60 protein-coding genes are annotated in these 51,222 nt (G+C 37.6%); 14 read left to right on the top strand and 46 right to left on the bottom strand.

Annotated features, from left to right (window positions below):
- Positions 1–325 precede the first annotated feature (325 nt).
- From IV84_RS01870 to IV84_RS01880, 3 genes are all read right to left on the bottom strand, one after another.
- Positions 326–1,480, bottom strand: a complete 1,155-nt coding sequence (locus IV84_RS01870; protein ID WP_056986031.1) for a glycosyltransferase family protein — start codon at positions 1,478–1,480, stop codon at positions 326–328.
- A 28-nt stretch (positions 1,481–1,508) separates the two neighbouring features.
- Positions 1,509–2,870 carry a sugar porter family MFS transporter gene (locus IV84_RS01875; RefSeq protein ID WP_056986032.1) on the bottom strand — a complete coding sequence of 454 codons (1,362 nt, stop codon included), beginning with the start codon at positions 2,868–2,870 and terminating at the stop codon, positions 1,509–1,511.
- A gap of 644 nt (positions 2,871–3,514) precedes the next feature.
- Positions 3,515–4,066: a GNAT family N-acetyltransferase gene (locus IV84_RS01880; protein WP_046872320.1), complete on the bottom strand. Its 552-nt coding sequence runs from the start codon at positions 4,064–4,066 to the stop codon at positions 3,515–3,517.
- Positions 4,067–4,249: 183 nt separating this feature from the next.
- On the opposite strand from IV84_RS01880, the gene IV84_RS01885 reads away from it, so the two are divergent.
- Positions 4,250–4,966, top strand: coding sequence for a CPBP family intramembrane glutamic endopeptidase (locus IV84_RS01885; RefSeq protein ID WP_046872319.1), 717 nt, complete (start codon positions 4,250–4,252; stop codon positions 4,964–4,966).
- Between the two features lie 61 nt (positions 4,967–5,027).
- Positions 5,028–5,657 carry a helix-turn-helix domain-containing protein gene (locus tag IV84_RS01890; RefSeq protein ID WP_056986033.1) on the top strand — a complete coding sequence of 210 codons (630 nt, stop codon included), beginning with the start codon at positions 5,028–5,030 and terminating at the stop codon, positions 5,655–5,657.
- Between the two features lie 223 nt (positions 5,658–5,880).
- On the opposite strand, the gene IV84_RS01895 is transcribed toward IV84_RS01890, so the two are convergent.
- The 3 genes from IV84_RS01895 to IV84_RS01905 form a co-directional block, all read right to left on the bottom strand.
- Complete coding sequence (locus IV84_RS01895; RefSeq protein ID WP_046871366.1) at positions 5,881–6,165, bottom strand: hypothetical protein; 285 nt, start codon at positions 6,163–6,165, stop codon at positions 5,881–5,883.
- A 168-nt stretch (positions 6,166–6,333) separates the two neighbouring features.
- Positions 6,334–6,648, bottom strand: a complete 315-nt coding sequence (locus tag IV84_RS01900) for a hypothetical protein (RefSeq protein WP_046871365.1) — start codon at positions 6,646–6,648, stop codon at positions 6,334–6,336.
- A 46-nt stretch (positions 6,649–6,694) separates the two neighbouring features.
- On the bottom strand, positions 6,695–7,015 hold the full coding sequence (locus IV84_RS01905) for a hypothetical protein (RefSeq protein ID WP_046871364.1): 321 nt from the start codon (positions 7,013–7,015) through the stop codon (positions 6,695–6,697).
- A gap of 310 nt (positions 7,016–7,325) precedes the next feature.
- Here IV84_RS01905 and IV84_RS01910 point away from each other — a divergent pair, with 310 nt between their 5' ends.
- Positions 7,326–7,970 (top strand): helix-turn-helix domain-containing protein, encoded by a 645-nt coding sequence (locus IV84_RS01910; RefSeq protein ID WP_052694492.1) that lies wholly within the window; start codon positions 7,326–7,328, stop codon positions 7,968–7,970.
- Between the two features lie 19 nt (positions 7,971–7,989).
- Here the strand turns inward: IV84_RS01910 and IV84_RS01915 are convergent, their stop codons facing one another.
- From IV84_RS01915 to IV84_RS01945, 7 genes are all read right to left on the bottom strand, one after another.
- A complete protein-coding gene (locus IV84_RS01915) occupies positions 7,990–8,214 on the bottom strand; it encodes a hypothetical protein (RefSeq protein WP_046871368.1) in 225 nt (74 codons plus the stop codon).
- 230 nt (positions 8,215–8,444) lie between these two features.
- Positions 8,445–8,648, bottom strand: coding sequence for a hypothetical protein (locus IV84_RS01920; RefSeq protein WP_046871363.1), 204 nt, complete (start codon positions 8,646–8,648; stop codon positions 8,445–8,447).
- 60 nt (positions 8,649–8,708) lie between these two features.
- The gene (locus IV84_RS01925) at positions 8,709–9,272 is read right to left on the bottom strand and encodes a hypothetical protein (protein WP_046871362.1); all 564 of its coding nucleotides are present in this window, start codon (positions 9,270–9,272) and stop codon (positions 8,709–8,711) included.
- A 39-nt stretch (positions 9,273–9,311) separates the two neighbouring features.
- Positions 9,312–9,863 (bottom strand): hypothetical protein, encoded by a 552-nt coding sequence (locus IV84_RS01930; RefSeq protein WP_144010446.1) that lies wholly within the window; start codon positions 9,861–9,863, stop codon positions 9,312–9,314.
- A 71-nt stretch (positions 9,864–9,934) separates the two neighbouring features.
- Complete coding sequence (locus IV84_RS01935; protein ID WP_046871360.1) at positions 9,935–10,246, bottom strand: hypothetical protein; 312 nt, start codon at positions 10,244–10,246, stop codon at positions 9,935–9,937.
- A gap of 75 nt (positions 10,247–10,321) precedes the next feature.
- Positions 10,322–10,585, bottom strand: coding sequence for a bacteriocin immunity family protein (locus IV84_RS01940; protein WP_046871359.1), 264 nt, complete (start codon positions 10,583–10,585; stop codon positions 10,322–10,324).
- A 35-nt stretch (positions 10,586–10,620) separates the two neighbouring features.
- The gene (locus tag IV84_RS01945) at positions 10,621–11,451 is read right to left on the bottom strand and encodes a DUF2812 domain-containing protein (RefSeq protein ID WP_046871358.1); all 831 of its coding nucleotides are present in this window, start codon (positions 11,449–11,451) and stop codon (positions 10,621–10,623) included.
- A gap of 324 nt (positions 11,452–11,775) precedes the next feature.
- Between IV84_RS01945 and IV84_RS01950 the strand changes: the two genes are divergently transcribed.
- Positions 11,776–12,225: a DUF2188 domain-containing protein gene (locus tag IV84_RS01950; RefSeq protein ID WP_046871357.1), complete on the top strand. Its 450-nt coding sequence runs from the start codon at positions 11,776–11,778 to the stop codon at positions 12,223–12,225.
- A 79-nt stretch (positions 12,226–12,304) separates the two neighbouring features.
- Here the strand turns inward: IV84_RS01950 and IV84_RS01955 are convergent, their stop codons facing one another.
- The 13 genes from IV84_RS01955 to IV84_RS02015 form a co-directional block, all read right to left on the bottom strand.
- Entirely contained in the window at positions 12,305–13,477 is a 1,173-nt protein-coding gene (locus IV84_RS01955; RefSeq protein WP_056986034.1) for a MalY/PatB family protein, read from the bottom strand.
- Entirely contained in the window at positions 13,477–14,343 is an 867-nt protein-coding gene (locus IV84_RS01960) for a DUF3737 family protein (protein WP_046871355.1), read from the bottom strand. The genes IV84_RS01955 and IV84_RS01960 overlap by 1 nt, the downstream gene beginning before the upstream one ends.
- Before the next feature lie 62 nt (positions 14,344–14,405).
- Entirely contained in the window at positions 14,406–14,729 is a 324-nt protein-coding gene (locus tag IV84_RS01965; RefSeq protein ID WP_046871354.1) for a carboxymuconolactone decarboxylase family protein, read from the bottom strand.
- A 3-nt stretch (positions 14,730–14,732) separates the two neighbouring features.
- Positions 14,733–15,146, bottom strand: coding sequence for a cupin domain-containing protein (locus IV84_RS01970; protein ID WP_046871353.1), 414 nt, complete (start codon positions 15,144–15,146; stop codon positions 14,733–14,735).
- Between the two features lie 593 nt (positions 15,147–15,739).
- A complete protein-coding gene (locus IV84_RS01975) occupies positions 15,740–16,483 on the bottom strand; it encodes an SDR family oxidoreductase (RefSeq protein ID WP_046871352.1) in 744 nt (247 codons plus the stop codon).
- Positions 16,467–17,012: a flavodoxin gene (locus IV84_RS01980; protein WP_081036065.1), complete on the bottom strand. Its 546-nt coding sequence runs from the start codon at positions 17,010–17,012 to the stop codon at positions 16,467–16,469. The genes IV84_RS01975 and IV84_RS01980 overlap by 17 nt, the downstream gene beginning before the upstream one ends.
- Positions 17,013–17,159: 147 nt before the next feature.
- Entirely contained in the window at positions 17,160–17,747 is a 588-nt protein-coding gene (locus IV84_RS01985) for a pentapeptide repeat-containing protein (protein ID WP_046872392.1), read from the bottom strand.
- Complete coding sequence (locus IV84_RS01990; protein ID WP_046872391.1) at positions 17,748–18,635, bottom strand: LysR family transcriptional regulator; 888 nt, start codon at positions 18,633–18,635, stop codon at positions 17,748–17,750.
- A gap of 130 nt (positions 18,636–18,765) precedes the next feature.
- Positions 18,766–20,346: an MFS transporter gene (locus tag IV84_RS01995; protein ID WP_056986036.1), complete on the bottom strand. Its 1,581-nt coding sequence runs from the start codon at positions 20,344–20,346 to the stop codon at positions 18,766–18,768.
- Positions 20,347–20,351: 5 nt separating this feature from the next.
- Positions 20,352–20,900: a PadR family transcriptional regulator gene (locus tag IV84_RS02000; protein WP_100212786.1), complete on the bottom strand. Its 549-nt coding sequence runs from the start codon at positions 20,898–20,900 to the stop codon at positions 20,352–20,354.
- A 402-nt stretch (positions 20,901–21,302) separates the two neighbouring features.
- Positions 21,303–21,887 (bottom strand): uracil-DNA glycosylase family protein, encoded by a 585-nt coding sequence (locus IV84_RS02005; RefSeq protein ID WP_046872389.1) that lies wholly within the window; start codon positions 21,885–21,887, stop codon positions 21,303–21,305.
- A gap of 17 nt (positions 21,888–21,904) precedes the next feature.
- Positions 21,905–23,662 (bottom strand): GmrSD restriction endonuclease domain-containing protein, encoded by a 1,758-nt coding sequence (locus tag IV84_RS02010; protein ID WP_046872388.1) that lies wholly within the window; start codon positions 23,660–23,662, stop codon positions 21,905–21,907.
- A gap of 51 nt (positions 23,663–23,713) precedes the next feature.
- On the bottom strand, positions 23,714–24,493 hold the full coding sequence (locus IV84_RS02015) for a Cof-type HAD-IIB family hydrolase (RefSeq protein ID WP_046872387.1): 780 nt from the start codon (positions 24,491–24,493) through the stop codon (positions 23,714–23,716).
- A gap of 204 nt (positions 24,494–24,697) precedes the next feature.
- On the opposite strand from IV84_RS02015, the gene IV84_RS02020 reads away from it, so the two are divergent.
- From IV84_RS02020 to IV84_RS02030, 3 genes are all read left to right on the top strand, one after another.
- Positions 24,698–25,135 (top strand): MarR family winged helix-turn-helix transcriptional regulator, encoded by a 438-nt coding sequence (locus tag IV84_RS02020; protein WP_052694564.1) that lies wholly within the window; start codon positions 24,698–24,700, stop codon positions 25,133–25,135.
- Positions 25,136–25,147: 12 nt separating this feature from the next.
- Complete coding sequence (locus tag IV84_RS02025) at positions 25,148–25,468, top strand: DMT family transporter (RefSeq protein WP_046872386.1); 321 nt, start codon at positions 25,148–25,150, stop codon at positions 25,466–25,468.
- A 76-nt stretch (positions 25,469–25,544) separates the two neighbouring features.
- The gene (locus IV84_RS02030; RefSeq protein ID WP_056986037.1) at positions 25,545–26,294 is read left to right on the top strand and encodes a sulfite exporter TauE/SafE family protein; all 750 of its coding nucleotides are present in this window, start codon (positions 25,545–25,547) and stop codon (positions 26,292–26,294) included.
- Between the two features lie 95 nt (positions 26,295–26,389).
- On the opposite strand, the gene IV84_RS02035 is transcribed toward IV84_RS02030, so the two are convergent.
- The 6 genes from IV84_RS02035 to IV84_RS02060 form a co-directional block, all read right to left on the bottom strand.
- On the bottom strand, positions 26,390–26,605 hold the full coding sequence (locus tag IV84_RS02035) for a DUF3923 family protein (protein WP_046871406.1): 216 nt from the start codon (positions 26,603–26,605) through the stop codon (positions 26,390–26,392).
- A 26-nt stretch (positions 26,606–26,631) separates the two neighbouring features.
- A complete protein-coding gene (locus IV84_RS02040) occupies positions 26,632–27,171 on the bottom strand; it encodes a helix-turn-helix domain-containing protein (protein ID WP_052694497.1) in 540 nt (179 codons plus the stop codon).
- Positions 27,172–27,260: 89 nt separating this feature from the next.
- Positions 27,261–27,695: a GNAT family N-acetyltransferase gene (locus IV84_RS02045; RefSeq protein WP_052694498.1), complete on the bottom strand. Its 435-nt coding sequence runs from the start codon at positions 27,693–27,695 to the stop codon at positions 27,261–27,263.
- 14 nt (positions 27,696–27,709) lie between these two features.
- Positions 27,710–28,036, bottom strand: coding sequence for a bacteriocin immunity family protein (locus IV84_RS02050; RefSeq protein WP_046871407.1), 327 nt, complete (start codon positions 28,034–28,036; stop codon positions 27,710–27,712).
- A 94-nt stretch (positions 28,037–28,130) separates the two neighbouring features.
- Positions 28,131–28,826, bottom strand: a complete 696-nt coding sequence (locus tag IV84_RS02055; protein WP_056986038.1) for a GTP pyrophosphokinase — start codon at positions 28,824–28,826, stop codon at positions 28,131–28,133.
- A 98-nt stretch (positions 28,827–28,924) separates the two neighbouring features.
- Positions 28,925–29,887, bottom strand: a complete 963-nt coding sequence (locus IV84_RS02060) for a 2-hydroxyacid dehydrogenase family protein (protein ID WP_046871409.1) — start codon at positions 29,885–29,887, stop codon at positions 28,925–28,927.
- 111 nt (positions 29,888–29,998) lie between these two features.
- Here IV84_RS02060 and IV84_RS02065 point away from each other — a divergent pair, with 111 nt between their 5' ends.
- The 3 genes from IV84_RS02065 to IV84_RS10865 all read left to right on the top strand — a co-directional run bounded on the left by IV84_RS02065 (position 29,999) and on the right by IV84_RS10865 (position 31,325).
- A complete protein-coding gene (locus IV84_RS02065) occupies positions 29,999–30,400 on the top strand; it encodes a winged helix-turn-helix transcriptional regulator (protein WP_046871410.1) in 402 nt (133 codons plus the stop codon).
- A 129-nt stretch (positions 30,401–30,529) separates the two neighbouring features.
- Positions 30,530–31,111 (top strand): hypothetical protein, encoded by a 582-nt coding sequence (locus IV84_RS02070; protein ID WP_046871411.1) that lies wholly within the window; start codon positions 30,530–30,532, stop codon positions 31,109–31,111.
- Positions 31,112–31,163: 52 nt separating this feature from the next.
- Positions 31,164–31,325, top strand: a complete 162-nt coding sequence (locus IV84_RS10865) for a hypothetical protein (protein ID WP_155386973.1) — start codon at positions 31,164–31,166, stop codon at positions 31,323–31,325.
- Positions 31,326–31,384: 59 nt separating this feature from the next.
- On the opposite strand, the gene IV84_RS02075 is transcribed toward IV84_RS10865, so the two are convergent.
- From IV84_RS02075 to IV84_RS02090, 4 genes are read right to left on the bottom strand one after another with little or no spacing between them, the layout of a single operon-like run.
- Positions 31,385–32,116, bottom strand: coding sequence for a sulfite exporter TauE/SafE family protein (locus tag IV84_RS02075; protein ID WP_056986039.1), 732 nt, complete (start codon positions 32,114–32,116; stop codon positions 31,385–31,387).
- Positions 32,117–32,162: 46 nt separating this feature from the next.
- Positions 32,163–32,882 (bottom strand): alpha/beta hydrolase, encoded by a 720-nt coding sequence (locus IV84_RS02080; RefSeq protein ID WP_046871412.1) that lies wholly within the window; start codon positions 32,880–32,882, stop codon positions 32,163–32,165.
- 41 nt (positions 32,883–32,923) lie between these two features.
- The gene (locus IV84_RS02085; protein ID WP_046871413.1) at positions 32,924–34,279 is read right to left on the bottom strand and encodes a 5-methylcytosine restriction system specificity protein McrC; all 1,356 of its coding nucleotides are present in this window, start codon (positions 34,277–34,279) and stop codon (positions 32,924–32,926) included.
- Positions 34,280–34,296: 17 nt separating this feature from the next.
- The gene (locus tag IV84_RS02090; RefSeq protein ID WP_046871414.1) at positions 34,297–35,784 is read right to left on the bottom strand and encodes an McrB family protein; all 1,488 of its coding nucleotides are present in this window, start codon (positions 35,782–35,784) and stop codon (positions 34,297–34,299) included.
- Positions 35,785–35,951: 167 nt separating this feature from the next.
- On the opposite strand from IV84_RS02090, the gene IV84_RS02095 reads away from it, so the two are divergent.
- Positions 35,952–36,485 (top strand): TetR/AcrR family transcriptional regulator, encoded by a 534-nt coding sequence (locus IV84_RS02095; protein WP_052694499.1) that lies wholly within the window; start codon positions 35,952–35,954, stop codon positions 36,483–36,485.
- 88 nt (positions 36,486–36,573) lie between these two features.
- Complete coding sequence (locus IV84_RS02100; RefSeq protein WP_046871415.1) at positions 36,574–37,602, top strand: amidohydrolase family protein; 1,029 nt, start codon at positions 36,574–36,576, stop codon at positions 37,600–37,602.
- Between the two features lie 89 nt (positions 37,603–37,691).
- Here the strand turns inward: IV84_RS02100 and IV84_RS02105 are convergent, their stop codons facing one another.
- The 7 genes from IV84_RS02105 to IV84_RS02135 all read right to left on the bottom strand — a co-directional run bounded on the left by IV84_RS02105 (position 37,692) and on the right by IV84_RS02135 (position 44,691).
- Positions 37,692–38,423 carry a class I SAM-dependent methyltransferase gene (locus IV84_RS02105; protein WP_046871416.1) on the bottom strand — a complete coding sequence of 244 codons (732 nt, stop codon included), beginning with the start codon at positions 38,421–38,423 and terminating at the stop codon, positions 37,692–37,694.
- 15 nt (positions 38,424–38,438) lie between these two features.
- Positions 38,439–39,317 carry a proline iminopeptidase gene (gene pepI / locus IV84_RS02110; protein WP_046871417.1) on the bottom strand — a complete coding sequence of 293 codons (879 nt, stop codon included), beginning with the start codon at positions 39,315–39,317 and terminating at the stop codon, positions 38,439–38,441.
- A 173-nt stretch (positions 39,318–39,490) separates the two neighbouring features.
- The gene (locus IV84_RS02115; protein ID WP_046871418.1) at positions 39,491–39,823 is read right to left on the bottom strand and encodes a helix-turn-helix transcriptional regulator; all 333 of its coding nucleotides are present in this window, start codon (positions 39,821–39,823) and stop codon (positions 39,491–39,493) included.
- Between the two features lie 14 nt (positions 39,824–39,837).
- Positions 39,838–40,056, bottom strand: a complete 219-nt coding sequence (locus IV84_RS02120; protein WP_226996048.1) for a type II toxin-antitoxin system RelE/ParE family toxin — start codon at positions 40,054–40,056, stop codon at positions 39,838–39,840.
- A gap of 298 nt (positions 40,057–40,354) precedes the next feature.
- On the bottom strand, positions 40,355–40,810 hold the full coding sequence (locus IV84_RS02125) for a P-loop NTPase family protein (RefSeq protein ID WP_046871420.1): 456 nt from the start codon (positions 40,808–40,810) through the stop codon (positions 40,355–40,357).
- A gap of 186 nt (positions 40,811–40,996) precedes the next feature.
- Positions 40,997–42,562 (bottom strand): hypothetical protein, encoded by a 1,566-nt coding sequence (locus tag IV84_RS02130; protein ID WP_056986040.1) that lies wholly within the window; start codon positions 42,560–42,562, stop codon positions 40,997–40,999.
- Positions 42,563–42,717: 155 nt separating this feature from the next.
- The gene (locus IV84_RS02135; protein ID WP_046871422.1) at positions 42,718–44,691 is read right to left on the bottom strand and encodes an elongation factor G; all 1,974 of its coding nucleotides are present in this window, start codon (positions 44,689–44,691) and stop codon (positions 42,718–42,720) included.
- A gap of 1,218 nt (positions 44,692–45,909) precedes the next feature.
- Here IV84_RS02135 and IV84_RS02140 point away from each other — a divergent pair.
- A complete protein-coding gene (locus tag IV84_RS02140; RefSeq protein ID WP_046871423.1) occupies positions 45,910–47,553 on the top strand; it encodes a peptide ABC transporter substrate-binding protein in 1,644 nt (547 codons plus the stop codon).
- A 206-nt stretch (positions 47,554–47,759) separates the two neighbouring features.
- Here the strand turns inward: IV84_RS02140 and IV84_RS02145 are convergent, their stop codons facing one another.
- Complete coding sequence (locus IV84_RS02145) at positions 47,760–48,209, bottom strand: MerR family transcriptional regulator (protein ID WP_046871424.1); 450 nt, start codon at positions 48,207–48,209, stop codon at positions 47,760–47,762.
- 123 nt (positions 48,210–48,332) lie between these two features.
- Here IV84_RS02145 and IV84_RS02150 point away from each other — a divergent pair, with 123 nt between their 5' ends.
- Positions 48,333–49,772, top strand: coding sequence for an MDR family MFS transporter (locus tag IV84_RS02150; protein ID WP_100212790.1), 1,440 nt, complete (start codon positions 48,333–48,335; stop codon positions 49,770–49,772).
- A 239-nt stretch (positions 49,773–50,011) separates the two neighbouring features.
- On the opposite strand, the gene IV84_RS02155 is transcribed toward IV84_RS02150, so the two are convergent.
- Together IV84_RS02155 and IV84_RS02160 are read right to left on the bottom strand one after the other, a co-directional pair.
- Positions 50,012–50,866, bottom strand: a complete 855-nt coding sequence (locus tag IV84_RS02155; protein WP_046871425.1) for an alpha/beta hydrolase — start codon at positions 50,864–50,866, stop codon at positions 50,012–50,014.
- Between the two features lie 26 nt (positions 50,867–50,892).
- Positions 50,893–51,183 (bottom strand): hypothetical protein, encoded by a 291-nt coding sequence (locus IV84_RS02160; RefSeq protein WP_046871426.1) that lies wholly within the window; start codon positions 51,181–51,183, stop codon positions 50,893–50,895.
- Positions 51,184–51,222: the final 39 nt, after the last annotated feature.

The following is a 51,222-nucleotide window of genomic DNA, read 5'->3' on the forward strand; positions in this document are numbered from 1 at the left end:
TTATCGTTTAGATAAAGGCCGAGCTTAGAGAAGTGAATTTCAGCTCTAAGTCGTGCCCACTATTACGCATTAAGGGTTTTCGTACCGAAAGCCCTTAATGCTCCATACGCTGTCGATTCTTGTGGCAAGGATAGCCGCAAGAAGTCGCACTACGTTCCGGCCCAGATTCGCCGGAAGACGGTATTTTAATCTAATTTTGTTACCATGAATGTTTTTGTACCAAGTAATTGGATGTGATTTTGTACTTTCAACCTTTAGATAAATAAGTAAAAAGATTGGCATCGTGATCCAAGTGATCATGACGCCAATCTTTTTTGTTACTTATCTATGCTACAGCCGCCGAAATCTTTTCAATAATGGCTTCGAAGTCAGTGAGTGTTTGCTTCCAAGTGATGGACTGCAAATGATCCACGCCTTTTTGCACCATATGTTCCAATTCCAAAGGATTTTGTTTTGCCTGTAAGAAGGTTTTGGCTAGATCTTTTTCATTAAATCCAGTCTTCAAATATGCGCCCTCTGGTAGGAAATAGCTTCCAGTGCCTTCCTTGAAATCGATCAAAGGAAGACCGCAACTCATCATTTCAAATGGCACTAACGAAAAGTTGGCCATTGATGGAGCAATTCCAAAATCACAACGATTATACAAACTAATCATCTCTGGTTTAGTTAACTTACCTAAATTCTCACCATTAATGAACTGTGCTTTCTTGTCCGTTCCAAAGTAATGAAGATTTAACTTCAATCCTTGCTTTGCCAAAATATTTTGACAATTATTTAATGTCATTTGAATATTGATCGGTGCTCGTCTTGGACTGCTCCATTTCGTATACACCGCAACATCAATTACTTTTTTATCTGGATACTTACTGAGGTCATGAGCCTGATAAGGATACTGTTCCAAATTAACAGGAAAATTAATTTCATCAATCGGACTATTAACTTTACAATTTTCCTTAATCATTTTCGCACACCAAGGGCCCAAAGAAACCATGTGAAGACCAAGCTCGTATGTTTTCTTGGCTAATTGATAACGATCACCAAAAGGATAAAAATAAGGTTCATAATCTTGAACAAAATACATCTTATATCCCGGCTTATTTTTAATAACATACGCCGATTCCCATAATGTAGCCAACCAAATATCTGAATTATGTTTATCAAGTTGCGACATGTCTACACATGTTCCTTCATAACCTTCATAATTAAATTCAGCGTTTTGTTCCATCTCATCAACCGTTTGAGGGACATAACTCAAATAGTAAACATGGTAACCTTGTTTACTTAGCAAGGTTCCTAAATGAAGCATGGTGGTCTGGCCCCCATCATAAGCAATAATTCCGGTCGTCACAAACGTAATCGAATGATAATGATCCTTTTTTGATTGTTTAACTGGTTCATCATTAAAATATTTTAAAATTGAATCGTAATCATGAATATCACCCTGGGGAACATCCACGGTCGCCGTTTTTACTGGTTTCATCGCATTCACCTCCGAATTATTTCAGCACTTAAGCACTTTTTACAGCTTGATGGCCCTGCTGAGTGGAGGTCAACAAATTATTTTTCGTTTCTGGAACAAATAGATAGACAAATAGAATACATAATACACCGCATCCGGCAAAGATCCTGAATACCGATGATAATCCTAATGCACTCATCAAGCTGGGATAAACTAAGCTAACTGCAAAATCAGCCATCCATACAAAGAAGGTTGAAATGCTCATCCCAACATCGCGAATGTCAACTGGAAATAGCTCTGATAAAATTAACCAAGTTAGTGGGCTAATCAAACCTTGTTGACAGATAAGGAATAAGGTAATAAAGCTCAGCACCGCCACGGTCAAACGCGGACCGCTGAGTAAATGAGTTACAATACTCAAACAAGTTAAAATGGTTGTACTGCCTAACAAACCAATCAGTAAAAGCTTTTTCCGTAAAAAACGCCCAACGATTCGAACACTGACACTAACACTTATTACTGAGACTAGCCCAATAATAATGTTCCCATATAATGAGGAGCTCCGCGTTAATCCAGTTCTCTCTAACATTAACGTCCCATAATACATAATCGCGTTAATTCCAGTGATTTGTTGAACAATGGCAAGCCCAACGCCAACCAAGACAAGTTTTATATTGCTGGAAAAAACTACGGATTGAAAACTTTGCGCTTCCACTTCCGGATCAGCTTGAAGTTCATGAGCTTCTTCTTTGGCCTCACTTGGCCGCAAGTAACGTGACATCACGGCCTTAGCTTTTTTCAAATACCCATTCTTCCATAACCAGATCGGGCTTTCTGGAATAGATCGATTTTCCAAAAGTAAAATTAGAGCTGGTAAACTTGCCATCACTAGCATCACTCGCCAAATCCACATCACATTTGGAAACAATCCACCAATAATCGCGTTCACAACGTAGGCGAAAAATTGTCCCAACACAATCTTAAAATCATTGCGTGTTACAACCATCCCGCGAGCATTAATTGGCGAGATTTCCGATAAATATACCGGAATTACTTCGGATGCAGCACCAACCGCAATTCCTAAAATAAATCGGAACACAATAAAAATATACTTATTAGGAGACAAGGAATATAGGACATTAGCTGCAATAAATAAACTTGCAATCCATTGCACTACGCGATGTCTACCATAAATTCCGGAAACCTTACCGGTAAACATTGACCCTAAAGCGGCCCCTAATATTAAAACACTTGAGACTAGCCCTTGATTTGCCGCATTCAAATTCAATTGAGATGCGCTGGACATAAATGGGAGAGCCCCATTTATAACTCCTGTATCATAACCAAAAAGCAGTCCACCAATCGTAATGACACTTGTTGTATGTCGCAAATTTCGCGTTCTCTGATGCAAAAAAATCACTCCTTAGAAAACAAAAAAAGACCTATAGTAATTTAGTCGGGTTAGCAATATAGAATCTCCCTAACACTAAATTAAAATATCATCCAAATAAACCGTAACACCGAATTTTTATAGCAGCAAGAAAAGGCCCCTGTAAAGCGTTTTCATGAGAAATGGATATTTTTGCATAATAAAATAACCTAATGCGTTAGCTCCCATTAGGTTACTGGTATCAACATATTTGTGAATCCGTACCTGAACTACAATTATTTTTCTTTGTCTCTTTAGCACAACCTTATGTATGAAAATTGTTTCAAGAAAATAAACTGACAAAGCTATTATTAGCTTTGCATATTTAACTTCATTTCATTGAGTAGGTAGCAACTTAGGCTTTACATGATGTTATTTACTGGTTTACAGGGGGCAACGTCTGGTTTACATATCACCTATAAATCCCAATTTATCAGCATCTAAAACAGTTTACATCAAGTTGCGCATTGTCTTTAAAGTTTTTTTTAAATCATCTTTTTAAAAAGTTGTTTTTCTGAACTTCAGTTTTAGCAAAAAAATCAATTTCAAAAAAGAAACTAGTGATGTTTTTCCGAGCTTAATTTAAGTTCATGATTTGCTACAGTTCAAACAATTGAAGTTCAGAACTACTTGTCTTGCCACTCTTTTCGCAATAAAGAATACAAATTATGGTCATGATACCGGCCATCTAAAAGTAGTATGTCTTCACGCAAAGTTCCTTCTAGTTTAAAGCCTGCTTTTTGCGCAACATGGTTACTTTCATGATTGCCAACAGCCGCTTCAATTTCAAGACGATTTAACCCATAATCCTCAAACCCGATTTTGACCATTGCTAGAACAGCTTGATGCATTATTCCTTGTCCGCGAGCACTTTCAGCTAGCCAATAGCCAATGTCGGTGCTCATGTTATTTCTTTTAATGTGATTAAAACTGATCATCCCAACTGGCTGTTGCTTTTGATAAATTGCCACATTTAACGACTCACCGGTTCCAAAATTAACATTAACATGCTTTAAAAACTTTATTTCATCATCAACTGTTTTCAAGTTTGCCACCCAAGGTAACCAAACCTGCATTGATTTCCGACTGTTGTCGACCAGTTCAAATAATTGTTTTGCATCTCGTTCTGGATTTGGTAATACAAGTTTTAAATCTTTATTTATCGTGTATGCAAACATGCTTCACACCCTCCTTTATCTGATTAATTATATTATAAGTGCTTAATTTGATTTCACCTAGACAATTTTTTTGTTTATTTTTTAAGTTAGAAATCGTCGTGCAGATTTATGGACGCCAACTGTTCATATAAATCAGTGGTAAACTTGATTTATTGATTAATTTTTTGGGGGGGGAAGAATATTATGTTCAATTCATGGAAGTCACAAAAACAGTTATTTGTAGGGCTATTATTATTTCCTGCACTCGATTTATTTATTAATGACGGCATCGGTCTGATGATGCCCCAAACTTCACCAGCTAACAAAACAATAGCCTTATTATTGACCCTTTTTTCAATTTTAAGATTTTGGATTGAAATCGCCGTGTTTATATTTTTTATCAGAAACTATTTAAAAACTTGTTTTATAAATCTTAAAAGTATTAAAAATTGGTTGGCAACTTTGCTATGCATCGTTTCAGCTATTTTATATAACATCGTCATCTCGGTATTACATATTTCTGTTCCCGCCGCTCAACATTCAACCGAAAATAGTGTTTCAGCTGCTGCTTCACATATCTCGTTACTAGTTTTATTGGCCGTTACAATTATCCTGATTTCACCAATTTTAGAGGAAATAATATTTCAGTACTTCTTTCAAAAAATCTTCTTTCCAATTATTTTTAATAAGTTAAACATAAAACGTGGCAACTTATATGCACTTTTGGCATCAACTCTATTATTCATTGGTTCTCACATTATTAACGGTAATATCACTATAAAAACAATAATAACAGGAATGATCGTATATGCGCCCCTGCTATTACTGGGTATTCTGTATGAAAAAACTGACAAAAACATTATTTACCCAATCGTTGCACACATCATAATTAACTTTATTGGAATGATCTCCATTACTTAATAAATCAAATTCCGTTCGACTAATTAGAAAATCAAATAGAAAGAAAATTTAAAATTTAAAAATGAAAATATCCGAAAAGCTAAAAAACTGTCGTATGAACGAATCCTTAACACAGTCTCAAGTTGCTGAAATTCTGCATGTATCTAGAAAGACAATTTCTGGCTGGGAAAATGGGCGTAGCTATCCCGATGTAAACAGCTTTGTGCAGCTGAGTGATCTATACAAAGTTTCATTGGATTCACTGCTGCGTGATAATAAAGTATTAAATTATTACAAACAACAAAACAGAAAAAATATTAAAATTCGTAAAATTGCTAAATATTCCTACATCTTTAATATTGTTTTACTAGGCGCTAGCTATATAGAACTTTTTAGAATTGCTGGCATTCATTCTTTGCTTATACCTTTGCTGCTTCTAATTAATATAATCACTTTTTCTTCTCATTATGAAAACTGGCACAGGTTAAAAGAAAAAAAACGTTTTATTAGAGCTACTATTATCTTTATACTCTTTTTTGAAATAAACGTTTTATTAAGTTTTATTAATCAAGATTTTATTTATCAAATACGCAATAATGACATTAATTTTATAACTGGAATGATGCTTGGCCGATTCATTCTAATTTTTATTATAAGTTTTAGCTTAGTCATCACTATTTTCTGTACCGATATTTTAAAAAGCCAAGATTAAATTAATCCACACATGGTTACCAAAACCATCAATATTTCAGGATCAATATAATTTTTTACCAAAAATAAGAGCCATCAAATTTTTTTAATTTGATAGACTCTTAATTTCTTTTAGCTTTATTAAAAACAGAAATAGCCGTTGAATAACTTAGTACCTGCAAACTAAACACTTCTTTCCATAGACTGAACTTAGCAGTTAATTTAAACGAGTTTGCATTAAAGAACTACAATCTAGCCCCCCAAAGATTATTTCCTAAGTTATTGAAAGAAAATACATTTCTCCATAATTTTTCTTCTGATTCATTAAATTCAACAGATTCAGATAGTTTGACAACAGGGGCACGATTAAAAAAGACTTGCAAAGTACCAGTAAAGGCCACACCTTCATTCTTTTGTAATTCTGCCAAAGTTTCCCTAACATATTTGGCGGTCTCAGATCCATAATGATATTTATTTAATTCCACACTTAGATCTTTCATTGCAAAAATAGCTTCATTCCTAAATTCCATATGAACTTCACCATCCCACTCTAGTAATTTTATAAACTATAATAATCGCGGTTTTTGCTTAAAATAACTTTTTATTTTTTGAAAAATCTCTACGTTCTTAAACCGAGATTTGACATGGTGTAGTTGTGTTAACACATTGTAACCTGATTGCTCTCTATCTTTAACTCATCACCATGGCATAAATATAGTATTCACTTCGTTCTGGGATGCTGGAATTAAATCACGAATTTCTTCAAACAAAGCAATAGATTGGGTATCTAACTTAATTTTATGCGTGGTAAATCCTCTTAAAACAGTAATTTCTTTAATAAATGTCCTGCCTTTAGCACTGAGGACAAAATCACTTACCTCGTGTTTAGAAATTGCTTCGAGAAAATCGCTAGTGATTTCTAACGCTCTTTGCTTTTCATAGGTATTTTCTAACATTCCTAATCTGGTCCGAAATATATTTAAATCACCCTGTACTTTTTGTTGCCTATCCATATTAATCTCCCCAAAATGGCTTTCCGTTATTACATCAAAAAAGCCATTACTTCTTTTTATGAAATCCACAAAATAAAGCGTACAAGAATAAAAGAACCAAAGAATAAAGCTTATCCGCCACCATACTCATACTTTGTGGTTCATATAAAATCCCAAATGTCTGCGTAATCGCATATACCAACGCTGGATAAAGTGAATATTTGTAAACTCGATTAGATTCCTTCAATACCAGTATGACACTAGCTACAAGCGCCAATATATACATAGCAATTGACGGCATCGGATTCGCTATATCTGTAAAAGTTCCAAGTATGACTACAGCGTATATAAAAATGGCAAAAGTAATTTTTAACTTCAATTTTTTCATAAACTCCCCCAAGAATTTAGTGACGAGCATTATTCATGCGCCATCACAATAATTTTTTAATCCGAAATTACTTTAAAAAGCTTCTCCCCCACTACTAGCCTTTCACGCAAAACTCATCTTCACTTCTTAGAAACACTTCAAATTCTTTGGAACAACTCTAACTTTAATCAAAAAAAGCAATCTTTCAAGCTGAGTAATGAAGACATAGAGGGCTTATAAATTAAGACACCGCTTGTGCTGTACACTTTACCAATTTAGAGCATGAAAAATTACCATTATGTAGTAAACTAGTTTTAGGGGAGATTTTAATATGGAAATATCAGAAAAGCTCAAACAGTGTCGAATGAATAAATCTTTAACACAAGCCCAAGTGGCGGAAACTTTACATGTTTCGCGTAAAACAATCTCGGGCTGGGAAAATGGTCGCAGTTATCCTGATGTAAATAGTTTCGTGAAGTTAAGTGATTTATACGGTGTTTCGCTAGATCTTCTACTACGGGATAATCGGGTATTAAGTTATTACAAGGAACAAAACGAAAAAAGCCTTCAAATTCATAAAGTTGCGAAACGAGCTTACATTCTGAACTTCATTTTGTGGTTATTAAGCTACGTTGAATTCTTTAGAATTGCTGGTATTCACTTTTTATTAATTCCCGCGCTTCTTGCCATAAATATCACAATTTTTATGTCTTACTATGATAACTGGAAAAAAATGCGAAAACACCAATATTCTATTAAAGTTATTTTGAGCTTTATCCTTATTTTTTTCGTTCATGTTATCTTAAATTTTTTTAATGATAGCTATATATATAGCCTAGCAAATAACGATATTAGCTCTGTAGGTGATTTTATGATGGGTAGATTTACGCTCATTTTATTAATGGACCTTAGTCTATTAATTGTCATTTTTGGTCGTGATGCTTTAAAGAAATCAGAATCTCTTGGGTACTATTAAGCCATTTAAAACAGTTAACTCACATACCACTAAGAAATTCAGCTAATCTATTAAAAATCAGAGAAATTCCCATACCTAAAAATATAAGTGCATAAACTAACCCACTCCAAAATGCATAAGGTGCAAAACCACTAGTTCCTTTAATTGCGTGCTTACGATATGCGTTAAAAGTTTTAAAAAATGCAACGAATTGCCACATTCCTAGCAGAACAAAACCAAGCCCTAGTAAATTTCCTGAATCCATTTTTATTATCTCCATGTAAATTGCATTCCAATACTGTTTCTTATACTTCTTAGGAGTTATAAGGTCTATATTAGTCATGGCATAACCAAAACACCCGTAAAAAATGACCAAGAATCAAATTCAGATTCTCAGTTATTTTTCTAAATCTAGATTCAAAATACCCAACTATTCGAAGTCATTGTAATTGAATTCGCGAAAACCACAACTGTGTTAATTGATTTTCTTGTTTTTTACAAGCCACCCAATACCAAGGCAATTCCAAATCCAAGAAATATTACTGCAAAGATCAATCCGTACCAAGTTCCAGCTATTGAAAAGGCAGTTGTCCCTTTGTTCGATTTAGTACGTAAGGTTTTAAACCCTTTAACAAACGCATAAAACTGCCAAATGGCCAATAGCAAGAAAACAACCCCTACTAATTTTTCAAAATTCATTATGTTCATCCTCCTAAATATCACATTAATTTTTTGATCTGCTTGTATCTTCCTAGTTCTTTATTTATGAAACGGTGTATCCTTATCTAAAAATTCAAATTCTGTTTCCTTAACCAATGACTTATACCCTAATTTGCTCACCTGTTTCATTAATTCATTGTCATCATTACCTTGGAATTGTTTGATATTCATTGGATCTTCGATATGCACACCGGCTACAACATTCGGATGGTCAACTAAATATTTTCCGGCGTGAACACCAAAGACTCTCCAATAATAATTATCAGCCTTTGTTTGTATATTGATAACTGTTCTGTACCTGGGGCCGTTCGTTGGTAATTGATTCTGGGCATAACTTTTATCCAGGAAAATAACCAGCCTTTTCAAATCTTTACTCTTCAAATCAATTTTCAAGTTACCATCCTGCTTAAGTTGAATCCCATTGGCTTCTATTGAAACTAGAACACCTTTTTTAAACAGATGCGCAAACATCCCCTGATTAGGAAATGTGTTTTCATTTACCTTTACCGTTTTCACATCCATAACGCGGTTATTCAACAATAAAATATTTTCGGGAACTGATCCCCAAGCAGGTGTAGAAAAAGCATTACTTATTTCACTCATTGTTCTTCTCTTCTTTTCCAGTTTGTCCAACCAAAATTTCTACTGTGTCAGTTGTTCATAGGTTGTTCCTTGAACAACATTTTCGAATTCAGCTCTGTCTATTGCCTCATCAATTCTTGAATTATTTTTCAAACTAGAGAACTGTTTCAAATTTAATGGATCGGCAATTTTCACATGCCCCAAAATACCATTCGCAATTTGTATCGATAATTCACTAGTTTTTACTAAAAAATAATAATCCATTTGGTTTGTAGTAAAAATAACCGTGGAATTAAATGTCGGTTGTGGTCCCTGAAAATCAGCATTATACTTTTTCATCAGTCCTACTTCAACTTCTTTTATATCGGTAAATGCCAACTGGACTTTCTCATCTTTAGAAATTATTTCAATAGCTTTATCAATCTTAACGATCACATTTTGATTGAATTTCGGAACTAAAAGACGATCTAAAATTACTCTCCCAATTTTATTGCCTTGATCAGGAAACTCTTTTGATCCAATAACGAAGGTACTTTGCATTGGCTTTTCTTGATTCTGAGCGGGAATGTAATAAACTGGACTTTGCTTAAAAATATTAATATCAGTAAACAATTTCATTTTTCTCCCCCGTGTTCTTTTAACGCAATAACATGCACATCCTGATGCTTTGTATGGCTACTTAGTTAATGAAAAGACATTTCATTAATATATGATCTTCTCTGTGGTACCAACAGTTTAAATGCATTCCAGTGACATTTAGCAGCCTCTTCTAGGTTGAGCCCCTGAAATCCAATCAAGAAATTGATACGTTGCATATATTGTTCCGCCGAAATCGAAATATTCCTATCATTCAATTTTGGATTGTCTAGCGCTTTAATTTCATTTTCAGTTAATTCGACTGCTCGTTTGGTACTATCAGACGATTCTTGAATAATTAACGCTTTTCTGAAACTAACTAATTCAGCAATAATTCTTTTATTTAGTGAAGTCGTCATCACTTCTCCCCCCCAATTCAGTTACTCAATTAAAACCAGTAATCTCTTTAAAATAAATTTCTGTTACTCAAAAAATCAGAAATTAATCATATCTCTTCTCCCGTATCCTAAGTAAAGACGGGAAATCTCAGTGAAAAAAGAGACCGTTTTTGGAGATAACTTTTCTTTAAAAGACAAGAAAGACAACCCAGATTTAAGCTGAGCTGCAACCGCCTGCTCATTTTTACCTTGGTCAAGTTCCTTTCTCGCTCTTAAAAATAATTCACGTTCCCTTTCAGGCGTCCCTGAATCCTTAATTAAATTATCCATTTCGCTCCAAATTGCGACTTTCTTCTTCATACTAATTCCTCCAATTAAAAATAGAAACATTTTGGCTATCCAATTGGTAAATAAAATGATCCCAACCATTTAGTAATCTTTATGTTTTTAACATTGGTAGCTTTTTCTCTTATTTTTTTCTCGATTTCTTCATCGGTATACAACGTCTGTAGTCGATAATAAAAATTTCCATTGCCATCATCAGTCACCAATTGCCAAATACCAACATCAGCAAAAAGTTGGATATCAAATGGTTTTCTATCAGTATTAATTTCAACATACTTATTAGGTAAATAAGTTCCCTGGTAGTCCTTGGTTTGCATTCTGTAATTCGCATCTATTTTTCTAAATTTGCTTGAAGCCCCTAGAATGACCAGCAAAATCAATAACCAAGAAATAAGTAACATCCAAAATAAATTGCTATTCACAAAATTACTTAGCATTCCCAACCCCTGCATTGGTGCCAAATGGTTAACTGATATATAAATTATCCTACCTAAGAATAATAAAAATCCGGCAAAAACCCATATTATTTGTGATAAAGTAGCTCTATCTTTATAGATATTAGCGATTTTTCCGCTAACAATTAGATCACTTTCCCCTTTAGGTAGAACTAAGTGCTCGTCTGTTGTACTGTAATATTGTACAAAAAAACTTGGCTTTTTTATTTTTAAGTTTTGAATTAATTCAACTCTCGAATTTTTGGATGTCTTTTCCGCAACTAATTCTTTTGAATAATTAGTTAGAATATATGATGGAGTTTTATCGAATTCAAAAGAATACATTAGTTTACCAGCATGGGATAATTTCCACCCTTTTTCACTAAAATTATTTAGCCAGTCCTGTTCGTTTTTCGATCCTTTAATAAAAAATTTAACCTTTTTCATTTAAAAATCCCCATATCTTTTAAATTCAAATTTAGTTGCTTACTTTTGTTTCTTACAAAAAGAAGGCCCTCTCTTCAAAAATCATATTAGCACCATCCACTCAGAAAAACTCAATTCTTTTGTCTGTACTTATAAGACTTGTAAAATACCTTCTGTCTCCGCTAATAAGCCTCCTCGCCTTTTAAATCTAGTAGGGCGATTGAAGTTCAATTATATAAAATTAAGCACTGATCTTTTTAAGCAAATGTTTTTCTCCTAATCCTTCACATCTATATACTATTAACTATAGACAACCACTAATCGTTATTTTAAGGAGGATTTTTTATGTCCTGGGACGCACAAGATTACCCCGCTTCAATGAAGAATATGAAAGAGCTTGAACGGAAAAAGGCCATTGATATCGCTAACGCTTTGCTTGCTGACGGTTATCCCGATGATCGCGTCATTCCCATTGCCATGAAACAGGCCGAACGCTGGTATGCCGATGCAAGTCCCAAAGAAAAAACAGCATTTAAGAACACACCTAGCCCGACAAAACACGATAACCATGATGGCGATAAAAGCCATTCTCGTCTTTTAGATGCCAAGGAAACTGTCTACTACGAAGATAAGCAATGGCAAGTTAAAGCTGAGGGTGGCAAACAACCTAGTGAAAGTTTTTCCACCAAAGAAGCTGCCATCAAACGAGCTCGTGAAATTGTTAAAAACAAAGATTCAGCCGTTAAAGTTTACAAAAAGGATGGCACCTTACAAGATGAAACGCATCCCCAGTAATCTATCCAAAAAAATGAACTAATCGATGTGCTCTTGATTACTATCTAGTAATCTTGAACTTCAAAGATTAGTTCATTTTTTACTTTTGTGTCTTAAATTCTGTAATACCTTTTTTCAATCGGTGTAAGCCATCTTCAACCATCTTGGTTGGGCACGCAATATTCATGCGCAAGAAGTAACGACCATTACCACGGTAAACCGTCCCTGCTGACAAAAACAGCCCCGTTTGTTCGCGGATAAATGCCGTTAGTTTTTCGGCATCATCAGTAACTTGACTCACATCAAACCACAATAAGTACGTGGCATTTTCGGATGCCAATTGAACTTCAGGAAGTTCAGTTGAAACAAACTGATCAACCACTTTTCGATTTTCAACCAGTTTAGCTTTTAAGGCATGTAGCCAATCAGCACTTTGCGTATACGCTGCAATGGTCGCCGGAATTGCCAATAGATTGGGCTCGCCCAGTTCATCGTTATTGATGCCTCGATTAACTGATTCACGCAAATTTTCGTTGGGTACAATCACCGTCGCCGCATGCAAAGCAGCCACATTAAAGCTCTTGCTTGGTGAAACAGTCGTAATTGTGTGTTGAATCAAGTCAGCTGGCAATGAAAATAAGGGTGTATACGTTGGCTCACCAAATACTAAATCACCGTGAATCTCATCGCTCAACAAAACAACATGATGTTTTTTGCATAAAGTACTAATTTGAATCAACTCATCACGTGACCATACCTTACCAATCGGATTATGCGGATTACATAAAATCATCAACGTTGTTAGGGACTCCGCCAATTTCTTTTCTAAATCTGCAAAATCAATGGCGTAGCTGTGCGCCTGGCGATCATAAACCAAGTCACTTGATAGCACATGGCGGCCATTGTTTTCGATGGAATGATAGAAAATATCGTAAACTGGCGCCTGAACGACCACGTTATCACCGACATGACTAATGTGTTGGACAACAGCTGAGATTGCAGGTACAATGCCTGTACAATATAGCATCCACTCCGTTTGCGGACGAGCTTGATGTTCCGTTGCATACCAATGGGCCACTGCTTCAAAATAAGCAGCTTGCGGTTCTTCATAGCCAAATACCCCAAAATCAACTTTTTCACGCATTGCTTTTAGAATTGCGGGGGCCGCTTTAAAGTCCATATCCGCAATCCACATGGGTAATTCGCCATCTTTTACGTGCCATTTGATGGAATCTGTCCCGCGACGAGAAATTAATTGATCAAACTCACCCATTATGCTGACCTCTTTTTTGAAATTCCTTTATCTGTCACAATTGTTGTTTGATCTGGATTAATTTTGGTGGTATCCAAAATCACCTCGCCAATTGACTGCGCATGAATTTTCCCACTGATCGGATTCTTCACACTGGTAATATTAGACTGAATATCAGCATCAATATCACGACAATATTCAAAGGCCAAGTCCGTCTCCAGCAAACGACAATTTTTCATAACTAAATGATCGATGTAACACAGACCCTGATCACTTTCGATTGTACAATTAACTAACGTCAGATTTTTCGTGTTCCAACCTAAGTATTCACCATTAATTACTGAATCATATACAGTGACATTTTCACAGTTCCAAAAAGCATCCTTGCTAACTAAAGTTGAATTATGCACTTCCACATTTTTGGCACCATCAAACGCATAGTTACCCATTAAATCCAGATGATCTACATAAATATTGTCACTATTCATCCCAAAATAGTTGCCACGCGCCTGAACGTTTTCAATGCGAATATCAGAACAATTCCACAACGTTTCGTCCGCATCGGAAAAGTGATCATTTTTCAGCGCAATGTGATGCGCGCGCCGAAACAACTTCGGAGCCTGTAAGGTACTATTAGTAATCGTAATATCATCCGTGTACCAAATCCCCGATCGGGACATGGTTTCAAAGATTGTGTGATCGACATTAACATGTTTGCTGTACCACAATGGATATTTCCACTTAAAAATAGAATCCTTCAATTCAATATTGTGACTCTCTTTTAGTGGTGATTCCCCCTCACCAAACGTGGTGCGCGTAATTACGGCATCCTTTGCGGCAAACAGGGGTCGTTCGCCTTCAAAATACTGATCTGTATACTCTGTCATTCGTTCTCTCCTTCTTAAACACAAAAAGGCTTAGAAAAAATATCTTCTAAACCTTAACTTAATTAATCATCTGCATAAATCTTTTTAGCAAGTCCAAATGCTGACCATGCCTTTGGCCAACCTGCATAAAAGGCCAAATGGGTGATAATTTCGACCATTTCATCCTTAGTCACGCCATTTTGTTTGGCAAGCTTCATATGTGATTCCAATTGTGGGAATAATCCCTGGCTCATCAAAGCCGCACAGGTAATCATGCTACGATCACGTGCTGATAATTTATCTTCACGAGACCAAACTTCTCCATATAGGACATCATCATTTAATTCAGCAAATTTAGGCGCAAATTCACCTAAATTGTCACGTCCTGCAGTTTGTTTTTTAGCCATTTTCTAGTCCTCCAATGCGTTATATTCTTTATCAGAAACTGGTTCTAACCATTCTGGTGTTCCCGCCGTGATGGCAACATGTGAGAACCAACTGTCTTTAGTAGCACCATGCCAATGTTTCACACCATCGTGAGTCACAACCACATCACCAGGATGTAATTTTTGTGCGGGTTTACCTTCTTCTTGGTACCAACCTTCGCCGCCGGTCACCAATAAAATTTGATACCCATTATGATGGATATGCCAATTGTTACGACAACCAGGTTCAAAAGTAACATTGCCAACCCCGACATTAATATCTTTTTCACCAACCAAATTATTTAAATAACTTTGGCCTTGGAAAAATTGCTGAAAGGCCTCATTTTTAGCACCGACTGCAAACAAACCGTTTTTTACTGCTTCTTCATTTTTTACCATTATAAAATTCCTCCAAATTCAATTTTTACTATTCACTAATTATGGTAAACCTTAGAGTGCACTTTAACGCAAGTATTAAAGGTTGAAAGTATCAAAATCACTTCGATAACTGATGTTAAACGACTTAGCCTACAAAAAATAGTCTAAAATGCCGTCTTCCAGCAAATTTGGGCTGGAACGTAGTGGGCACGACTTAGAGCCGAAATACACGTCTCTAAGCTCGGCCTTTATCTAAGCGAAACCCGCTAAGATAAACGGCACTACTGAGCCCATTTGCTTCCAGACTAAGTCTTATCTTTGCAATCTACACAGCAATATAAAGGTTGTTATATCAGCGTTACTGAGCATTATTGAAACATCAAACATTCTTAGTCCGGAGGCGATTGGTCTCAGGGGTGAAATTATCCTTAGCAATTCATCGCTTAGGATAAGGCCGAGTTTGAAGACAAGTGTTCCTCTTGGCTTCAAATCGTGCCCACCCCGTTCCAGACCGGGTGAGCCGTAGAACGACAGTTAACCTAATTTCGGTGGACTAAACCGTTTAATGGTAGTAACTGAAGTCATTTTTGTACTTTCAACCTTTAGGCAAGTATTTAAACTTGTTTCGTTGGATAAATTGTAAATTCATTCACATTAACTGATTCTGGTTGATCGATCGCAAAGTTAACTACGCGGGCTACCGCGTCAGGTGTGATCCCAACTTGCTTGTAAAACTCACCCATATTATCAGCCACTTTTTTATCAGTAATTGAGCCTAATAATTCGGTATTGATTGCGGCAGGATACAAAGACACCGTTCGAATATTTGTCCCTTCTTGAGCACTTTCCATCCGAATGACCTCCATCAAATTACGAACCGCAAATTTAGTGGCGCCATACACACCGGATCCAGCAAAACTCTTGATTCCAGCGACCGAAGAAGTGGTAATGATTTGGCCACTCTTTTGTTTCGTGAAGATTGGCATTACGGCGGCAATGCCATTTAAAACACCCTTAAGATTGATATCAACCATGTCATTCCAATCCTTTGTTCGTAACTCACTAATTGGTGAATTGGGCATGATCCCGGCATTGTTGAAAATAACATCCAGTCCACCAAACTTTGATTTAGCTAAATCAACTAAAGCCTGAACTTCATCTGGTTTGCGAACATCAGTCACGCGATACGCAGCCTGGCCACCATCAGCTTCAATGTCCTTCACAATTTCTTGTAAACGTGTTTCGCGACGCGCACCCAAAACTACTTTAGCACCATTTTTAGCAACCAACTTAGCGGTTGCTTCGCCGATGCCACTTGAAGCTCCTGTAATAACCATTACTTTATCTTTTACTGACATATTTTTCTCCTTTTTTTCCTAACCAATTATTCACTGCACATTGCGCACAGGTCACTCGCGAACCCCGCACAGCTAATCCTTTTTGGACATCAGATTCTGGCAATAATTCCTGCAGTTCTTGAAAACTACGCCCGAACCCACTACCTTCATGCGTACAAAACGGATAAACACTTTTGCCCCTTAAATCGACTTGCTGCAAAAATGTTTGAATCACCATTGGCAACGCTCCCCACCAAATCGGATATCCTAAATAAATGACATCCTCATTTTGAAAATCATGTTTTATTGACCCGATTTCTGGTGATTGTTCAAATTTCATTTCCTGTTTAGCGCGCGCCAACGTTGCTTGATAGTCAACTGGATAGGCCTGTTTGGGGATCAACTGCACAAGTTCACCATCCACTACCTGGGCAATTGCTTTCGCAACCACTTCAGTGTTTCCAAACGAAACCTGTTGATGTTTGCCATCCAGCAATGTCTCTCCATTATGTGAAAAATAAACCACTACCGGCACGTTTCCCATCTCCATTCCAAGTAACGCCGCTTGACTACATAGGTTATCCTACAGCGCATGTGACTAGGCGTCTAATGCTTAAATAAATGGCACATATGCCCAGAAAGCATAGTCTAAGCAACAAAAAAGTGATTACCCATTGCGGTTAATCACTCATACCATCTATTTAACAACCACGCCTAGCACACCAACCAGCGCACTTGCTTGAAATTGATTAATAATTAATCCATCGAGATCCTCTGGTAAAACTTCCAAGACTTCAAATTCACTTTTAGATAGGTCAACTTTTTTTAGCTTCGAGCCGATAAAACTAGCGGCATCAAAATCACAGTCCTTGGTCACAAATCCGGATTTAAATTCAACGTATCTAAAGTAGGTTTCTTTAAAACTAGAAGCTTGGGCGGTACATTTTGTAAATTTCGATTCACTAAAATTAGCGTAATCCACCCGACAATCATCAAAACTGCTGTCCTTCCAGTTGTTATCAGAAAAATCAGTGCCCAGTAAATTACAGGTATTAAAGTGATCTCGATAAAAAAGACTCTTTTCAAAATGATAATTCGCAAAATTCATGCGTTCAAATGTGCAGTCCAACCACTCACCAGAACTAAGGTCGGTTTGTTCAAACGTGCAGTCATTGAAACTTACGTCCGAAACCTTGAACTTTTCAGGCGTTGCCAAGAACGTACAATTTTCGTAGCGCTCCCCTGAGACAATCTCAGCTACTTGGAGTTTCTTATCTTTTATCATCTATTTCTCCTCAAATGCCTGTTTAAACCGTTTCACCAATTCTGAAACCACCGGCGACAAGACTCGATTTTTCCGCCAAGCCAGCACACAATTTGTTTTTACTTCCGGATTCAAAGGCAAAAATTTAAGTTTTCGGACGTTACTGTCAATCGTAGCTCCTTCAATGACCAAAGCCGCCGCAATTTGCCGTTCCACTAACGGCAAAATATTATAATGAAGGTTAAAATAGCCAATGACATTTAAATTATCAACTGAACTCCCGGTCCAACTAGAAAGCAGCGTACTGATCTCCGAACGGGCACCCATCATCAGCGGAACGCCACCCAACTCATCAGGGGTAATTGATTCTTTTTGCGCTAAAAATGAATCTTGTGAGACTAGTAGACCCCATTTTTCGGTTCGTGGTAACGTCAAAGTATGATATTTATCGGTGTTAATCGGCTCTAATAAAATGGCCATATCAACCAAGCCTTTATCCAAATGATCCGTAATGTAATCACTTGTCCCCGTCAAAACGGTAAACTTAACTTCCGGATAATCCCGAATAAATTCCTCCAGCATCATTGCCATGGTGTCAGAGTTGTCAGCTTCCACGCAGCCAATCCGAATATGGCCACTGAACAATTGCCGCCGCCGATCCACAAAGGCTTGTTGCGTGGCCTGGGTGAGGTCCAAAATTTCTTCTGCTCGACTTTTTAGAAACAAACCTGCTTCAGTTAGTTCCAAACGATTTTTTTCACGCGTAAATAATGGTGAGCCCAATTCTGTTTCTAATTCCTTAATCTGACGACTAAGCGTAGGCTGTGTGATGTGTAATTGCTCTGCAGCTTTTGAAACGTTGCCCGTATCAGCTACTGTCCAGAAATAACGCAATAACCGTAATTCCATCTGACTTCCTCTTTTCTGATTTTTATTAATTCAAGTATACATCAGTGGCATGGATCTTAAGCGTTCATGCCTTTTATGAACACAAAAAAATAGAAACAAAGGCAAATCCCTTCGTTTCTAAGTATGATTCTTATTCGACATTTTTATTATTTTCTGAAATTTCAACCGAGCTCACATGATTCTTCAACAAGATTGCAGCTGCGAGGCCCCCAACAATCACGATGATTGCTGCCACAATTGACACGGTTCTCATGCCGCTATCATAGGCTCTAATCACGACCTGCTGAAATTCATGGGCAAACGGCGCGTGACTTATTCGTGTTGAAAAGGCAATACTATGACCAGAAAATGGCCCTGCTTCAACTAATGCCTTTTTCAATCCTGAAAATGCGACAGCCGGCATATTAACTGATCCAAGATGAGCGTTCAAATAGTTCTCATATTTCGTATCCTGTACCAGGCCTAACCCAACTACTCCGACGGTGGTTCCGATTTGCCGAAACACGTTTAGCAAGCCAGATACCATCCCCATTTCACTGGGTTTAACACCCTCCATACCGGTTGTGTTCAACAGCGGATTAACCATCCCGTTGGTAATTCCCATGAGGACCATTCCTGGCCATAAAGTTTCAAAACTAACTTTGGGACCAACCGCGTGAGCCACCAGCAAAAAGCCTGCGCCACCGACAAATAAACTGATACTAATCATCCATTTTTTTGAATAGCGAGAACTCAAGATTCCCACAATGGGGCCTAAAATTAAGGACCACATACTCATTGTCAACTGCCGAATTCCAGTTTGTAGTGCTGAATAACCGATATAATTTTGCATTAAGGCCGTTAAAAATGTATTAAATGAATAAATACCGGCTCCCAAGGCAAAGGCAACAATCACAATTCCGATGAAGTGCGGCCGCTTAAACATCTTCATATTGACCATTGGTGAATCAACATGTAACTCAATGATTACAAAAATAATTAACAAGAGCAGCCCACCAATTAGGTAGCCACTTACTTGCAAGTTCAGCCATGACAAATGAGGCTTACTTTCTTTGACAATTAAGCCATAAATCACGGCAAACAATCCCAAGGCAGAAAAGAGCATCCCCATCAAATCAATCTTCTGACCTTTCCCATAACTTGGCGTTTCATTTACGTAAACCATCGTTAAAATAACGGCAATTAAGCCCACTGGGACGTTTACGTAAAAGATTGCGGGCCAACCAAAGTGTTCAATTAAGAAGCCCCCAATTAAGGGCCCAGAAGCTGTGGAAACCCCGATGACAGATCCTAAGATCCCCAGTGCTAAACCGCGATCTTTGCCATCGAAATTCGACGTGACTAACGCCATCGATAATGACATCATTCCGGCACCACCAATTGCCTGCACACCACGACCAATGTCGAGCACTAATAAATTAGTCGCCATGCCGTTGATAGCTGAAGCAATCACAAACAAAACCAGTGATCCCAAGAAAATTTTCTTTCGGCCATACATATCACCTAGTTTAGACATAATTAATAGGCTGACTGCGTATACCAACGTGTAGGCATTTAACACCCACTGTAAATTAGTAAAGGTAGTATGAAAATCAGTTACCATCGTGGGTAACGCAACGTTAACAACCGTCACATCTAGCAATCCCATGAACACACCCATACTCATAGCAAGCAAAGCAATCCATTGCTTTGCACTTGTCTTATGTTCCATTTTTTCTATTCCTTCTTCTGTTTAATTTGTGTACGCGATTTATCAATCCAAGTCTGTTTGGTTTCACAGATGGCAATGCTAAGTTCTAGTGACCGCACACCCCATTGAAGTGAATCGTGATTACTTTCTGGCTCCTGTAATTTATGTTCAAGATGCTCACGAACACTCCGATAAATATTTAAATCGGTTTGGTTTGCATTTTCATATTCTTCAAGGATTTGTTGCTGGGTAGCTTCATCCACGCCACCCATGCCATGAAATTTAAATCGATAAATAGATTCGCGTTTGGCATCCATTGGCACTGGTGAACTCATCAGTTCTTTAAAACGCTCGATTCCCTTTTGAGTAATATGCATCATTTTTTTCTTCCGCGGATCGGTTTGCTTTTCGTTAACTTCAATGTAGCCTTGAGCAGTTAACCGATTAAGAAGTGGGTACATTACTCCGTTAGAAATTTCTCGCCGAGGGACCAAACTACTTTCAAGAACGCGTCCCAATTTATATCCGGACATATCCCGAGTTCCTAGCATTCCTAAAATTAATAATTCGTACATGTTTACCTCCATATGTCGAAACGACTTATCTAATATAAGTCTTTCCGACATATTATGCAAGCTTTTTTCAAAAGTGAGCGGAACAAAGTGATTAAACCACAAGATCTAAGGGTGACGGCGGTGGGATCGCAATCCCGCCAGAGGCGCACTTAGATGTTGTGGTTTGCTTTGTGGAGCTGTCCTAAAAAAGTGAGCGGAACAAAGCGGTTAAACCTCAAGATCTAAGGGTGACGGCGGTGGGATCGCAATCCCGCCAGAGGCGCATTTAGATGTTGTGGTTTGCTTTGTGGAGCTGTCCTAAAAAGTAGAACAAAAAAATAAGCAACTGAGGAAAATTACTTTTTCCCGGTCGCTTAGGTTACCTTATATTAGTTTTTCACCAAGCACTTAATACACGCCTGCTCAGTCATCCATAATTTGCCGAATTTCTTGCTGCAAAATCGGCACGATATCCGTGTTAAACCAAGCGTTTTTATGCATCCATCCATAATTTAATGGTGAGGGATGCACTAGTGGAAAGTATGCTGGCTGATAATCTGCATAGTGACGTACTGTTTCTGTCAGCGTTGGTTGTCGATTTTTTTGAAGGTAATATTTCTGAGCATATTGCCCGATCAACAGCGTTAACTTTATATGTGGCATCAACTCTAATACTGGCGCATGCCATTTTTCCGCAAAGCCTTTACGTGGTGGTAAATCTCCGTGAGCGCCTTTACCTGGATAGTAAAAATCTAATGGCATCACCGCAATTTTTCCAGAGTGATAGAATTCATCTTTACTCAATCCCATCCATGTACGCAATCGATCTCCACTTGGATCGTTCCAAAACACCATGGATTGTTGTGCCTTTCTGCTTGGGGCCTGACTAATAATCATAATCTCGGCACTGGGTTCCACAAAATATAACGGTTGGATCCCTTGATTTGTATATTGGGCGTTTTGAGGATCAGCCTGAATAGCTTTAAAGATTTCTGCCGCCGTTTTCATGGATTACCCCTCCATTGTTACAAAGATTCAAAATATTCCCTGATTTTATTTGCGATTAAATGCCTTCTTAATTCCAAGAAATGAATGTAGTCTTCTGATTCAAAATTTTTCAACTCTATCGGAATCGCATTATCTGCATGATTTTCTTCACTAGCATATTCCGTTACTTTAGCATCAGCTAAATATTTTTTGGGAGATCTGTCGCTAATTTCCAGATTACGTGGCTGGGTTAACCACGTAAAGTTAGCAACTTGATTAAACTCCGCCTGTTTAAATCCGTTACTTTTCAAATACGCTTTTGGAAAAATATGATGCACATTTCCTTGCTCTGTAATAACTGACTTAACCGTATGGTCCTTTTCTAGCCAAATAACACCATTTCTATAGACCTGTGACATTTGGAAAACACGCCAAACACCACTACTGGTTGATGACGTAACTAATTTTTCAGGTAATGTAACTTCCCAAAAAGAAGAAACAAGCTCTTGATTAAAAACCTTTCCTGCAACTGCTTTTTGATTTGAAACATTCAAAAAGAGCTTAATATCTGCTTCACTTTGTGTCTCGGCCGAACCACTATAGCGTTGTGTAATTGCTGACATAATAATCCACTTTTTGACAATTGTTTCCAGCTCCGATTGGGTCAATTTCTGTTTATCTAATACCATAAAAAGCATATAGCCAAAATTGAATGTCCCTTTTCCGTTCAAGGTCAATGTGCCCGAACCTATCATACCCAAATTATTTAAAATCATCATATAACGCTGAAAATTGGATTGATTAGTAAAGTCCCAAATTCCTTGCTCTAGTAACTCATATGTATGCTTTTGTGCTTCTTCTGTATAGCTCTGTGTCTTGAAGTCTCGTCCTGAAACAAGTGCAATTAATTCTGAATGTTTGCCTCGACCAAATTTTGTACCCAAAACAACATGAAACATATCCGAAAAATTAGGTGTATATAGATTTGAATATTCATTAGCTGCCCATTTAATATGTTGAAAGAATTTACTAGATACAAATTCAGGATCTGTATCTTTTAAGTTCCTAATTAATCCAGGATCTACTAACAACTGAGAAAAATATTCAACAGTTTTACGCAGAGTATTTCCACCATGTTTAGTATCGGCAGCAAGCTTAGACATTATGAAATCAGCAGATGACAACACCGTTCCTTTAGAATTAATTCGATTAAAAATTTCTGTTACAGAATCAATATCCAACTGTGGCGATATTATGATATTACCAATATCATTGTGAACTAGATTCAACACTTTTTGAATCTTAGGATCAACTGCTTCTGGTGCAACGTCATTTTTTCGCGCAAAATCAGTAATAAATGTAAAAGCTGAATAGCTTGGTTTAAACAGTTGTGCAATATCAGCAATCCAACGTTTATCTTTTTCAATTGCTGGAGTTGTTGTTGCAAAACTCTCTGTAAATGGATTAAAAGCAATTTTAATTCGATACTTTTTGAAATGATTATCAACAATTTCTTGACCAGAAATAGCTGCTTTTAAAGCTGTCATTCGTTGTTGACCATCAATAATAATCTGTTTACCAATTGCGGCTTGCCCATTTTTTAGATGAACTGTCGGATTAATCCACGTGATAATATAGCCAATTGGAAATCCGTTATATAAGGAATCAATTAAATCCCTAACTTTTACTGAACGCCAAACAAATGGGCGCTGTAATTCAGGCAATCCCATTTCACCCGAATCAATCCAATTTAATAGTGTTTCAATTGAATTATTTTGTACTTGGTATTTATTCATTCTGCACCATCCTTCTTATTATCATTATACTAATTTTGAAAAATTTAATTGTTAGATCAAATCAAAATGCTTCAATCCATTAACAACACCATGCTCGCGAAAATCTGTCGAAACGAACTCGGCCGCCGCCTTAGTTTCTGGGATCCCATTTCCCATTGCCACGCCATGGTCCACCGCATGCATCAAGGACACATCATTAGGGCCATCCCCAAATCCGAACGTTGGGACATCAGTTTGCCCAATTGCTTTCAAGGCTTGGGAAATTCCAGTTTGTTTACTAACACCCTTCAAAACAACATCAAGCGCGAATTCAATATTTCGATAAAAATCAAATTCCGGGAACTTTGCCTTTAAGACAGCATCGTCAGCTTTATTTTTAGTCAAAGCAAGCATCATATATACCGGGCTAGTTTCATAACGCTGTCTATCAACCGTTGGCACCGACATATTGAGAAAAGAGTATCCTTCCTTCATTGCGGAATTCACCCCAGTTGCCCACTCATCATAGGCATCGTAAAGGGACAGCGCAATATCATGATCATCAGAATACGCCATAAATCGTTTCAATAATGGCATTGGTACACTTTTGGAATAAACCTGTTGCCCATTTAACGCAACGTACTGACCATTCAAGGCCACAATCGAATTAATATGGGTTGTTTGTAGAACACCAGCAGCAACTCCTGCCGAACGCCCCGTCGCAATTACGGGCAAAACCTGATTATGTTTTAGCGTTTCAATGGCGGCTAAGACATCATCATCAACTCCGTGCTGTTCGTTTAAAAGCGTATTGTCTAAATCAAAAAAGACGATTCCACGATATTTTTTCATTTTTATTTTCCTCGTTATCATTCTATAATCCTCGTTCATAGCTTTGTAAGCGCAAACTAACGTACTTAAAATATACACGCTTAATTGGCTTAATTCAACAGATGCTGCAGATTACCAACTGCTTAATTTAAATAAAAGTTGTAATTAGTCCTAATATTTACTATACTAGGTTAGTAAATATTAGGACTAATTTAGGAGGATCTTTTGCCAAAATTTCAACAACAACTTACCCAACTAAGTAAAGAGCTCAATCAATCTGAGCGTTTTTATCGCCAGTGGGCCAAACAACAGGGTATCAACTACAATCAATTAATCACTTTATATGAACTGTATACCCAAGGTCAGTGTACCCAAAAAGGTATTTGTGAAATTTGGATCGCTTCAAAACAAACCATTAATACCATTTGCAATGTCTTCATTAAAGACGGTGTAATCCAGATTAGTGACAAAACTAATGACGATGGACGTGAACGTTTGCTAAAGCTAACCACTAAGGGTACCCGCCTCGCTAAACCCATCGTCGATAAATTACTGGCTTTGGAAGCCGACGTATCTGGTCAGCTTGGTACCGAAACCCTGAAATTATTAATTAAAAATATGCACAAACTTAACGTGGCATTCGATGCCCATTTAGAGAAATAGGAGACTAATAATATGATTTGGTTAGAATTAGTTGTTGCCGGAATTTTTGAAACCGTTTGGGCAACCACCATGAAATATAGTGAAGGGTTCACAAAACCAGGATTTTCAATTGCAACGCTTGTAGCCATGACGGCAAGTTTCTTGCTTTTAGCCCGAGCCACAAAAACATTACCTCTAAGTATCGCTTATCCAATTTGGACCGGAATTGGTGCCGTTGGCAGTATTTTAGTAGGCGTTATCTTATTTAAAGATAGTTTGTCTCCTTTAACATGGATATTTGTTGGCTTTTTATTGGTTGGAATTGTTGGCATTAAATTAACCACAGGTCATTGAAATTGAATCAAAAACTGAAAAGAACTAGGATTAAGACGTTTATTTGAGGATATCTGAAACAAAAAGAGGGTAAATCATGCTTCAATTTGCGTTATTAATCGTAATTGGTTTCTTCGTTGGCCTATTTGTCATTTCAATGGGTGGTGGCGGTGGTGCCATCTATTTAGGTGTCTTAACAGCCGTTTTCAACTTGGCGCCCGCATCGGCTGCGGCCACTTCGATCGTCACTGCCTTACCATCTCTAGCAATTGGATCTTGGTTATATTATCGTCAGGGTCAAATTAACTTTCACCTCGGGAATACGATGCTAATTTCTGCGATTCCATCTGTAATCATTGGGGCATTGATTGCGCCCTTTATTCCTACAAAACTTTATAACTTAATCATTGGCTTAATTCTTTTTGTGTTAGGTGTTCAAGTTCTGTATAAACTCAAAGCCAATTCTCGCACACAAAATCCACATTCTTCCAAGGTTTTGCCTCTAATCTTTGGCGCCATTAGTGGATTAATGGTCGGCGTTGCTGGTTTAAGCGGTGGTGGCCCAATTACAGCCGGATTGCTTTTAATGGGAGCGTCGATGATTCAAGCTTCTGCAACTTCATCTTATGTACTAATTTGCATGTCTATCATCGGGGCACTTACCCATTTATCTGGCGGCCAAATAGACTGGTCAGTTGGCATTTGCTTAATGGCTGGTTCCATCATTGGCGCTGCTATTGCTCCAAAACTTATGAAAAAATTTGCTGTTGGCAATGGCGCCGTCGTTTTAAAAGTTATTATGGGTGTTTTACTGATATTTATGGGAATCAAAACTTTTCTAAACTAAAAATGTGAGCAACAAGACAAAAAGTGTCTTGTTGCTTACATTTACTTATAAATAACTATCCAGTCGAAAAAGCTTACTTTACTTAACTTAAAAAACTATTCTTTTCTATTATGAATCACTAAATAAACCACTAGTTGACAAACTATCACTAACAAGAAAAAAATGCCAAGGACCACTAAAGCAATCTCTTTAGCTTGTGGCGTTTGAACCACCCCAGCACCATCTACTTTTCGAAACAAAATAAAAATGAAGGTACCAAAAAACAAAACCACTAAACCAATGTTAACCATCCACCAGCCTTTAAACTTCATATTCTCACCTAGCTCTCAAAAACAAGTTAAATGAACTTCAGTTTGAATCCCCAATAATAAATTGCGTCAACACTTAACAAGCACCCCGTCAAAGTATAAACAACTTGTAAGCTAAAATTCATTAAAAACAGATTTCTCCAGGCCGAAACAAACAGTACCAATGCCAACAAACTACTTCCAATAAGTAACTCCTTCCATCCAAGTTTTCGTTTCAAAAATAAAACAAGCAACAAGATCAGCAAGGCAATCAACAAATCTGAAAACAACAGCATTGATACAGTTGTTGCCACAATTAATCTCCCAGTAATTAAAACAGCCAGAGCAATCCCGATATTCCACGTCTTATTTTTTGGTCTTACTTGTTTTCTGCCCATCAATTCATCTGTTGTGACATTTAAAAGAGTTGCAAGACGGCTAACCATTTCAATATCAGGAAAATTGCGACCTGTTTCCCAACTTGAGACTGTTTTGCGCGAAACATAAAGTTGTTCCGCTAACACTTGTTGCGTAAACCCTCGCTGTTTTCGAAATTGTTTTAGCATTTGCCCAAAATTTGCATCGGCCACATTGAAACCTCCTCATAATAAAAATAGTTTTACTCAAAAGTCGAGCTAGTATCACTAGCATTCCTATTATCATGAGCATTATTAAAAAATTACTTATCTGCTTTCATCGTAAATTCAATTTCTTTGGTAGCAGCATCTGTATCCTGTTTCACAATTGAAAAGCCCTGCGCTTCATAAAACTTCACGGCATGCTCATTTTTTTGATACACACTTAAGGTCAACGGCAACTGTAATTTTTTAGCTTGCACAACCAATTTCGTTCCTAATCCTTGATTCTGCATATCTTTTTTGACAAATAATCCTGCAATATAGCCATCTACAAGCCCCAGAAAGCCACAAATCAGGTCATCTTGTGTAGCCAAAATAAGTGTCGCTTGCTGAATCTGTTTAGCAACTTCATCATAATTGCTACGCCAATAACCTGGATCTATGAAATCATGAGCTTGGCTATTGCCCATCAACCAAATATGCATAACTTGCTTCAATTGAACTTCATTAAGTTCATTCACAATTTCTATTTTCATAATTTACCTCAATTTTAATTAAACGGCCCAAAAGTGATATGGGTCGCAATGAGTCCGTACCCAAGATTGGCATCTCTTAATTGCTTTTCACTAAGGTTACCCAATTGATCTTTCACATACGCATATAAAATTCGACTGTTATTCGGAAAACTCATGGGTACGATATAATTTACTCGATAATCTTCCCATATTTCTCTACATACTTTTAATTCATCGGCCCCCGCAGTCAGTTCTTTTGCGCGTTTCAACAAACATTGCTTATACTCAAACGGCTGATTGCTAAGATCTTCCCCATAAGCCGCATCAATCAAACTAAATAACTTTTCAGACTCGCTTTCCATATTCTACACTCCCCCATTTTGATAACATGTTTCTTATTACTCCATAAAAATAGCACATTTGATAAGGAACATCAATGTGCTTATTTTTGAAGCTCTAGACTTCATAGTTATTCAATTTTTTGTAAATTTTTTGCATTTTAGTTTCAATTCCGGATAGCTCTTCAGCGTACCCATGCAAATCATTGCCATACTGGGCGACCAATTTATCATCAATATCCGTTTTATAACGTAATTTATGTTCCAAACTCGCCCACATATCCATGCCAACGGTCCGAATCTGAATTTCAACGTTAACATCATGACTTCCGTTGGATTGAAAAACCGGCACAGAAACCACCACATGTAAACTCCGATAACCGCTTGGTTTCGGGTTTTTGATGTAATCCTTACATTTTATCAATGTCACATCTGATTGACTTAAAAGTAATTTTTTAATCAAATAAACATCGTCAATATAATTTGTAATCACCCGAATTCCAGCGACATCAAAGATATGATTTTTAATATTATCGATAGTCAGGTCGTAGCCTTTACGGTTCATTTTTTCTGCTAAACTTTGGACATCTTTCATCCGCTCTTCGATATGATGAATTGGATTGTGATCATAGTTCACCTGAAATTCAGAATCAAGATTCTCTAGTTTCGTTCCAATTTCGTTTGCACCAGCTTCACCTAACTGGTATAGCTGCCCTAACTTTTGTAAATTTCTGATATCTGGCATACCTTTTGGCCATTCAAAGTTGGTTCCTAATTTGTTAAAGTTCATAAAATTTCTTCGCTCAAGTATCACAAAAATCACTCCTAATTATGACCTATTTTAGCACTAGCCAGTCAAAACAACGATAACTTGGCATAATTTAAGGATATTTAAGTTCAGAATCAGCCAGGCTACTGATTAACAACATATTTAGCTTTTTTGCCATCGTTTATTAAACCAATATTATCGGCCACAATCTTTCCCATGGCATCCCGTGCTTCAACCGTTGCATTGCCAATATGAGGCGTCAAAATAACGTTTTTCATATCTTGTAATCCAGGAGTCACAGCTGGTTCATGTTCATAAACATCCAGGGCAGCCCCTGCAATGTCTTTATTTTTCAAAGCATCCCTTAACGCCGCTTCATCAACAATTGGTCCCCGACCCACGTTGACCAAGGCTGCGGTTGCTTTCATTTGCTGAAAAACATTTTGATTGAACTGATGATAATTAGCTGAAGTTTGCGGCGCATTAATACTGATAAAATCACTCGTTTCAATTAATTCATCAAAGGTCACATATTTTACCCCAAGGCTTCGTTCTTCAGGATCCGACTTTTGATGCGGTTGCCAATACTGGACTTTCATTGAAAGGGCGGCCGCTTTCCGCGCAACTTCTTGACCAATATTCCCTAAACCAACAATTCCTAAAGTTTTTCCAGCAATTTCGTGCCCTAAGAAATAAAGTGGCGCCCAACCTGGAAAACCGTCTTTACGCATCTGCGCGTCACCTTCCACCATTCGATGACTCAAAGCTAAGATTAATCCAATTGTGACTTCCGCTACTGGATTTGTCGAAACGATCGGGGTGTTGGTCACCACAATCCCTTTTTCCTTAGCATAGCTAGTATCAATATTATTGAAACCAGCCCCAAAATTAGCGATTAGTTTCAGGTTTGGCGCGTGATCAATAATTTCCTTATCAACTTGGGTTGAAAGGGCAGTAATTAAATATTTTGCATCTTCTACTTGCGCCATCAACTCTTGATGTGAAATTAATCCTTCACCAGCATAAACCTTGTAATCCAACTGATGGGCTTTCAAAATCTCTGTCGTGATTGTTGGTAATTCTGCTGCAATATAAACTTGACTCATTTTTACATTCCTCCTAAAATATATTTACTTCTACGCCTGCATTATTGCCTAAATTGCAAATAACTACAATAACGCACTTTTTAGTAACTAACTCTAAAATGGAGGTAACTCATGACTGATCAACTTAGAAAAAGTGTCCTTAAAAAGCTTGCTGATGGCGATTATAGTTGTCCTAAAGAATTCACATTATCGATGTTTAGCGGTAAATGGAAAATCAATATTATTTACCATTTGGGCCAAGACGGCGCCTATTACTTTGGCGAATTGCAAAAATTATTGCCAACCGCTTCCCATAAAATGATCGCTGAGAAACTAAAAGAACTCGTTTCAGATGGCATTGTTTCTCGCCAAGAGATTTCCGGTCCCCGTATCAAAGTTAAGTACACCTTAACTAATCTGGGAAAATCACTTCTTCCCATCATTAATGCCATGTATGATTGGGGAACAGAGCGCATTCAACAGTTACAGGTCGCTCATGTTAAATTTAACTTGGGTGAAGTTAAACCAGATTAAGACATATCAAAATATCAAATAAGTTAGTTGTTTTTTAGCCTAAATGCCTTAATTAGGTTCTCAAATGAAAGCGTTTGATTTCTATGAATGATGAACTATACTTAAGGCAAAATATTGGGGGCGCTAAATATGAAAGATGAATTGGAAACCGTTTTTGAACGAACTGACTGGCAGGTAATGCCGGACAACCTTACGTTATTACAAAATTGGATTTTAGATGTAAAAAAATTACAAATCGGTAAAATGGTTTGGCCAGTTCAGGGAACTTTTGCTGCTTTTCGTAAAAAAACACATGGCGTTAGTGTCGTAATCACATCTCAACAACTTCAATTACTAAAAAATGATCAACTCAACCTTACTTTTGCCAGCAAAGATATTAAAAAGTGTACTGTATTTCTTGAGGAAAACATGAGGCAACCTACCATAGCAGCAACTACCCATCCCAGATTTCACACAATTATTCAGATTGAAACTGACGATACGAACTATTATTTCCAAGTATATGGAGCCCAAGCTGGATGGTATCTCGTTACACATGCAAATACTATTTGGAATGTCCCTACTGCTGATCCACTGAACCTTAAACAGTTTGCCGCCACTGATGACGATGAACAACTTATGATCCAAATTAATAAATTTGGATATTATAATTTAGTGAAGGGTACGAAATACGAATTTTCAAATCAGAAAATTATTGTAACTCGCAACTAAGTCCATTAATCATTGTTATCTTCAAAATCCACAGATAAGGAGATAAGGACATTTGATAATTATTAAAATCATCGGTATTATTTTACTCCTAGCGCTGGGTGCCTATTTTGTTAATGGTGGTTGGGCTGATAATTTAGGAGCACTATATCGAAACTATAAACAATCCAAACTATCTCTAAGGGCATTTATCAAAACAATAATTAAAAAAGGATAGTGCAAAATGCACTATCCTTTTTGTCCTAGCTATTTATTCACACTTTTAAGCAAAACCTTTTACCGAAAAAACAAAAGTCCACCAAAAATAATCAGTAACACATAAATATATTTGACCAACGTTTCACGGGCGATATGGGCACTGATCCAGTTTTCGAATGGAATGACCACAAACAGTAACGGAATAATAATTAAGAGTAACTGAACCACTTCCAACGACCAGAATCCTGACGCAACTTGGCTGGCCACCACAATCATGCCAACACAAACGAAATGGGCCTGAGCGATCCCCCGCATTTTATCTACTGGCCACCGTTTTAAAGTTCCATACATCACAACCGGAACCCCGTGACTATTGAAGGCACTTCCTAGAATTCCTGAGATCATGCCCGCTACGTAATCCCAGCCCTTAGCATGTAATCGCACTTTCCCAGTGCTTTTCCGAAAGGCTTTATACAAACTATAGGCGCCATAGCAAATCAAAAATACCCCAAACAAATGAAGGACCAAAGTTCTATTCACCGTTTTAATGAGCAGGATCCCCAATGGCACACCCAGTAATGATCCAGCAACTAACCGCCGGACGACAGCAAAATCAATTTGGGCGCGAAACTTAATTGTCGCTGGTAACGCTACTAGTAATCCTAAAACCCCAATCAAAGCGGTTGACGTTTGCAAATTGAAACCAATTAAAGCTAATAACGGCATGGTAACTAATGCTTCGCCAAATCCAAAGACCGTTCGAACTAAGGCACCAAATAACGCAATTAAAATGATTAAAACTAGTGTCATTGTGCGTCTCCATTCCGGTTAATTTAACTTTAATTTTAATTTTACCTTAGTTCAAGTTTTTCAACCATTGAATTAACCGCTGTGCTACCTGCCGTTGTTGGGCTTGATTACTGATTGTAGCGGTATTATCTCCCTTTTGCGCTCCATAGCTTCCAAATCCAGCGTGGTTACCACCACTAATCTGTTCATAGGCTGTATTTTTGGGCAACAGACGCTTAGCCTTTTTATAAGCTGATCGATTTAAAACACCATCGCGACTGGCCGTAATTGATAAAACGGGTAAATCGGTGCCTTTTAAACTCCCTTTTTTGTCTGGATAACTTGCCAGAAAGAAAACCCCTTTTAGATGTTTCTGATGCTCGTGTGCATAACGACTAGCCATCACACCACCCAGAGAATGCCCACCAATTACATAGTCACGTTGATTATTTTTCAGCACATTGCCGGCCTGATTAGGCGCCAATACTGCCAAATCCATTGGAAAGCGCACAATGTAAACTGGATAACCGGCATCGGCTACCCGTTTAGCCCAGATACTATAACTAGCCGGTTCAACCAAAGCTCCAGGATAAAAGATTATCTCTGGATTCGTCGTCAATTTACTTTTGAAATACAATTCTGGCTGGGTTGTCGTTGCTTGTTGGGCGATTTTGTCTGCAGCTTTACTAGGATGATAAACTTGTGCGTGCAAGTAAAACCAGCCGCCAGATAGTAAAACTATCAAAAAAATCAAGATTGTTAGTAAAATTTTTGTACGTTTCTTCATGAATTATGCCTCTCAATAATTTACTTCAAAACATATTAAAATTAGGCCAAAAGATTTGTCACTTTTTTAAAATAATTCCTTATAGTTTCGCTATACTGATGCGCATGTTCATATTGCAACGGGATTCCCAACGTACCCACTATTATGTCTCCATACTTCACCATTTCTTCAATAATTTGATTTTCCTCAACAGGAGCTAGAATGATCGCAATTTTTGCCTTTTCTAAACTTGTATACGCAATAATTTGATGGATGTCCGATCTTAAACGTTGACGCTGATCTAATTTACTCTCTTTATTTCTAGGGAAAAAATATGATTTATACTTTGAATCTAAAATTATTTTCTCTCCACCAAATTCTGCAACAATATCCGGTTCAAGATATAGTGGCATCAATCTTGAAACTTTATTTCTAAATCCAGGCATAAGTGTTCTAGGAATTCTTCTATTATTTGTACTGTATACAGCAACTTGACCAATTAATCTTTGCGTATAACCTTCGAACAACTTTGAAAAATCAATTCGCCAAGCATATTTTTGTTTTTCTTGATTTAACATAAATGCATTAAGTGACGTTTTCAAATTTTTTATTTCATTTGCATCCTGCATCGAGACTCGAAAGGGTTCTATCATTTGCATAGTCAATCTAGTTGCTGCAGGTAATAATCTATCTAACTGTAAAAGTGTTGAATATAATTGCTGTTTAATATTATTAGGGGTCATTCGGCCTTCAATTATTAATTTAGCTTTTTTATATAATTGTAATGCACGCTGAAACTCATCATGTTCTTGCGTCATTAAATTAAGTCTTGTTGGAAACTTCAACCTACGTCGTGGATCTACCGTTTGCTTTGCATATCTATTCCAATTAACGTTACCAACCGGCCGGTCTGCCAACAATTCCTGATTCATAAACTGATTCCAATGTCCCTTTCTAATGACTAATAGAAAACATTTAATAACTTCTGCAGCCAACAAATATTGTGGAGTTGGGGTTCCGGCAGATCGAACTAACTCTAACTGTTCTTTTCTCTCTGGTTCTAGTTTTATTTTTGTAAATTCTGCTAGACCTGCCATCCACTCAAACCAGTCCTTAGTCTTCCCACTATTTCCATAACGTGGTTTAACAATTAAATCTGTAACTGGTTTTCCCTTACCTTTACCCGGCATTCTTATTGGGATTGCACCCACAAAGTTATGACTAACAATATGTAAATCCCCATTTTGTGAATAGCCATTGATATTTAAAAACTCAAATGATTTACGATTTAGGCGAAGAAATGCTTCATTCGCTTCATTTAAGTATCTATGATCAGGAATCATACTTTTTGGTAAATGATAGATTTTGTCTGTAAAAGTCTTTGTTTCAATTATAGCAATATGATTATCTTGTCCCATAATAATTCCTCATTGATCTAAATAAAAAGTGTTTGATCTATTTCGGTAATAAAAAATTGGTTAAACGCATCAGACGCCTGCATCATTAACCCGTTTTCCAAATATTCACGAATCAGTGGCAACAACTCATACATCAACCTTTCCTTCATTTCTTGCTCGGCATTATCCTTAGCTGTGATGAAATAAGCCTGTCCGGGTTCAAGCATAAGCTCATTGCTATTTGCATACATCTGGAAAATGTTATGTAGTCGAATAAATATCTCTTTATGAAATTTTTCATTAACTGATAATTCCTCTTTCTTAATTTCTCGAGGATTCATTGTAAACCAAGCAAAGCGTCGTCTTAAAGCAAAATCGATAACTGCTAATGAACGATCAGCTGTGTTCATTGTAGCAATAACTCGCATGTTTTTTGGCAGCTGCTGCAGCTTCACAGGAGCTTGTGGATCACCGATTTCAATTTCTGCACGTCGCTCATCAAAATGTGTTTCAAATAAATAAAATGCTTCTCCCAGTACGTTACTCAAATTAGCTCGATTTATTTCATCAATAATTAACAAAACTGGGTCTTTAGAATCTTTTGCCTTTTTAATCGCTCGGAGGAAGGGGCCTTCATGATACCTATAAGTTAGGTTCCCGTTTTCAGTCACAGGTTGATATCCACCAACAAAATCAGAATACGTTGTTTCAGCATGAAATTGCGTAAAAATAACATTCTGATCTACATACTCTTTTCGAAGTGTCGCAGTTAGGTATGTTTTACCTGTTCCGGGAGCCCCTTGAACAACGACATACCTTCTGGTTTTCAAGAGATGTTTTACAGTTGCTACTTCATCAACATCTTTCGCACTTTTCGACAGATTCAACTCCTGTTTGTACAGTTGTGCGCGTTTAGCTTCTCCGATATTGGGCCATTGCCTTAACTCTGCATACACAGCAATCATGGCTTTAAAAACTTTCCAAAAATCCTCATTTTCATCAGCTATACCGTCTTCATTAAAAGTTGGTCGTTTTGTGAAAGCAACAAATAAATCAACCGGATGTGAATCAATATTGTCCTCGTAATATTCGGCCTCTAAATCACTCAATTCTCTTTTTTTAGAATCATTTGAAAAATCTAAAGCGCTAAAACATTTTATATCCACTTTTTTATCTTTAGCGTAAATTCGAATGTTATGTTGAAGCTCTAAATATTTTCGCCTTGTACCTGGAAGCGTCGCAAGTTGATAATCATCTCCAAAACCTTCATTACCAATATCTAATGAAATGCGATAGTGATCCTTCCCTGGATTTACCTTAATTGATAACCCTGAATAGGGTCCACTTGGTTGCTGATCAGATCGAATAAAAGAAATAAAACCGTAAGTTCCTTTTTCGCTTGGCTGAAGATCTTTTTGAACCGCACCACGAGTAATAAATAAATTTTCTCCTGTTCGATTTTTACCTCCAACTAACTGCAATAGGTGTTCCATTTTTTCGACTAAAATTGTTTTCTTTGCTGGCATAACATGCTCCTCCTAGAATAATTTTCAAAACTATTAACTTATATTTTTCAAGATATCTATTTTATGTATGAATAACTATACCATAGCCTTGATAGTTAGCCTTGATAGTTCTAGCTTGCCTGAAAAAAGTTATGCGTTTAAAATAGGTAATACTATAGGTGGAAATTATGAAGAAAACAGATGAACGAACTTTAAAAACCAAAGAAAAAATCGATGCAGCCATGATCAAACTCTGTCAAAACAAAGTTGATTTCGACACTTTAACTGCACCCAAATTAGCCACCACTGCTGGTATTTCTCGACAAACGTTTTATCGATACTACCTATCACCCAAACAGGTCATTACGACGATGATCGATCAACATTTACAAGAATTTCTCAAAGAATTTCGCCCTCAAAACTTAACCGCTCGCAGCATGACCTTACAATTAATGACCATTTGGCAGAAACGAACGATTGTGTTTGAACTTGTGGAATGGTCGAATACACGCCGCGAATTCATTCAACGTTTATCCGAATTCAATCAGCGTGTTGCTCATCAAAATAAAGTAAATTTAATTGATGAGAAATCCATTTGTAATGTCTATGCTGCTGCCACCTATATGTTTCTACGTGACTACGTTTTAAACAAAAAGTGGACCAAGGAACAAGCTACTGATCTATTTCTTCATTTAACCAACAATCTCGACAAAATTTTTTAGTTATGCAACAAAACGGCAAAGTCGGTCCATATCTCTCGGGTAAATTCAGGTAAACTAAGCTTATCTTATAAATGAGGTGGAGATAATTATGAAATTAATCACAGCTGAAGAACACATTAGCATGCCATATGCTAACAAAATTATTAATGACTATTTAAAAACACAACCAGCCGATCCTAAGGCAATGAAAGAATTTGGTCGCTCCTTTGCAGAAGGCCTAGTTGCCTATTCGGTTTCGCAAGACGAGATGCAAGATGTCGACGAAAAACGTCTCAAGTATATGGATGATAACGGAATTGACGTTCAGATCCTTTCTTATGGAGATGCCAGCACCAATCCTGACATGTTGCCATCTGATCAGTCGATTCCACTGACACAAAGAATTAACACCGACATTGCAGCTACAGTAAAGCGCCACCCTGATCGTTACCTGGGGCTCGCAACTTTACCAATTTCCGATCCAGAAGCAGCTGCACAAGAATTAAAACGCTCCGTTAACGAATTAGGTTTGAAAGGTGCCTTAATCTTAGGAACTGCTAAAGGTGGCCAATTCTTGGATGCACCAAAATTCTTACCAATCTTTGAAATGGCAGCTAAACTTGATGTGCCTTTGTACATCCATCCTTCAATGCCTACTGAGACCATTCGCAAGAACTATTACAGCGGGATGAACCCCATCGGTTTTAACGCCATTATGTCAACTCCTGGGTGGGGCTGGCACATGGAAGCTGGCTTGCATGTTACCCGTTTGATCTTATCTGGTTTATTTGATAAGTTTCCTAACTTAAAACTGATTTCAGGTCACTGGGGTGAATTCGTACCTTACTTCCTCGAACGTTTGGATGAAGCAACGACCCCTGTAGTTGGCAACCCGCTCAAGCATCCCGTTTCATACTATTACAAGAGGAATGTTTACGTGACCCCAAGTGGTATGTACACTTGGCCACAAATGCAACTCGTTTTGACTGAAATGGGTGCTGATCATGTGGTATGGGCCCAGGATTATCCTTATATTAAAGGTAATGCGAAAGACTTCTTAGCTAACACAGATATTTCTGATGCTGACAAAGAAAAAATTGCCCATGGAAATATTGAAAAATTGTTGAAATTGAAGTGATTTCTATAACATCTTAAAAACCCGTTTAAGCCTATAAATTAGGTCTAAACGGGTTTTGTGTGTAATTTTGGTTTTCAAAAACTCCATAGTTACTTTTTTGTTGCCGCAATAATCAACATCATTGGGCGTCGCATTTCATCTTTCATCCCTGGCAAATCCATCATATTTTTCGGTGGCATCGGCTCTTGCACATGATCAATCGTAAAACCATTATTTATCAAACCTTCGATGTAGGTTGTCAACGTACGATGGTACTTCGTAACTGGCGTACCTAAAAAGTTAGCCGTCCGCTGACCTTCTTCAAAGTAATGATCAACTGGGAAATACTTAATTTTACCGTTCTCGTCATAGACCCAATCCTGCGTTCCATTGGCCGTAAATATCGGATGCTCAACAGAAAAAACAAACTTACCATTCGGTTTGAGATAACGTTGGACAGATTGCGCAATTTGCGTAAATGATTTTAAATAATGAAACGCAAGTGAACTCATCACCACATCAAACGTGTTTTCTGGAAAATTAACTTTAGAAATATCAGCAAGTTGATAGGTGACATTGGTTGCAGTCGTTTTTTGTCGCGCTACTTGCAACATTTTTTCAGATAAATCAACGCCAGTAACGGCCTTGGCTCCGTGTTCGGCCGCATAAATACAATGCCAGCCATAGCCACAACCTAAATCTAACACCGTTTTGCCTTGAAAATCGGGCAGCAATTTCTGCAACGTTGGCCACTCACCAGCGCCCGCTAACCCGATCTTACTTCGATTCATCTCACTGTATTTTTTAAAGAAATCAGCATCGTCATAAATATCAGGCATCATAAACCTCCAGTTAAACTAGTCGTTTGCTGCTAACCAGTGATCAAGCACATCCACAAATTCATCGTGTTGGTCCAAAAGAGCTAGATGACGACTATTGGCAAACAAGTGCCACTTAGCACCAGGAATGTGGTCATAAACTGATTTAGCAATCAATGGGGTACATAAGTCGTCTGTTCCGTTTGTAACTAAAACAGGCACGTGAATCTTTTTGAGATCATCGGTCACTTCAAAGTCACTGATTGTTCCGTTTTCGGTAAATTCGTTAGGTCCCTCAGCAATTAAACTCGCCCGTTTACCATTTGTTTCTCGGCGTAAAGGCTCTGGCGAGTTTTCATCAGGATCATCCCAACAGTATCGTTCCATGTAGCGATCATTGGCAGCTAAGTATTTAGGACCTGTAAAATTACCAGTTCGTTCTGCTTCCGCAATTGCCGAGCGATCTTCATAGCTTAAATAGGAAATTAAACGATGCTGTTCTTTAGTCCACAACTTGATAGAAGCTGGCGAACCATCAATCATCACACTTTTGATTCCTTTTTGATCGTACTTAGTTAAATAAAGCATTTCCAGCATGCCGCCCCATGATTGGCCCAACATATGAATTTCATCCAAATGGAGGTACTTACGGAGAGCGACTAATTCTTCTGCCCAAGTCTCTTTGACATAGACGCTTTCATCTTCAGGAAGGGATGATTTCCCACAGCCAACTTGGTCATACATAATCAGTTGACGGCCAGTTTTTGCATAGTCATCTAATAATTCGAAGTAATTGTGGGAAGAACCAGGACCTCCATGAATTAACAACAATGGTGCTTTGTCCTTACTTGGTTCCCCAACAATTCGGTAATAAGTTTTATAACCATGAAATGGCATGTATCCTTCTTTAATTTTCATATATTCAGTCTCCCTTTTATGTAAGCTACTATTACTAAACCCAATTGTACTCCTGAATGTGATTACTGCCTTTATAATTTGAAATAAAAAACCACACTAGCTGATAATCTAATGTGATCTTCCTACGTTTTATTTTTTAAACACTCATTTTACACTCGCCTACATCAGGCTAACTAAACTGTGACCCAGTCATAACGCTTAAGAAATTTATCCGATTTGTTTTTCATGTCTTGTACCGGCGTTTCTTTAGCTAAGCGCAATTTGAAATTCGAATCTAAATTGAGCAGTAAAATACTTGATATTCCCATTACTGCTTCAATACGAAGTGCCAAGGTTTCATTAATGAACCGCTTTTTTTGTAATATTTCGGAGATATGTTTTTGACTAACCCCGAGTCTGTCAGCCAAATCCGTTTGCGTAATTTTATAATAATTCATGGTTTCTCGAATAAGATCAGCAGCTGAGGTTGTATGATATTTCTTAATTTCATTTTCACGATGTAGCATTCAAATCAACTCCTCTAATGATAGTCAATAATCGCTAAGATTTGGACGGTGACTATTTCTGATCGTACGACCGATAATTCATCATCTTTATCATAACCTTCAAAAATAATACGGTAATTTCTACTCACGTCTACTGCAAATTTGCCTTCTAATTTATTATGCAATCGATGGCAACGCGGTGGTGGATCAGATGGAATCTGTACTAACGTTGGCACACTATCGAATTCATCCAATCGAGACTGAATCTTTGTGGCACAATCTTTGCCAAATGTTTTTCTCAGTAGCTTTTCGCTATTTAAAATCCTTGCAAGCTTCCTTGACTTTGCAAAATATTCCAATATGACCGTACTCCAATTCATTTGTTATTATACCATATCGGTATAGATACTGCTGACTTTTTAACTTACCCAAAAATCATTAATATACCTGATTTTCCATTAATTTGATTAGCACTTCTGAACGTAATCAAACCTCTATAAATATTAAATACCAAAAAAATTCACGTTGTCATTAATTCACGTGAAATATTTTTTACTTTTTCAAAACAACTACCTTATCTATGTATGGCTTTAACAATACGACAATTTCTGCTCGTTCTTTATTTCGAAAACTCTGCTCCCACTTTAAAAATATTTTCAAATGATTATATTGACTAGGCCCTTTGACGAATTGATTTTTAAAGTATCGTTTCAATAAGTAATACATATTTCGGAAATGAGAAACATCTTTAAAATAAATGACGTCAGCATCAGCAAACGACTCGCGCCCATATCGATACTGAACACCTTCAATAATCCAGTCTTTGCGGTTCAAAACCTGATTTAATAGTGCCGTCCGTTCCTCTGGAGTCCGGTGAATATCTCCGTGAGAGCTTCTGGACCAGTTTAAGTCATCTAACGAAATAACCGGAATATGGTATTTTAAACTCAGTTGACTTGCCAGTAACGTTTTACCACTACCAACGGGACCAATAATTCTAATTTTCATGCAAAAGCTTCCTCCAGCATCCATATTTTCGCAATCCTTACAGAATTGTCGTTTACGAAGCCAATACTTTCCCAAATATACTAACTAATGTTGCTCAAAAATGCGAGAAGAGGCTATAAACAAAACCTTTTTAATCGAAACGAGGTACCAGTAGACTAATCCACTCGTACCTCGTTTTTTGATTTTTTAATAACGCTTCTTATGCTTAAGTAACTTACGAGCCTGTTTCAGTGAAATAACTTTGCCTTTGACCTTCTTTGGTTTATCTGGCTTTGGAATCGATTTTCCAAAAAAAGCGGCCGTCAACTGTTTACCTTGTTCTCGTTCTAACGTTCCATCATCTGTCAGCTCCGCTAATAAGCTAGGAACCAATTGGTTAGTCGCAGCAAGATGTTCGCCTGACTGCTTAGCCCGTGCCCACTCACCAAAATCACGAAAAGTTGGTACAGGCCATTCAGTTGGTTTCAGCAATGCTTGCGCATAATGCAAATCCACAAAAACACTGACATTTTGAACCACTCTGACAGCGTCCCAATTTTTAGGCAATTTATAATCTTGCCGATTCAACCACAAACTTAGTCCTGCCTGAACACCCTGCGCGTGAACTGCTATTGCAGTTTTTCTACGCCATCGCCGATCTTCAAACTCTGGTAAATGGACACTATTCAAATAATTTTGATCCGGATCTGGATCGTAAACTTCAGCAAGCCTTTTTAGCTGTTCTGGATGCTTAGTTATTTTGCGCACTTCTTCCGGTGGAAAACCCAACATAGAATCATCCGCTTCATAGTCATCATACAGGTCATCAATTTCTCCATTTTGACTAACCTTTGTAATGTAAGCTTGAATGGCCTTTTCATCCGTAATATCGACACCGTCTTCATTCATTTTCATAGTAATTAATTTTGAGGGGCTAAAATTATCTTCATCTTGTGACAGCTCAATCATGTCAGGGACTGCAGCGGCGATGAATCGTTTATAATCACTGGCCCGTTTTTCATTCAACCACCCTCGCTTGGCAACGTAGGTCAAAAAATGAGAAAGCGCAGGTGCAATTAACTTATAGCTTTCAGGTTCCAAACTTAAATCAGATACAAACGAGTCCGTTAAAACCCCGGTGATGGCCATCTTTGTCCATGATTTAGGTGTTTTTCGATAATCATCATAGGCCCACTTTGCCAGATTGTTTAGAATCATACTTAAAAACGCCTTATCAATTCCATCAGGTCTGCTATGCCAGTCTGAACTTTCAGTATAAGCATCTACCCACTCGAGAGTATAGCGTTCAATATTAATCGCAATATACTCTTTCCATTCTGGTAGCCAAGGATCAGTACTGACATAACGGAGTTCACCTGTGCGCATTTCCCTAATTTCTTCATCTGGATCGTTGGCATCAGTATGTTCTTGAAATTCGACAAACATTTCTTCCAAATCTTGTTTACCAATTCCGATCTTATTGGTATCTGCTAAGTATCTTAGTAGTTCACTAATAATGTCGAAATTTATCCAAAAGTTATGATTTGCGTCCGAATCTTCATCATCAGCCTGATCAAGCATCATGTATAAAACATCTAATAGTTTGTCTTCATTCCAAGTACGAAACGATCCCGGATAAATTTTAGCCATCATTTTATCAAAGTATTGAACTGTCTCTTGAACAAGCCATTGCGGATAATTATTAATAATTTTATATTCTGATGACTTTTGGAAGCTATCCCAAAATGCCATAATTCTACTAGTTTTGGCCACGAGTCCGTCCTCCATTAAGTGTCAATTTACTGCTTATTATACGTGAGAATGGGTATTAAAAAAAGATGCTTTCACCCTATTTAACCCATAAACTCCGCTTAGCAACATTTATTTACAGTTCAATCATACCGAATTTTGAAAAACAATCCCTTAGTTTAATTTGTCAGCGTTGCTAAATCTGCTTGGGAATACGTATATTCCACATGTGCCATCTTTGGTACTTCATCCCACGAAACTGGGTATCCAGCCCCGTGTGCACAAAACACAGAATCCGGTGTATTATCCAAATCTGAAGTTGGATTGTACTTCAGTTTTTTAACGATTTCATCCGCGTTATGGCAAGGCCGATATCCATCAACAATGCATTCCAGCTGTCCTTGGCCATGCGTGTAAGCACGAACTTCTTGAGCGTAATCCTGCATTTCTGAAACAGGTGCGGTTCCTGTTAATATGGTCAAAGCATCCTTATTTTCCGTCGTTTCTGGCATATTAAAACTGCCGCTCATCTTTTGGATATCATTCATCGCCCGTCCAACTTGATCTTGCCCAATTTCTAGTCGAAACTGATACCACGGTTCCAACAATTGACAGCCACCATGTTCTTTCAACATCATCAATCCTTGTCTCACTGCTCGCCAAGTGGCTTCTCGAAAATCACCGCCAACTGAATGGACATTGCTAGCTTTACCACCAACTAGTGTGATTTGCATATCCGTAATTGGCGCCCCAATAAGCACGCCAAGGTGTTCTTTAGAATTAAGATTGGTCAGAACTTGATGCTGCCAATTTTTACCAAGGACATCCAGCGCACATTGGCTATCAAACGTAAGTCCACTTCCTTTTGAGGCTGGTTGAAGCAATAAATGAACTTCAGCGTAGTGACGCAAAGGTTCAAAATGGCCAACTCCTTCTACTGCCTGGGTAATGGTTTCTTTATACAAAATACTGCCTTCACCAAAACTAACGTTTAAGTTAAATCGTTGAAGTAAAATTTGCTGCAAAATTTCTAGTTGAATTTCACCCATAATTTGCACACGAATTTCTTGAAGGTGGCTTGACCAAGATACATGCAACTGCGGATCCTCATCTTCCAGTTGACGCAAGGCCGTTAAACAAACATGAATATCTTGACCTTTAGGATCAAGCGCATAGTTCAGCACTGGTTGAATAGTTGGTGTTACGCCATCCTTTTCAACACCAAGTCCTTGTCCAGGATAGGTACCCGTTAACCCCGTAACTGCACAAACTCCACCTGCTGGAATCGTCTGTTGAACCGTAAATTTGGCTCCATCGTAGACCCGTAACTGATTGGCCTTCTGATCATCTAGTAAAACAGCCTTCGTAGCCAGTGTGCCACCCGTTACCCGGACCCAAGTTAAGCGTTCACCTTTCTCATCGTGAGAAATTTTAAATACCCGTGCTGCAAACTCTGGTTTATAAACTGTTTCACTTGTCCAGTGTTCAAGCCCAGTCAGAAAAGCGTCGATACCAGCCACTTTCAATGCGGCTCCGAAATAGCAGGGGAAAACTTCTCGCTGTCTAATCATTTTTTGAATCGTTTCATCATCAATATTTCCCGAATCTAAAAAAGTTTCAAGAACCGCATCGTCACGCATTGCAATTTCTTCATAGGCTTCATTCGAAATATTCGATTCGTCTGCATTAAAATCTATGCATCCCTGCGAGAAAACCGTCTGTAACTGATCAAGGACTTGTTTTTTATCCGTACCAGGCATATCCATTTTATTGACAAAAATAAACGTCGGTACATGATAGCGTTCGAGTAACCGCCAAAGCGTTCTGGTATACCCTTGAATCCCATCCGTTGCAGAAATTACCAAGATTGCATAATCAAGCACACTCAAAACTTCTTCGGTTTGCGAGGCAAAATCCACATGGCCGGGTGTATCTAAGAGTGTGAGATCAAGATTTTGATATTGAAGATGGGCCTGATGCGAAAAAATCGTGATCCCATGTTTTTTTTCAAGGTCATCCGAATCAAGAAAAGCATCCCCATTATCAACCCGACCGAGTTTCCGTAGCTCACCGGCACGATAAAGCAATGACTCTGATAACGTGGTTTTCCCGGCATCCACATGGGCGATAATGCCTGCAACGATGTGCTTCATGATAATTTCCTCTCTGAATTAAGTATTCTGATCGTAAACTTTAGTTTATAAAAAAATTAAAATTATTTTTCTAGAGCTTGTTACTACTTCGAATTTCTATTATTGAGAACACTGATTAGAGCTTCCGTAATATAAAATTCGGAAATTTGAGACGAAAGCTCATAATACCTATGTATCCAGTATTCTTGTTCTTTATACGTCAAAGAATACCTACTCATTCTGGCAACTGTACTAATTTCATTTCCCGTAATACTAGCAATCGTAATGTCATCATTATTAATAAAAACATTTATCAGTTTAATTAATTCTGCAGATTCACCTGACACAGAATAGCAAATAAGTGTGTTATTACTAGAATGTGTCTTCAAATTCAAAAACGTTCGTTATTTTTAGAAAATTCATCTTTTTTTAAGGATAGTGGTTTATTTTTCTTGAATTATCTTAACAATGAACACTCATTATCATAGTATTATTGTGTTACAACAACAATACATTTATGCTTATTAGAGGAGGAAAATTAAACATGATATTACTTTCATCAATTGGTACTGGAGACCTTTATGGATATGTCGGTCTAATAATTACAGTTATTTTAGTGTTCTGGATTGTTTATTTAATAAAGAAACACACAAAAAACAGATAGTTATTTGAAAGGGATTTATGAATAACCGTTATATAAAAACATGGACAATGATTAATGATTACGGTAATTATTTGCTTTTACTTGTGTTATCAAATGATTTTTTGTGTCCTATATTTTTAAAAATTAGATTTAATTTTTAATTGACAAGTTCATCTAACCTGCTGTATGCTAATGGCAACATAAATCGTCCTTAAAAACCGATGAAGTGGAGATCAAGATTACTGTGCACGCAAAGAGAGCCATCGTTGCTGAAAGTTATGGCCGAACGCAAGTAATTAAATGGACCACCGAGGGCTTTTCCGAAATTTCGAGAGTACGGAAAGACGTCAGACATACGTCAGTTGTCAAGAGAATGTTAGTTCTCTATAAAGTAGGGGTACATATTTAGGTTTCTCGTGAACCTAAAATGAACCCAATTGAGGTGGCACCGCGGGAAACCGTCCTTAACACATTGGCTGTTAAGGACGGTTTTTTGATATCTATAAACGGGGTGACACACATGGTAGAACAACGATGGCAACGCTCATTGATCAATTTCAAAACAAATTATGCAACTTATTTGGAGGAATTAAATCATGGGAATTTTTACGAACAAAAAGGCTTTATTACTTACAGGGATTATCATTCTTATCGGCGGAGTTAGTTTCGGGATTCATGCAAACTCAAAACAAGCCAGTGCCGCGCCAGCTCAAAAAATCAATTTATATGAGACCACTAATTTAACGAGTCTCGATGCCTCAAAAATAACCGACGGCGTTTCCAGCAGTCAATTGAGTCAAGTCGATGAAGGCTTGTACCGATTAAATAAAAATAGCCAACCAGTTAACGCATTGGCCAGCAAAACAACGATTTCTAAAGATGGCAAAACCTACACGATTAACTTACGCCACGATGGTCGGTGGAGTGATGGGCAAAAAGTCACTGCCCAGGACTTTGTCTATTCATGGGAACGAACGCTCAATCCTAAAACTAAGTCGGAATTCACATACTTATTTGCCAGTATCAAAAATGCTAACGCCATCATGGTCGGCAAAAAATCGCCTAGTACTTTAGGCGTCAAAGCAACAAACAAATATCAATTAAAAATTAACTTGAGCAAACCAGTTCCCTATTTCAAAAAGCTCTTATCCGGAACGACTTTCTATCCGATTAGCCAAAAAGCAGTTAAAAAATACGGAACTAAATATGGAACCAGCGCAAAAACGACCGTTTATAATGGTCCGTTTACACTTAAGGGCTGGAACGGAACCAACGACAGCTGGACTCTAGCCAAGAACAACAGCTATCGCGATCATAAAGTGGTGAAACTCAATCAGATCAGGTATCAAGTGATCAAAACCGCCTCTACTGCTTACAATCTGTATCAATCACACAAACTTGATATGGTCACGCTCGCTGGCGAACAAAATACACAGAACAAAAATAATCCCGAATTGAAAACTTTATCATCTGGTCGCGTCGGTTTTATTCAGTACAACGAAAAGGATAAAACAGCAGCCAACAAAAATTTACGTACCGCCATTTCACTCACGATTAATCGCCAACAATTAGCAACTAAAATTTTAGAAAACGGCTCAACTGCTGCAAAGGCGTTTGGTGTGCACGATATGTTGAAGAACCCAAAGACTGATAAAGATTTCGTAGACGATGCCCATACCCCAAACACCATGGATTACAACATCACCAAAGCTAAAGCTCTCTATCAAACGGCGCAAAAACAATTAGGTAAAAAGCAATTAACCTTAAACATTACCTGTGCAAATGATGATACCAGTCAGCACACAGCCGATTATATTCAGGGTCAACTGATGAATCATTTAAAGGGTTTGAAGGTTACAATCAGCACGATGCCATTCCCTTCAATGTTAACTAAAGTTTCGCAAGGAGATTTTCAGCTTAATTTAACTAGCTGGGGCATGGATTTTGCCGATCCTACCCAAGCCCTTACCATCTTAACTTCAGATAGTAACTCTAATATGGGACACTATCAAAGTAAGGCGTACGATACGGCAATGAATACTGCTGATGGTAAAGATGCTTTGAACAACACTGCGCGTTATCATGATCTTGTCAAGGCTGCTCAAACGGCTGGAAAAGATCAGGCAGTCACACCGTTATACGAGAGTCGCTCACGAATGTTAGTAAAATCAAGCTTGCATGGAGTCGTCTACAACAAGTTTAGTGGCGCCATGGATTTTCGAACTGCTTATGTAAAATAATATTAAAGCTGGACCTACCTTAGTTGGTAGATCCAGCTTTTATTTCATATAAAGACAATATCATTCGTAGTAGTAGTTTAGAAGTGACGACTCTATTAATATTCTTCGCCATTTGTTACTTAACACTATTCAGAAAAAACGTTTAAATCCTTTTTATCTATTAACTTAGGTCCAATGACTTCATCATTTTGACCTCAATTAAAAATTTAAACTTCTGTCCAAAACTTAGACTGCCCATCATGAATCGATAACCTCAATTCAGCGGATCCGTTGTTAATTGATCCTAGAGAAATTTCAATATCACCATTATCAGCTATCTTTAAATCTTCCATATGATCAGCAATAATATTTTGTAACTGAACATCCAAATTTCTAAATTGATTAACCCGCTCCATTGCAGATGCTAACGTAAACCCATTATCAAGAAAGTATTTAATAGCACGAACCCGAAAAACAACCCGATAACTATACTTACGACTTCGTTCATTGGGTACTTCTACCGGCTTAATATACCCTTGTTCCACCCAATAACGTAATTGACTGGCCGGTACACCGGTAGCCTTCACTAAATCAGAAGTTCCAATTGTAATCCCGTCTGATTTTGAAATTTCTTGAATCAAATCCATCCAGTTTGAAAAGCTGTCAACACTTGCCATGACTACACCTCCGAGCGTTTTATTTGATTTAATTTTAACACAAAATCAAAAAAAGTCCACTTAACTATTGACTTTTTCCTCTCAGACTATGATAATAGCATCATATTCAAGGAGGAATCAATTATGAACACAGATATTAACGGAAAAAAATATAATCGAACCATGATGGTTATCATTTTATTAGTTGGAACATTTTTAAACGTATTAAATCAAACAGTTTTGGCCACTGCATTCCCTAATTTAATGAAATCATTTAGTATCAACGCATCAACAGTTCAATGGTTAACGACTGGATTTCTATTAGTTAACGGAATTATGATTCCCTTATCAGCTTGGCTATCCACACGTTTTAACACCAAATGGCTATGGATTAGTGCCATGACCGTTTTCACAATTGGCACCATTATGTGTTGGGCTGCCCCAACTTTTGCAATTCTACTAGCTGGGCGTTTAATTCAAGCGGTTGGTGTTGGCGTTGCAATGCCTTTATTGCAGACAATTATGTTTTCAATCTTTCCACCTGCACAACGTGGTTCCGCAATGGGATTAGTTGGAATCGCAGTTGGCGTCGGACCGGCAGTTGGACCTACACTATCTGGTTGGGTTATTGATAATGGAACTTGGCACGATATTTTTGGTATTATGATTCCGATTGCACTGCTTATTGTTATTGCCAGTTTCTTCTTTATGAGACCTGTTATTGAAAATCACAAAACTCATCTGGATTTTCTATCTCTAATTATGTCTAGTATTGGTTTTGGTTCATTACTTTACGGATTTTCAATGGTTGGCCAAGACGGTTGGTCATCCACTACTGTAATTACCTCTCTAATCATTGGAGTTCTCGTAATTGCAATATTCGCTTACCGTCAATTACACCTTAAGGAACCATTCTTGGAATTACGTGTCTTTAAATATGGTCAATTTACTGTTGCCAGTTTATTAGGTGCAATTGCTAACACCGCTATGACTGGTGCAGAACTTGTTTTACCAATGTACTTGCAGATTGCCAAAGGTCAATCTGCCTTAATTTCCGGCTTAACGCTTTTCCCTGGAGCAATCGTAATTGCTATAATGAACCCAATCACCGGAAAAATTGTTGATCGTTTTGGTGGCCGTGAGCTATCTATTGCTGGTTTATTTTTCTTAACCCTTGGGACGATTCCACTATGCTTCTTGACGTTGAACACTTCACTTTGGTGGATTATTCTAGTTTACTCAATTCGTATGTTAGGTGTATCAATGGTATTAATGCCGATTACCACCGTTGGTATGAACGCTCTTAATCGTTCATTGATTGCACATGGAACGGCCGTTAATAACACAGTTAAACAAATCTTCTCTTCAATTGGAACTGCGCTGGTTGTGTCTATCATGGCCAATGTAACTAAAAATCACATGCCTAATCCGGCTCACTACCTTGCTCAACCGCAATTATTGCACCACTTAACAATGCTAGCTAATCTCGATGGCTATAAAGCTGCATTTTTAGCCACCACAATTATGAGTGTAATCGGTTTTTTGATTGCCTTTTTAGTTAAACGGCCGAACAAGGAAGCGTAATAAAAAAATTAAAAGTAAACTTTAAAGATTTTTATTCTATCAAAGAAATGGAACATCTGAACTTTAGAATTCACCATTATGATTTTTTAAATCAGTTGTAAAGTACACAATAGTATAAGCCGCTTCAGCTAGTTTGAAATAATACAAATCACAAAACCGAATAATAAAGAAGTCCCGAAGATTAGATCGTTATCTAATTTCGGTAAACTCTCTTATTATCCGGTTTTTTGTCAATTAATTTATTTTTCCCATAAAAATTTTAAAATGGCGTGATCTACTTTAGGATTCGCATGTAGTTTGCTATGTTGGGCCAATTTTCCTTTCATCTCAAGTTCCTGATACGATTTAGCACGATCCTGAACCAAATAGCGCAGTGACTTAGATGAATAGTTTTGGACCGTTCCATCGCTACGATCACCAATATTTCCATAAATGTTTAAAACGGCTCCGTTTTGTGGATAGGTCTTTCGTAGTTTTAATAAAGCCTGATATGTTGGTATCATGTGGCGCGGTTTCCCCTGAGCATTAAGTGTGTTACCTTTAATCGCGTCGTATCCGCGAATTCCGGCGAAATGACCCGCAATATTAACTTCTTTATTTAGTTGCGGTAACCCTTTATTTTGAGGTGCGAAATCGGCCATGTAGTACATGACGGCCTCATTACCAACCGAATGCGAAACAGTATTAAATTTCTTGAAATGATAAGTCTGCTGAATTTTTTGTAAAACATTCCGTAACCACTTGCCGTCAGTCCGATAGCTTCGTTCATGATTATTTTGATAATTGATCATGACGATTGGATTGACGGTATTTTTGCGTAAATGACCTACTAAGGTCACCTTGCCAGTTTTGGACACTTCTGCGCGAATCACACCATTCGTTGCATGCGCGTTTTGAACGGCCTTTACCATGTGCTTTTCGGCGTGATAACTGCTGCCATAGCCATGTAGAAACAATGTGGGGATGTTCGTTTGTTGATACTTACTAGCTATTTTGGGCTGGTGATTATGCACGTAAATACCCAGTAAGGCAGCCACAACAACCACAATTACTAAGCAAATAATTATTGCCTTTTTACTTATTTTAGTTAGCATATTGTTACTCCCCCAGCTTTCAGCCACTACTTATATGTAATATCTTTGGCCTTCATTTTACTTAACTCTTGTTTCAACTTCTTTTTTCGATCTTCAATCGTCTCAAGCCAAATACCGTTAAGAACGGCTTCACCGACAACTAATACCACCAACATAGTAACCAGATTAGCACTACCTTTAGTGACTATTAACCAGATCATAAATCCGAGAAAGATTACACCAGGAATCGCACCAACCCATCTGGGTAAATATCGATCCAGCAAGTAAATTGCCACTACAACAATTAAACCAAATAAAAGTCCTCTTAAATCACTCATTACTTTTCCTCCTCGTATTATATATTTTGAAACTTTGTT

The sequence above is a fragment of the Pediococcus damnosus genome (assembly GCF_001437255.1).
Lineage (GTDB): Bacteria > Bacillota > Bacilli > Lactobacillales > Lactobacillaceae > Pediococcus > Pediococcus damnosus.

What these genes read in the sequence shown, in the direction of transcription:
- IV84_RS02060 (WP_046871409.1), bottom strand. Translation starts at nt 29,887, where the DNA reads ATGAGTCAAGTTTATATTGCAGCAGAATTACCAACAATCACGACAGAG.
- IV84_RS02065 (WP_046871410.1), top strand. Translation starts at nt 29,999, where the DNA reads ATGACTGATCAACTTAGAAAAAGTGTCCTTAAAAAGCTTGCTGATGGC.
- IV84_RS01940 (WP_046871359.1), bottom strand. Translation starts at nt 10,585, where the DNA reads ATGAAGAAGAAAGTCGCAATTTGGAGCGAAATGGATAATTTAATTAAG.
- IV84_RS02105 (WP_046871416.1), bottom strand. Translation starts at nt 38,423, where the DNA reads ATGATGCCTGATATTTATGACGATGCTGATTTCTTTAAAAAATACAGT.
- IV84_RS01910 (WP_052694492.1), top strand. Translation starts at nt 7,326, where the DNA reads ATGGAAATATCAGAAAAGCTCAAACAGTGTCGAATGAATAAATCTTTA.
- IV84_RS02160 (WP_046871426.1), bottom strand. Translation starts at nt 51,183, where the DNA reads ATGAGTGATTTAAGAGGACTTTTATTTGGTTTAATTGTTGTAGTGGCA.
- IV84_RS02145 (WP_046871424.1), bottom strand. Translation starts at nt 48,209, where the DNA reads ATGGCAAGTGTTGACAGCTTTTCAAACTGGATGGATTTGATTCAAGAA.
- IV84_RS02090 (WP_046871414.1), bottom strand. Translation starts at nt 35,784, where the DNA reads ATGCCAGCAAAGAAAACAATTTTAGTCGAAAAAATGGAACACCTATTG.
- IV84_RS01870 (WP_056986031.1), bottom strand. Translation starts at nt 1,480, where the DNA reads ATGAAACCAGTAAAAACGGCGACCGTGGATGTTCCCCAGGGTGATATT.
- IV84_RS02045 (WP_052694498.1), bottom strand. Translation starts at nt 27,695, where the DNA reads ATGAAAATAGAAATTGTGAATGAACTTAATGAAGTTCAATTGAAGCAA.
- IV84_RS01905 (WP_046871364.1), bottom strand. Translation starts at nt 7,015, where the DNA reads ATGAAAAAATTGAAGTTAAAAATTACTTTTGCCATTTTTATATACGCT.
- IV84_RS02005 (WP_046872389.1), bottom strand. Translation starts at nt 21,887, where the DNA reads ATGAAAACGGCGGCAGAAATCTTTAAAGCTATTCAGGCTGATCCTCAA.
- IV84_RS01880 (WP_046872320.1), bottom strand. Translation starts at nt 4,066, where the DNA reads ATGTTTGCATACACGATAAATAAAGATTTAAAACTTGTATTACCAAAT.
- IV84_RS01985 (WP_046872392.1), bottom strand. Translation starts at nt 17,747, where the DNA reads ATGATAAAAGATAAGAAACTCCAAGTAGCTGAGATTGTCTCAGGGGAG.
- IV84_RS02070 (WP_046871411.1), top strand. Translation starts at nt 30,530, where the DNA reads ATGAAAGATGAATTGGAAACCGTTTTTGAACGAACTGACTGGCAGGTA.
- IV84_RS02140 (WP_046871423.1), top strand. Translation starts at nt 45,910, where the DNA reads ATGGGAATTTTTACGAACAAAAAGGCTTTATTACTTACAGGGATTATC.
- IV84_RS01990 (WP_046872391.1), bottom strand. Translation starts at nt 18,635, where the DNA reads ATGGAATTACGGTTATTGCGTTATTTCTGGACAGTAGCTGATACGGGC.
- IV84_RS01950 (WP_046871357.1), top strand. Translation starts at nt 11,776, where the DNA reads ATGTCCTGGGACGCACAAGATTACCCCGCTTCAATGAAGAATATGAAA.
- IV84_RS02155 (WP_046871425.1), bottom strand. Translation starts at nt 50,866, where the DNA reads ATGCTAACTAAAATAAGTAAAAAGGCAATAATTATTTGCTTAGTAATT.
- IV84_RS01945 (WP_046871358.1), bottom strand. Translation starts at nt 11,451, where the DNA reads ATGAAAAAGGTTAAATTTTTTATTAAAGGATCGAAAAACGAACAGGAC.
- pepI (WP_046871417.1), bottom strand. Translation starts at nt 39,317, where the DNA reads ATGAAAATTAAAGAAGGATACATGCCATTTCATGGTTATAAAACTTAT.
- IV84_RS01965 (WP_046871354.1), bottom strand. Translation starts at nt 14,729, where the DNA reads ATGGCTAAAAAACAAACTGCAGGACGTGACAATTTAGGTGAATTTGCG.
- IV84_RS02095 (WP_052694499.1), top strand. Translation starts at nt 35,952, where the DNA reads ATGAAGAAAACAGATGAACGAACTTTAAAAACCAAAGAAAAAATCGAT.
- IV84_RS01900 (WP_046871365.1), bottom strand. Translation starts at nt 6,648, where the DNA reads ATGGATAGGCAACAAAAAGTACAGGGTGATTTAAATATATTTCGGACC.
- IV84_RS01920 (WP_046871363.1), bottom strand. Translation starts at nt 8,648, where the DNA reads ATGAATTTTGAAAAATTAGTAGGGGTTGTTTTCTTGCTATTGGCCATT.
- IV84_RS02125 (WP_046871420.1), bottom strand. Translation starts at nt 40,810, where the DNA reads ATGAAAATTAGAATTATTGGTCCCGTTGGTAGTGGTAAAACGTTACTG.
- IV84_RS02085 (WP_046871413.1), bottom strand. Translation starts at nt 34,279, where the DNA reads ATGGGACAAGATAATCATATTGCTATAATTGAAACAAAGACTTTTACA.
- IV84_RS01975 (WP_046871352.1), bottom strand. Translation starts at nt 16,483, where the DNA reads ATGTCAGTAAAAGATAAAGTAATGGTTATTACAGGAGCTTCAAGTGGC.
- IV84_RS02080 (WP_046871412.1), bottom strand. Translation starts at nt 32,882, where the DNA reads ATGAAGAAACGTACAAAAATTTTACTAACAATCTTGATTTTTTTGATA.
- IV84_RS01925 (WP_046871362.1), bottom strand. Translation starts at nt 9,272, where the DNA reads ATGAGTGAAATAAGTAATGCTTTTTCTACACCTGCTTGGGGATCAGTT.
- IV84_RS02000 (WP_100212786.1), bottom strand. Translation starts at nt 20,900, where the DNA reads ATGTACGAATTATTAATTTTAGGAATGCTAGGAACTCGGGATATGTCC.
- IV84_RS01915 (WP_046871368.1), bottom strand. Translation starts at nt 8,214, where the DNA reads ATGGATTCAGGAAATTTACTAGGGCTTGGTTTTGTTCTGCTAGGAATG.
- IV84_RS02010 (WP_046872388.1), bottom strand. Translation starts at nt 23,662, where the DNA reads ATGAATAAATACCAAGTACAAAATAATTCAATTGAAACACTATTAAAT.
- IV84_RS01885 (WP_046872319.1), top strand. Translation starts at nt 4,250, where the DNA reads ATGTTCAATTCATGGAAGTCACAAAAACAGTTATTTGTAGGGCTATTA.
- IV84_RS01995 (WP_056986036.1), bottom strand. Translation starts at nt 20,346, where the DNA reads ATGGAACATAAGACAAGTGCAAAGCAATGGATTGCTTTGCTTGCTATG.
- IV84_RS02025 (WP_046872386.1), top strand. Translation starts at nt 25,148, where the DNA reads ATGATTTGGTTAGAATTAGTTGTTGCCGGAATTTTTGAAACCGTTTGG.
- IV84_RS01980 (WP_081036065.1), bottom strand. Translation starts at nt 17,012, where the DNA reads ATGGAGATGGGAAACGTGCCGGTAGTGGTTTATTTTTCACATAATGGA.
- IV84_RS01935 (WP_046871360.1), bottom strand. Translation starts at nt 10,246, where the DNA reads ATGACGACTTCACTAAATAAAAGAATTATTGCTGAATTAGTTAGTTTC.
- IV84_RS02015 (WP_046872387.1), bottom strand. Translation starts at nt 24,493, where the DNA reads ATGAAAAAATATCGTGGAATCGTCTTTTTTGATTTAGACAATACGCTT.
- IV84_RS01890 (WP_056986033.1), top strand. Translation starts at nt 5,028, where the DNA reads ATGAAAATATCCGAAAAGCTAAAAAACTGTCGTATGAACGAATCCTTA.
- IV84_RS02050 (WP_046871407.1), bottom strand. Translation starts at nt 28,036, where the DNA reads ATGGAAAGCGAGTCTGAAAAGTTATTTAGTTTGATTGATGCGGCTTAT.
- IV84_RS01955 (WP_056986034.1), bottom strand. Translation starts at nt 13,477, where the DNA reads ATGGGTGAGTTTGATCAATTAATTTCTCGTCGCGGGACAGATTCCATC.
- IV84_RS02150 (WP_100212790.1), top strand. Translation starts at nt 48,333, where the DNA reads ATGAACACAGATATTAACGGAAAAAAATATAATCGAACCATGATGGTT.
- IV84_RS01970 (WP_046871353.1), bottom strand. Translation starts at nt 15,146, where the DNA reads ATGGTAAAAAATGAAGAAGCAGTAAAAAACGGTTTGTTTGCAGTCGGT.
- IV84_RS02075 (WP_056986039.1), bottom strand. Translation starts at nt 32,116, where the DNA reads ATGACACTAGTTTTAATCATTTTAATTGCGTTATTTGGTGCCTTAGTT.
- IV84_RS01895 (WP_046871366.1), bottom strand. Translation starts at nt 6,165, where the DNA reads ATGGAATTTAGGAATGAAGCTATTTTTGCAATGAAAGATCTAAGTGTG.
- IV84_RS02115 (WP_046871418.1), bottom strand. Translation starts at nt 39,823, where the DNA reads ATGCTACATCGTGAAAATGAAATTAAGAAATATCATACAACCTCAGCT.
- IV84_RS02030 (WP_056986037.1), top strand. Translation starts at nt 25,545, where the DNA reads ATGCTTCAATTTGCGTTATTAATCGTAATTGGTTTCTTCGTTGGCCTA.
- IV84_RS02100 (WP_046871415.1), top strand. Translation starts at nt 36,574, where the DNA reads ATGAAATTAATCACAGCTGAAGAACACATTAGCATGCCATATGCTAAC.
- IV84_RS02135 (WP_046871422.1), bottom strand. Translation starts at nt 44,691, where the DNA reads ATGAAGCACATCGTTGCAGGCATTATCGCCCATGTGGATGCCGGGAAA.
- IV84_RS01960 (WP_046871355.1), bottom strand. Translation starts at nt 14,343, where the DNA reads ATGACAGAGTATACAGATCAGTATTTTGAAGGCGAACGACCCCTGTTT.
- IV84_RS02035 (WP_046871406.1), bottom strand. Translation starts at nt 26,605, where the DNA reads ATGAAGTTTAAAGGCTGGTGGATGGTTAACATTGGTTTAGTGGTTTTG.